The organism is Gaoshiqia sediminis (assembly GCF_025907915.1).
Taxonomy (GTDB): Bacteria; Bacteroidota; Bacteroidia; order Bacteroidales; family Prolixibacteraceae; genus Gaoshiqia; species Gaoshiqia sediminis.
The window spans coordinates 1-57671 of record NZ_JAPAAF010000022.1 but is presented as its reverse complement, the minus strand read 5'-3'; the positions used below and the strand labels follow the sequence as shown (position 1 = coordinate 57671).

The following is a 57671-nucleotide window of genomic DNA, read 5'->3' as shown; positions in this document are numbered from 1 at the left end:
TATTCACTTTGCACAGCGGAAACAGGTTGGATGGCATGCGCCTTACGGATGGTGTTGGCGCTTGCTTCCGACAATCCGAAATAGTTGACTTTTCCTTCCTGAATGAGTTCTTTTACGGTTCCGGCGACATCTTCAATTGGAACCTGCGGATCTACACGGTGTTGATAAAGTAAATCGATGGCCTCTACCTTTAACCGTTTTAATGAACCTTCCACTCTTCGGCGGATGTATTCCGGTTTGCTGTTTAAACCGGCAGGCTTTTCGTCAACGTAGTTAAATCCAAATTTTGTCGCAACAACAACTTCACTTCTAAAAGGAGCGATCGCCTCACCTACAACTTCTTCATTTAAAAACGGGCCGTAAATTTCGGCAGTATCAAAAAATGTTATTCCTAATTCGTATGCTTTTCTGATAAGTTTAACTGCCTCCCGTTTGTCTGTTGCCTGACCATAGCCAAAACTTAATCCCATACACCCCAACCCTAAGCCGGAAACTGCCAATCCCTGATTGCCTAATTTTCTTGACTTCATATCGTATCTTATTAAATTTACCTGTATTGGTCGAACGAATTACACTCCGACAATACAAAGGTCAGGCATCGCACGCTACAAATTGTTATACGAATTACTGTTTGTCCTACCACTTTTACTGATTTGACTTCCAGCATGGTATTTACGTTGGACGAATGTTTAAATTTGACTCAGAATAAAAACACAGTCATGAACAGGATACACAGATTTGACACGGTAAATGAATACAATGTTTTGAATAATCATGAAACACTACATCCGTTGGTGAGTGTCATTGACTTTTCAAAGGCTAATCCAAGAACCTGGGGTGAAGAAAAGAAAGTAAAAATTAACTATGGGCTGTATTGCATTTTTCTGAAAGATGTCAAGTGCGGCGATTTAAAATATGGTCGTAATTATTACGATTATCAGGAAGGCACCTTGGTATTTGTAGCCCCCGGACAAGTCATGGAGATAGAGACAACCGGCGAAGTGTATCAACCAAAGGGACATGCATTGGTTTTTCATCCCGACCTGATTCAGGGAACAAATCTTGCCGGAAGTATCCATGAATATCACTTCTTCGGATACAACGCCAATGAAGCATTGCACTTATCGGAACGCGAAAGGCAGATTGTTTTAGACTGTTTTTCAAAAATCAATTACGAGCTGCAGCAAGGTGTCGACAAGCATAGCAAAAAGCTCATTGCTTCAAATATTGAATTATTCCTGAATTATTGTGAACGCTTTTACGACCGGCAGTTTATTACAAGGGACAATGCCAACAAGGGTATTTTAGAAAAGTTTGAAGAATTGCTGAATGGCTATTTTTCATCGGACAAAGCACAAACGATCGGGTTACCATCCGTTGCTTATTTTGCCGAACAACTCCATTTATCAGCCAACTATTTCGGCGATTTAATCAAAAAGGAAACCGGAAAATCGGCTAAGGAATACATTCAGACCAAGATCATTCATATCGCCAAAAACAAAATATACAACTCAGATAAAACGGTAAGTGAGATATCAAATGAGTTGGGATTCAAATACCCGCAACATTTTACCCGCATGTTTAAACATGAAACGGGCTATACGCCGAATGAGTACCGATCTTTAAATTGACCGAGTGAATCCTGGCCATTCAAACAAAAGACCAACAAGCTAAAACAAGCGTCCAACTTGATAAATCCCAATTGCAATAAACACCACTGCAACCAGCCGCCGCAGCCAGATTTCGCTTTGCCTGATGCGCAGAAACCAGCGGTTCACCGCCTGAAAAGCAAAGGCAATGAGGGCCGCAAACCCGACCACGGAAACTCCGGTGCCCAGCGCAAAGGCAATGGGTAACAGCAATCCGCCAGATGATTGGATGGTCATGGGAATAAGTAAGCCAAAGTACATCACCCCACTGTAGGAGCAAAAAGCCAGGGCAAACACCACCCCAAGCAAAAAGTGAGAACTTAAACCTTTTTGTGGATCCGCTTCCAGTTGACTTCTCAACTTGGAAAAAGTCGGAAATGGAATCGGGATCCAGTCGAGCATCACAACACCAACCAGAATCAACAGCGGGCCAATGAGCATTTCGCCGTATCGGGTTAAAAAGGTGGTGAGATTGAGCAGTTCGGCTCCGAAATAAAAAGGCAACGCAACAACAAAGTAGGTAACAGCGCGGCCCAGCGTGTAAACCAATCCGCCTAAAAACACCCGGCGTCGGCATTGGGCTTCTTTGCCAATAAAAGCCACCGCCGAAATGTTGGTGCTCAGCGTGCAGGGTCCCAGCGACGTGATCAGTCCCAGCAGAAAGGCCGACCATAAGGGAAAAGCCGACTGATCGAGTAAGTTGGTGAAATATTCCTGCATCAGAGAGAATTGATGGTTTCGGCAAACAAGGTTCGCAGCTTTTCGGGATTGGGCAGCGCGTACAGAAAAGCTTCGTTCGTTAGATTAATCACCGTATCACCTCTCAAAATCAACAGCGATTTAAACCCCACATCGAACTGCAGAGCAAAGTCGGCGGTTTCTTTTTCATCCAAATTAAATTGTTTAAAAACCAACTTGCCTGATTTCAGCTCATCCGCAAATTTTGTATCCAATTCATCCTGAACGATACCTTCAATCGACTCGCAGGTTTCACATATAAAGTTGGTGCGGAAATAATATACGGCTGTCTGTCCGGCTTCGGGCATAACAGGGCGGCTGGCTTCGAAGGCCGGCTTTTGCTGGCAGGCGGTTGCGCCAACAAACAAAAAAATCAGGACCAAAAGCTTCTTCATCCTTTTTCGTTCAGGCAGTTTTGCAGGAACATTTTCAAGTCAGTATAAGTTGGTAAGACGCCGCTCATCACCACCTTTTCATCAATCACCAGAGCGGGCGTTTGCAGAATACCATAACGAATAATCTCCGTCAGATCTTCCACTTTCGTAACGGTGGCCGTCAGATCAAGCTCCGCAACCACCTTTCGTACCCGGGCATCCAGCCCCCGGCATCTTGCACACCCCGGCCCTAAAACTTTTATTTCCATGCTCTTTCTTTACCGATTGCGTGTAAAAGTAATCAATCTCCTGCGATCCCGCTTTTAAAAAAGTGTTAATGTCGCTGTCTGATTGGCTGTTAAAAACGTTTAATTTCCGCTTCGGTTTGGTCTCAGTTGAAAGAATATATTATCTTCGCAAACATAAAATTTAAAAGCCACACAGGCAGCCACTTTGAGGATGTCGCGGGCCAATCAACAAACAACATTTTCAGGCTTGTTCTCTGTCGGTCAGGGTCAAGCCGAACCGAAAAAACGATCCAGATGAAGAACTACAAATTGCTGAATCTTGTCACAGGCTGGGTGACTTTTGCAATTGCCGCCGTAACATATCTGTCAACCATTGAGCCAACAGCCAGTTTTTGGGACTGCGGCGAGTTTATCACCACCTCGTTTAAGCTGGAAGTAGGGCATCCCCCGGGCGCCCCGTTCTTCATGATCCTGGGCAGGTTCTTCACCCTGTTTGGCGACGCCCCGCAGGCGGGTATGCTTATCAATGCTTTGTCGGCCCTGGCCAGCGCCTTCACCATTTTATTCCTGTTCTGGTCCATCACCCACCTGGCTAAAAAGATGGTTTCGGGCGAAGCGGAGCTCAGCATGGGACAAACCATTGCCATTCTGGGAAGCGGCGTGGTAGGCGCATTGGCCTACACGTTCTCGGACACCTTTTGGTTTTCGGCTGTTGAAGGCGAAGTATATGCCTCATCGTCCCTGCTAACGGCCATTGTTTTCTGGGCTATCCTGAAATGGGAAAACGTGGCCGACGAACCCCATGCCAACCGTTGGATCATCTTTATCGCTTATATGGTAGGACTTTCCATCGGCGTCCACTTGCTAAACCTGCTGGCCATCCCGGCGATCGTTTTTGTATATTATTTCAAAAAATACAAGCCCACCCGCAACGGTATCATCACCAGCTTTGTGGTTTCACTCCTGCTACTGGGCCTCATCATGTACGGCATTGTGCCGGGTATTGTGAAGGTGGCCTCCTGGTTCGAGCTGCTGTTTACCAACGCGCTCGGATTGCCGTTCAACACCGGCGTCATTGTTTATGCCATTCTTCTCACCGGACTGGTTGTTTACGGCATTTACTACACGATGAAAAAGAACCTGGTGCTTTGGAACACCGTTTTGGTGGCCTTCACCGTGATCCTGATCGGATACTCGTCGTTTGCCATGATTGTTATCCGCTCGTCGGCCAACCCGCCAATGGACCAAAACAGCCCCGACAACGTATTTTCGCTGCTGGGCTACCTGAACCGCGAACAATACGGCGACCGTCCGCTGATTTTCGGACAGCATTACAGTACGCCGCTCGACAGTCGCACCCCGTATGTAAACGATAAGCCTTACTACATCCAGAAAGACGGCAAATACGTAGTGGCCGACATGCGCCAGAAACCCAATTACGACTCGCGCTACACCACCTTCTTCCCGCGCATGTGGAGCAAGCAGGACGACCACATTCAGGACTATAAAAGCTGGGCAGGCATAACCGGGAAAAAAGTAAGTATTACCGGGCCTGAGGGTGAGCCCCAGACCATTGAACTGCCCACTTTCGGCGACAACCTGACTTTCTTTGTACGCTACCAGATCGTACACATGTACTTCCGCTATTTCATGTGGAACTTCGCGGGCCGCCAGAACGACATTCAGGGGCACGGCGACATCCTCAGCGGAAACTGGATCAGCGGCATCGACTTTATTGATTCGGCCCGCCTGGGCGACCAGGAATCGCTGCCCGACCACCTGAAAAACAACAAAGGCCGCAATGCCTATTATTTTCTGCCGTTGTTGATCGGATTGATCGGCGCCTTCTTTCACTATAAACGAAACCAGAAAGATTTTTGGGTGGTGATGCTGCTGTTTATCATGACCGGTCTGGCCATTGTGGTTTACCTGAATCAGTACCCCCACCAGCCTCGCGAACGCGATTACGCCTATGCCGGTTCGTTCTATGCCTTTGCCATTTGGATCGGCATCGGGGTGATGGCCCTGGCCGAGGCCCTGAAGCGCAAGCTGCCCGAAACAGTCAGCGCTGTCGGCGTGTCGGTACTCAGCCTGGTGCTGGTGCCCGGCATCATGGCCAGCGAAAACTGGGACGACCACGACCGCTCGAATCGATACACCGCCCGCGACTTTGGCGCCAACTACCTGAACAGCTGCGACCCCAATGCCGTGATCTTTACCAACGGCGATAACGATACCTTCCCGCTGTGGTACAACCAGGAAGTGGAAGGCGTGCGCACCGATGTACGGGTGTGTAACCTGAGCTACCTGCAAACCGACTGGTATATCGACCAAATGCGGAGCAAGGCTTACGAATCGGAGCCGTTGCCCATCACCTTCACCCACGACCAATATGTGCAGGGCACACGCGATGTGGTTTACCTGCTGAACGACCCGCGACTGAAGGGAGCTGTGGAACTGAAAAAAGCCCTCGACTTTGTTCGCGACGACAACCCGCAAACCAAACTGGCGCAGGCAGACAATGCCTCTTATATCCCATCCAAAAGACTGTTTATTAAGGTGGACAAAGAAGCGGTAATCCGCAACAAAGTGGTACCCGAATCGATGTACGACCAAATTGTCGATACCATTTTTATTGACTTTGGCAACCGCAACTACCTCGTGAAAGACGAACTGATGGTGCTCGACATGCTGGCCAACTCCAACTGGGAGCGCCCCCTCTATTTCGCCATCACCGTTGGCCGCGACAAATACCTCGGCTTGCAGGACTACTTTATGCTTGAAGGGTTTGCCTATCGCTTTACACCGGTGAAAACCGAAAGTTCGGGCTTGTATTTTGGCGGCGTGAACACCGATAAAATGTACGACAAGCTGATGCACAGCTTCAGCTGGGGCAACATGAACGATCCCAACGTTTATATCGATGAGAACAACCAGCGAATGATGATGAACATTCGCAACAACTTCAACCGCCTGGCCGAAAACCTGGTCAACGAAGGCAAAGCGGATTCGGCCATCGAGGTGCTCGACCGCAACCTGGAGCTGATCCCGCACAGCGTGGTAGCGGTCAATTATTTCTCACAGCAAATTGCCGAGAACTATTTTGCAGCAGGCGCAAACGAAAAAGGCGTTGAACTGATGACCGAAATTTATGACACGTACAAAGCCGAGATGGATTATTACTTGTCGCTCGATGATAAATTTACGCCTTCGGTGGACGAAGAAATCCAGCGCATCCTTTACTTCCTGCGCGAAATGGCGTTGATCTCGGGCAAGCATGGACAAGAGGAACTGTCGAAAACCATCACGGAATCGTTTAACAACTATTTAAATCAATACAGCACGCTTAATTAATGTTGCGTTTCGATCCCAGGATACAGGTACCATCATTTCTGACCGGCTTACTGCCCGGGGCGCTTTGGCGGGGGCCATCTGCCGGGAGGCAGGTTTTCCTGACCTTCGACGACGGCCCGGTGCCCGAAGTCACCCCTTGGGTGCTCGACCTGCTGAAACGCGAAAACATACCGGCCTGCTTCTTTTGCGTGGGCGAAAATGTGCAACGCCATCCCGATCTGTATCAGCAAATTCTGGACGAAGGCCATCTGACGGGCAATCACAGCTTTAACCACATTCAGGGAATGAAAACAACCGATGCCGACTATTTTGCCAACATCGAAAAGGCGGCCCGGTACATCGAATCACCCTTTTTCAGGCCGCCCCATGGCTTTTTGCGCCGCTCTCAATTCCGGCAGCTGCGCCAAAAATACCAGGTGGTGATGTGGGACGTGGTCAGCAGGGATTACATGCCCAACCTATTGCCGGAGCAGGTGGTACGCAATGTGCTCAACTTCGTGCGACCGGGATCGGTCATCATTTTTCACGATTCGCTGAAAGCGCAGAAAAACCTGTACGCGGCCCTGCCGGTTGTCGTTCAGGCCCTGAAAAAGAAAGGTTACAGCTTTGGAAGTTTGGCTGATGCCCTGAAAGCAAAAGACCTCATTCAAAAAAATAAAAACTGAAAAGATTAAATAGCTATCATGATGAATATACTTGTTGTTGGTTCAGGAGGAAGAGAGCATGCTATGGCATGGAAGATTAAGCAATCCCCAAAAGTTGATCAGTTGTTTATTGCTCCCGGAAATGCAGGCACAGCCAGCCTGGGCGAGAATATCCCGGTAGGTGTCTCTGACTTCGCAGGACTAAAAAAAGTAATCCTGGAAAAGAATATCGACCTGGTGTTGATTGGCCCGGAGGTGCCGCTGGTAGAGGGCCTGCACGACTTCATCCTGGCCGATGCCGAGCTGAAACACCTGAAAGTAGTTGGCCCGCAACAAGAAGGCGCCCGGCTGGAAGGAAGCAAAGATTTCGCCAAAGCCTTTATGCAACGCCATAACATTCCCACGGCCAAATACCTGACTGTAACACCCCAAAATCTGGCCGAAGGGCTTGACTTTCTTAAAACCATGCAAGCCCCTTACGTGCTGAAAGCCGACGGACTGGCTGCCGGGAAAGGCGTACTCATCATCGACAACCTGCCCGAAGCGCAAGCCTCGCTGAAGGAAATGCTGGCCGGACAGTTTGGCGCTGCCAGCAGCAAAGTGGTGATCGAAGAGTTTTTGTCGGGCGTGGAGCTTTCCGTATTTGCCATCACCGATGGAAAGGACTATCAAATCTTGCCCGAAGCCAAAGATTACAAGCGCATTGGCGAAGGCGACACCGGCCTGAACACCGGAGGCATGGGCGCCATCAGCCCGGTACCGTTTGCCGATCAGGCTTTCATGAAAAAGGTAGAAGACCGTATCATCAGGCCAACGGTAAAGGGCTTACAGGAAGACAACATTCCTTACAACGGCTTTGTCTTTTTCGGATTGATCAACTGCGGTGGCGAACCGTATGTGATTGAGTACAACGTGCGCATGGGCGATCCCGAGACCGAGGCTGTCATGCTGCGTATCCAATCCGATTTTGTGGATTTGCTCGAAGCGGCAGCCAACGGCACCATGGCCTCGCAAGCCATTGCGATTGACAATCGTTCGGCAGTTACCGTGATGCTGGTATCGGGCGGCTATCCGGGCGACTATACCAAAGGCCTTCCCATGAGCGGCTTCGACCAAACTGAAGGAAGCATCCTTTTCCATGCCGGCACCAAACAGGCAGGCAGCGAAGTGGTGACCGACGGCGGGCGTGTACTGGCCATCAGCTCGTATGGCAGCAGTATGCATGAAGCGCTGGCCCAATCGTATGCCAATGCCGAAAAAATCAGTTTCGAAGGGAAGTATTACCGGAAAGACCTGGGCTTCGACCTGTAAAAAGAGAAAAGATGTTATTACGGTTTTTAAAAAGCAACCAGGCTTATCATTTTGTGTTAATTCCATTGATAATCGTGGCTTTGTGGATCCGCTCCTGGTTGCATCCTGCCGTCTTTCCATTTTTTGAGGGAGAAAACCAGATGCTGCTATACCGGCCCGTTCACCAGCTGCTGAGCGGTTCGGCGATGGCAAACGCCGTAGCGGCTATGCTTTTTGCGATGTTGCTGGCCTTTCTGATACTTCGCCTGAACACCGTTTTTGCATTCATCCGGGTACGCACCTTTTTGCCATCCAACATTTTCGTACTCATTATCAGTGGTCTGCTGCTGGCGCACACATTGCATCCCGTCTATTTCGGCGCGCTGTTTTTGTTGCTGGCCACCGAACGGATTTTCAGCGCTTACGAAAGCCAGCAAATCCATTCCAACGCGTTTGATGCCGGGTTCCTGATCAGTGTAGGATCGCTGTTTTATTTCAGTCTGATCTTCTATTTTCCGGTGATTTGGATCGGCCTGCTGCTCATCCGCAAAACTCCGGAATGGCGCCACTTTGCCTTGGCACTTACCGGCGCTCTTCTGCCCTGGCTGTTTGCCTTTTCGTATTACTTTTTGACCGATAGTTTGCCCGAACTGGCCACCACGGTCAACCAAAACCTGGTCACCCCAAATAACCTGCTACAGCAGGGAAGCTTTAACCACCTGATTTACCTCGGATTTCTGATCCTGCTGATCCTGCCGGGCAGCTTTTTCCTGATCGGGCAGATTGACGAAAAGAAAATCAGCACCCGCAAGTATTTCCAGATCTTCTTTGTCATTTTCCTGACTTCGGTAGCTCTTTTGCTGGTTGTTCCTGCCGTTTCGCTCGAAATACTGCTCATCATGGCCATTCCGCTCACGTTTCTGATCTCAAATTACCTGATTTATATGCGCAGGCAATTCTGGGGCAATGTGCTGATCTACCTTTTCCTTGGGTTGATTATTTACCTGCAATTTGCCTGAGTGCACCCGGCAAAAACAACTGAGCATGGAAAGCAACTACTAAAAGCACAAAAAAGACCTGTTTCCGTCACTTTTTACCTGCTGATTCTGAAATAAGCTCACTACCTGGAAAATACACTCTTTTTCGAGTTGAATTTCGGTGTCCCGGGAGCCTTCAACCTGCGATTTCGAAAAAACGATTCCTACCGCTCATATAAAATTGATCTGTCCTCAAGCCGGACTGGCTCTTCCTTTTCCATTCGATGAAAAGGAAGCAAAAATCTTGTCAAAACGAACCCTCTGCCGGGCGTTTTGACGGCCAATGCACCCGCTCCGATCAACATGGAGATAAGCTGAAAACGAATTACTCATCTGTTATATTTATGGCTCCCGGCGTAGTCTTTGTTTTCTTCTTGAAGCAGCATTTTTAAAATTGTCAGGAGCCGAAGAAAGAGAATGTCAGCTTTGGGACTGGCCTACGGGGGGTTTGCTTAGAAAACCAGGGAAGGGAATTCGAAGGGGGACTGGAAAGCGGCCCTGTTTGAGGAGGAACGACGAGTTGGGCCGCGTGACATGACCGTCCCCGTAGTTTTCTTGCAAAAGCCCCGTGAGCCTTGATTTTTTTGGTTACTTTTTGGATTAAGCCAAAAAGTAACTCCTGTCCGGAAGGACATTCTTGTTTGTTGGGTGTCCCAATGACGAAAACAGGAACGCAATTGCAAAAAGCACAAAAAAAATCCGGCCTGCTCAGCAAACCGGATTTCAAATATTCTGTAAAAAAGTAGTTCTTAATTGCCTGCAGCCTCAGCTTCAGCTTCCGAGATCATTTTTTCGTTTGCCGTAATCACGAATTCCACCCGGCGATTTTGGATCCGCCCTGTTTCGGTAGCATTGTCATATTTTGGGCTCAGCTCGCCATACCCTTTGGTGGTAACCCGGTTGGCACCCACACCTTTTTTCAGTAAGTAGGAAGAAACAGAACCGGCGCGTTGTTCCGACAAGGTTTGGTTGTATGCTTCCGAACCACTGCTGTCGGTGTGTCCCTGAATTTCGATGTTGGTGTCGGGATATTCACTCAGAATAATGTACAGCTTGTCGAGGTTTGCTGTAGCATCACCGGTCAGGCTAAAGCTGTTCAAGGCGAACAGCACGCTGCTGTCAAATTCAACCATGATGCCTTCGCCCACGCGTTCAACCTTGGCATCCGGAACCGATTGCTGAATGGCCTCTGCTTGCTTGTCCATTTTTCGGCCGATAACAGCACCTGTTGTCCCGCCAACTGCAGCGCCAATTACGGCTCCAAGGGCTGTATTTCCTGAAACCTTACCCACAACTGCCCCCAGGGCACCACCACCAGCCACACCTATGGCAGCACCTTTCTGAGCGTTGTTCATTGAGGCGCAACCGCTCATTAAAAGGGAAACGGCCAACAATCCTCCAATAAAAGCATTTCTTGTTTTCATGAATAACATTTTTAGTGTTTATCAAATGTAATGGCAAAATACCAATTGATAAAGCGAATTCACCTTAAATCCAAAATGGACTAACGAAAAACCGTACCGGCTGCACCGCCCGGGTAAAAAAAGAATTCTTCCGGGGAGCGTTCCCTTGGTTTATTTCTTAAAGGAAAAGCTGGTGGTCCCGATGTTGTTTCCATCGGCAAAGACATCCACGGTATAGTCGCCGGCCATAAACGGATTTTCGCCTTCATTGTCCCAGAAAATGTTCACCGGCAACTCATTTCCTTCATAGGTCACCTGCCTCATCACTGAAAAAGGGATCTTCAGATCTTCAAACTGAAAAAGGTCGTTCGACGATTTAACCAACAGTATCTGGTCGGGCCGCAGGATGCGGACATAAATGTCTTTATCGCCACGTTTGGCAGTAATATTTTTGCTCAGGGTGAAGCTAATCATCAGCTTGTCCGCTTTATCGCGGTTGGTTACCTCTTTGCCTTTATTGTTGATGCCGGCCACGGTCAGGTTTTGGGCTTCGAGCATGGCGGCGCGCTCCACCTTCTGGGCCAACTGCTTCCGCTGACGTTCCAGCTCAACATTTCTGGATTCCACTTCCATAAATTCTTGCTTCACCTGCTGATTTTCGGCCATTAACTGCTGATTGCGCCGGTTCAGCGAATCGACCTGAACAATGTAATTACGCATGATCCGCCGCAGCGAGCCCACCTCTTCCTGGTAGCGCGAAATTTGTTCGTAGCTGGCTTTTTTAATCTGGCCAACCTCCAGCAGCAAATCTTTCACTTTGGCCTGAGCCAAAAACAACTGAGAGTTCAGCGTGTCATTGTCCGTTTTCAGCGAATCGTAATGTTGCACCATGCTGTTCAGTTCCACCTGGATAGAATCTTTTTCGGCATTCAGCGACTGCATAATTTGCTTATGCTCGCCCCGCTGTACGAAAAACAACACCACTACAGCCACTAAAATGACGGCCAAGAAGATGACAATCAAATTATTCCTTCTCTCTTTCTCAGTACTTCCCAATGAAAATTTCTTTTTCACAGCTCCCGGATCGGACATATTATCAGATTTTTAGCAGTAAAACAACGCCCACAAAATTAGCATTATTTTGCGGGCGTTCAAATTTAAGGCTACGGACCTATTTGTAATTTTCGTTCTCTCTCTTTTCACAGGTTGCCGTGAGCAAAAAAAGCTTCAACAATCCTATCCTGGTATGTATAGGAGTGTCCTGAATTCATTAAAAGAGATTGCCGATCTTCAGTCCGAAGTAAAACATGCGCGGCACCAGCGGACCGTAGATATAACCGGGATCGCGATCGGCTCCGTAGTCGAAATCCTTTTGGAAGGAATCGAAGATATTTTTCACGCCGCCATATACTTGCAGCGACAGTTCTTCGGAAAGTTTAAAGTCGTGGCTGAGTTTCAGTCCCAGGTCGAAGAAACGATCCGACTCATTCAGCTGTCCCTCTTCGGGATTAGCCAGCGTATTGCCGAAGTAAGGCAACAACATTTTCCCCGTGTAATTGCCGGTAAGCGAAGCCCGGAAAAGCGGGCCAGGCGAATAGGTCATACTCAGGTAGCCATACGTTTCGGGAGTGCGGAAAAAGTTGCGCTCACCGAATTCCTGTGGCTCGTCGAACTTGCTTTGCTGCCAGGTAAAACCCGACTGCATCACAAAACGGGCGCCCGGAGAAGCATTCAACTCAAAGTTGATGCCTTGCACGGTGGCGCCATCTTCGGCATTGGTGCGGGTATAAACCACATTACCTTCCTCGTCGGGCGTTCCGTAAATATTGGTGAAGGGATTTTCCAGCTGCGTGTAAAACGATTCGGCCAGCAACTGGGTTTGCCACTTCCCGAAGGTTTCGGTAAAATCGAGCGAGAACGTGAAGCTGTTCGAGGTTTCCTGTTTCAGGTTGGGGTCATTTTCATGGGTCACCCGGCGCGCGCCCGACGTTTCGATATGCAGGTCTTCGTCGAAGATCTGCGGCGCACGGTAGCCTTTGGCAAAGCTGGAGCGAAGCTGCAACTTGTCCGTCAGATTGTACAACAGGCTTACACGCGGGCTGAACACATCCCCCGAAGTGGTTTCGCGGTTTTCCTGGTTATCTTTCACGGCGTAATGTTCGGCCCGAAACCCCAGCCCAAAGCGCAGTTTGTCCATGACCCATTCGTTTTGGGCAAAGAAGCCCACCGTTGACACCGACTGATCTGTGATCAGCGTATTATCCAGGTGCTCCATCGTTTCCACATCGAGGTAGCCCAGCTTTTGGTCTTCAAGGGTGTTGGAAGTCATTTCGAGGCCCAGCACCAGCTCGGAAGGTGCAAAGAACAATTTTTCCACGTCGCGGTGGTACTGCGAACCCGCCGAAAATGAAAAATCTTCGGTGTGCCCGTAAGCCGACAAGTCCTGATTGGCGCCATAGTATGAGCCCCGGTTGACCGACTGAAAAGCGGCATAAAAGCTCAGTTTGTCGTGCTCGCGCATCAGCTTGTCGAAGGTGAGGCTGGCCGAATTGATTTTATGATCGACGGCTTCCGTCACATCCGCTTCGTGCTTCAGCTTATCAAAGTCATTACCACCACGCCGCGATTCGTTGATGTAGAAATAATCGAGGTTGATTTTTGAGCGGCTGCCCAAACGTTGAAAATAGCTGGCGCCAAAGGTGCCGTTTTCAATTTCCGACATCTCGGAAAAGCCGTCGCCGTTAGCGTCATACGGGTCGCGCTGGCGCTTGAAGCCGTAGAAACTCAGCCCCGAACGGAAATCATCGCTCACCACCGAGCCGTTAACGTTCAGGTTATAGTCCAGCGTCCCGTCGTCACCAATCAACGACAGAGACGAATTGGCCGAGTGACTATTCTTCACAGGCTCCTTCGTAATCAGGTTAATGGTCCCCGCAATGGCATTGCTGCCGAACAAAGCGGAACCGCCGCCTCGCACCACTTCCACGCGGTCGATCATATTGGCCGGAATCAGCTCCAGCCCGTAAACGCCGGCCAACCCGCTAAATACGGGGCGGCTGTTAATCAGTATTTGCGAGTAAGGCCCCTCCAGCCCGTTCATGCGTACCTGGGTGAAACCGCAATTCTGACAGTTGTTCTCCATCCGAACGCCAGGCGTAAAGTTCAAGCCTTCGCTGAGGGTCACACTTTGGGTGCGCTCAAACAACTTCGGGCTGATCGTGCTCACGATAGTAGCCGCTTCGCGCCGCGACTTCTCGCTGCGATCGGCCGAAACCACCACTGTTTCCAAGCCAATCTGATCGGGTTCCAGCTCGGCCAGGATAGTAACTTCTTTGCCGGCTTCGAGATCTACGGCATACTGTTGCGCGCGGTAACCAACAGCCGACACCACAACGACTTGCTTGCCGGTGGGCGCCCCTACCAGCTTAAAATGACCGGTCAGGTCGGCTGCTGTACCAATGGTGGTGCCCTGAACCTGGATGGTGGCAAAAGGAATATGATCATTTTCGGAAACCACATGCCCAAAAAGCATGGTGTCCGCTTTCTTTATAACCGGATTATCTTCGGCATGTACATAAAAGCAAACAAATAGCGTAAACGCTAACAGAATTAGTTTTTTCATATCGGGTTAAAAAAGGATGAATTTGCCAGCCGCTTAATGGCTGCACAAAAATTTGACATTAACGGATTCAACTCTCTCAGTCGCCATGTTCATCCGAACAAATGGTCATTGAATACAGGGACAAAAGTAAGTTCGGACAAATGGCCCTGCAATCCCAAGAAGTTGGGATATTCTACCCAAAAGAAGAGTTGGACGAAAAAACTAACAGGCTGGAGGTCCCCGAAGCGGGAACAAAGCAGAAAGCTCAAAGCGATAATTGGGCGAAACCGGTTTCCCGGCAATTTCCTCTTTAATAATTAATTGCTGAAGCACAGGCAGAGGTTCCGCCGTATCGCAATAATCGAGGTAGAAACCTTCATAAAACGAATATTCCTTGCCGCTGTGGCTATGCGATTCCTGATCATGCTCCTGATCGTGCCCAAAAGGGTGTGCATGACGCACGACCATACCGTTCGACAACACGTGAACGTGCATATTCAGCATCGAATTTGCCAGCAACAACAGGTAAACCGGCAAAAACAGCAGAATAAATTGTTTTATATATTTGCGGACAGGCTTCATTATTTATGCTGACAAATATAGCATTTGACCGCATTATTTAAATTCATTCTTCGTAAAAAGAAGATAAAAATTAATGTAACGTTTTGACTAAAAAGAAAATTGAAGTTGAATTGTACAGTTATGGCGAATATTCACGCTGGGACAAAACCAGCAAGGAACTTCCCCGCATCCTGAATATCACCGACCATATTGAGGCAGAAATCGGCACCGAATTTGGCTACATCCTCAAAATTAAAAAAGCCCGTGGCACGAAGCTGGACTTTCGCATCATCCATCCGCCTTTTAACGATGAAAACGGCCAACCGGCCCCCGATTTTACCGGCGAAGTTTACATCCACAGCAACGAGTACGAATTCTTTCTGGGGGACTGTGTGTGGGAACCGCTCCACGACAAGCTCGGTCCCTGGCGGCTGATCACCATCCTGGACGGAAAAACCATTGCCGACAAAACGCTGACGCTGGTCAGCCAAAAGTAAAGCTTATGGAGTATCCGGGATGTTGCCTTATCGAAGGAAGAATGTGGGATTAAGTGGTCATTCATGGTCATTTAGTGATGAAAAACAATGAATGACAATGAATGACAATGAATGACAGTAAAAATCCCCGCGCAGGAAAGCAACCGGATATTCAAATATCGTTTAAAGGAAAATGTGCCCGGACTTAAGAAGCCTGACCAATCAGCTTATTGAGCTGGTCGTAAGCTTTGTCGCAACCTTCCACCAAATCCTGCCCCACTTTGTGGTAGAATTTCTTCACCATTCCCGGGTTGTCTTTTCCATCCGGATGGTTTACCCGGTTACGGAGGTTATTGCGCAAGCCCAGTACGTCGGCAATAATTTCGTAGGCGCCTTCGCGATCAGCCCCGTCAACAGCATGGATATACTCAAAACAATCCAGAACAACTTGTCCGACCAAAAAGTCGATGTCCTTTTTCAAATTCCTAAGATTTGCCATAATTCGTGTTTTATTTTTGTGCGTGATATTTCAATTTCCTGACCGGGACAAACTTTTCCAGTTTAATTTTTCAACCCGGTTTCGGCCTCCAGCGGGTATTTCAGTTGCAAGGCATCCAGAAAAACGGCCTTCACCGAGCCAATTTTAATTTTTGTTTCAACCATAATGGGCAGCCTGTTTTTATCAGCCGTGAACCATATTTGCATGTACTCGCCTGCCGGGAAAAAGTCGCCCTCCAACAACCAAACCGAAATGCGGTGGCATTGAAACTTGCGCCCGTTACGGGTTTTTACTTCTTCGGTGCCCCGGTACCGAAAGTACAAATCTTCAATCTTATTATCAACCAGCATGGAGAAATTAACTTTTCGCCCCTCCGTCATCCGATCGAAGTCGTAACTGCGGAAACGGTAGGCCGTGCTCAGCAAATCCAGCACCTCCGGTTTATAATGAAGCTGGTCGGTAAACGGTTTTTCGTCTTCGCGGTGGATTTTCGAAAATATTTTCGCCGATTTCACATCGAAATCATATTCATGCGATGAATGCCCCTGCCCGTGATTAACCGCACGGCGAAACCAAACCGGCTTAAATTCAGGGTACGAAACCACCGATTCGAAGGTATCGCGCACCGAGTAAAAAACATCGTATGCTTTGTAGGTTTTCCCGATCGCCCGAAAGTTCCAGGCTGGCCGTCCCCGGTGCGAAAGGGTGTCGCAGCTGAAAACGACCTCCCCGGCATTGATCCAGATGAAGTGCCAGTTGTAATAAGCACCGTACCGCGCGGATTCGCCAACACCAAAAGGCAGCGACTGGGCTTGACCTTGGGCCGGACGCAGACCAGCCAACAGCAACGATGCCAGCAACAGGATCTGCCAGATTGACTTAACGCGTTCCCGCAGCAGGTCTTTTGCCTTTGGTACGTTTTGCATCTTTGGCATCCTCGTCTTCATCAATCAGTTCCTTTCCATATTGAATATCGGCAGGGAGAGCCCAACTTTCGCGCACCTCAAAATTGGAGCGCAGTTTCAGAATTTTCGGATAATAGACAACCCGTTCGGGCTGTTTCCATTCCTCGATGCTACCGGTATCCCAGCGCCCATTATCGTTTCGGTCAACAATCAGCCGGATCTTGTACTTCTCCGGTTTCAGGAACGGAAACTCAATCTCTCCGTCAGCCCGGATGGGTGTTTGCAGGACCAATTCCTCTTTATCGGTATTTTTTAGCAACTGCACCATGCTATTTCCCGGCAGATTGGAAATGGCCAATATGATTTTGGCGTAGTACCCTTCCTTCTGGATCTTAAATTTCTGATTCAACCGGTTCGAGGGCTGCCCACTGTATGTATAAGCAGCTGCCGAATCAATTTCCACCCGGTATTGTCCCTCAAACTCCCAGGGATAGTCGATCCGGAATTTCCGTGTTGAAGTGGTGTCGGGTATCAATGCCACATCCAGGCGTTGTTCCACGGTATCCACCAGCTGGTACAGCGCCACTTTCGACTGGTCGAAGCCGGCCAGAGGCTCCGGGGCTTCAATCCGCAAGGGATTGTACACATCAAACGGATCCCGGGCATTTTGTTTAAACGTAAAATGCTGCACCTTCTGCGTTTCTTTTTCAGGCCTTCTTTTACGTTCCTTCTGCTCGGGCTGCTTATAGACCATTTCCAATGTATCTGCTGTCATCACCAGGTTTTTCAGGCTGTCGTGCACCTGGTACTTAAGCTCAAACTTCAGCGTATCCGATTTGCTCAGGATGGTGTCGTTTATCCAAAGCGAAACGGTATCGCGGCGGGTGCCGAATTCCAGCTGCGACCAGTTGGGGGTTGGTTTTGGCGACAACAAATTCAGTTGAAAGGAGTCGGTTAGCGATTCGGAAAAATAAAAATTGCACAGATTGGCCCGGTCGCGTTTCGAGTTATCCAGAAACTGGTCAAACACCTCCTCGGCATACAGCAAGAGGTAAAACGGCTTGGAGTTAAACTGCGCAGGAGCCAGCAGGCTATCGGCCGACAAGGGTGCGCTGACCGGGAACTGCGGTACAACCAGCGAATCGTAAAAGGCGATCATCTCGCCCGGCTGATTGAACGTGAGGCTGTTATCGGCATCTTCGATTGCATACAGTCGATAATTGCCTGATGCCACATTCGAAATCAGGAAAAAGCCTTCCTCATCGGTTTTGGCAATATAATTCGGAATGCTGTCACGAAAAGCGGAAAGACTGTCCAGCGCATGCAGCACAACCAGGATGTCGCCAACAGGCTCCATATTTTCGGCCAGGCGTACATAGCCGCCCACCTCCAGTGTGTCGAACGCTTCCCCGGTAGAAAACGAAAAGCGGAAATTCTCCAGCGGGTTCTTCTCGTTATTGTCGGCAATCGCATCTTTAAAGTCGAGCGAATAGGTGGTGTTCGGTTTCAAATCGGGCCCCAGGTCAACGATCAGGGTTTTCGACTTGGTTTTCACCAGTGGTTTCTTCTCCAGAGGCGGCGAAACCACCAGCTTGCTGCTTACCTCGTCGGCAATAACAAACTCATCAAAAGTGATGTTCACTGTTTGTTCCTGGTACATCCGCGCATTCATGCCCGGAAGGGTTTTCACCACCACCGGCGGAATGGAGTCTTTATCGCCCCCGGTTGGCATTCCCGGATTGGCGCACGAAGTGGTAAATACCAGGTAGGCCAGGTAACCAAGTATCAGTATTGAAAGTATCCTGTTCATGCAAATAAACTGATTGACAGCGTCAAGCTAAAAATTTTGACAGCCCGGTGCAAACATACAAATTCATTCCGCAACCGACGGAAGGTTTGTCGTAATTTATCCCGTATAGAAGTGAACCCTTACTCTACCGTAACCGATTTGGCCAGGTTCCGGGGTTGGTCCACGTTGCAACCACGCATCACCGCGATGTAATAAGCAAACAATTGCAAGGGCACCACCGCCAGCAGGGCAGCCACGGCCGGGTGCGATTCAGGAACCTCGAAGAGGTCGTTGGCCATGTTGCGCAAGCCGTTGTCGTCTTCGGTCACCACGGCAATAACATTTCCCTTGCGGGCTTTCACCTCCTGGATGTTGCTGACCACTTTCTCGTAGTAGCTGTCTTTGGCCGAAACCACCACCACCGGCAGGTTGTCGTCCACCAACGCGATGGGGCCGTGTTTCATTTCGCCGGCCGCGTAACCTTCGGCATGCATATACGAAATCTCTTTCAGCTTGAGGGCGCCTTCCAGGGCTACCGGGAACAGATAGCCACGCCCCAGGTACAGGGCATTGATGGCGTCTTTATATTTTTCAGCTACCTTCTTGATGTTGGGGTGCGACAACAGGATGGTCTGCACCTTATCGGGGATGGCCAGCATTTCGCCAATCAGCTGTTCGTACAATTCCTGGCTGATTTTTCCGCGTTCCTTGGCCAGCTTGAAGGCAAACAGCGTGAGCACGGTAACCTGCGCGGTAAAGGCTTTGGTAGAAGCCACACCGATTTCGGTGCCTGCATGGGTATAAACGCCGGCATCGGTTTCGCGGGCAATGCTCGACCCCACCACATTGCAGATGCCCAGGATGAGGGCGCCCTGCGCTTTGGCCATTTTCAGGGCTGCCAGCGTGTCGGCCGTTTCGCCGCTCTGGCTGATGGCCATCACCACGTCGCCGGGGTTAATGATCGGTTTGCGGTACCGGAATTCGGAGGCGTATTCCACCTCCACGGGGATGCGCGCGTATTCTTCAATCAGGTATTCGGCCACCAGGGCTGCATGCCACGAGGTGCCGCAACCAATGATGATAATCCGGTTGGCATTCACAATTTTGGGGAAAACATCGAGCAAACCGCCCAGCACAATCTCTTTCTGGTCGGCTTTGATGCGTCCGCGGTAAGTATCCTGGATCGTTTTGGGTTGCTCGAAAATCTCTTTCAGCATGTAATGCTCAAAGTCGCCTTTCTCCAGATCGCCGATGCTCAGGTCCACCTTGGTTACCTTAAAGTTGGCGGGATCGTTGTCCACGGTTTTCAGTGTCAGGCTGTTTTTCTCAATCACAGCCACATCGCCGTCGTTCATGTAGATCACGCTGTCGGTGTATTCTACAATCGGGCTGGCATCCGAAGCCAGGAAATATTCGCCCTGCCCGATGCCGATCACCAGCGGACTGCCCAGGCGTGCTGCAATGATGCGGTGCTTTTCGTTTTTGCAAAGAACGACAATCCCGTAGGCACCCACCACTTTGCTCAGCGCCAGGCGAACGGCCAGCTCGGCATTGTCCACCTCGTCGAGGCTGTAAAAATATTCTATCAGGTTGACCAGCACTTCGGTGTCGGTTTCCGTTTGAAAAACATAACCTTTGCCGGTCAGGTCCTTTTTCAGCTCAGCATAGTTTTCAATGATACCGTTGTGCACCAGCACAAAATTGCCGTGCATGGAGGTGTGCGGGTGTGCGTTTACATCGTTGGGTTCGCCGTGCGTTGCCCAGCGCGTATGCCCGATCCCCACGTGGCCGGTAATGTCTTTGTCGGCCACGAAAGTTTCCAGGTCGCTAACCTTGCCTTTCTTCTTATAGGTTTTCAGATCTGAATTATAAATAGCAATACCGGCAGAATCATATCCCCGGTATTCCAGTCGTTGCAATCCTTTGATCAGGATCGGATAAACATTTTTATCGCCGATATATCCAACTATTCCGCACATATCTGTTCTATTTTGGAAACATGCCCGGGGCGCTGCCAACACACCTCTCAACTGTTTCGGTTTAACTTCCTAAAAAATTCCGGGTACCGGTTCTCCCGGTTTAGCCCGTCAAAATCTTCAACTAATATCCAACAATATTCCGAATTCGTCAACGGCCATTCAGGCTCGGAGGCACTTTTTTGCATGACAGCAGAAAAGTCAACCATGGGTAACAGCCGGTATCCGTTAAGCACCACAAGCAACAAAGCAAGATAAAAAAACACACTACCCTGCTTAATTACAGGACATTAAAACCCCGGCAAAAGGCCGGATCTAAAATACTTTTTCGTAGAATTCATCGTAAGCGTCGAGGTATGTTTCCTCGGGATGGTAACTTAAAAATAACTTATCGCGCGACTGTGTGTACTCCGACAAGGCCGGATTAATCGTTTCGCTGCCCTGGATAACCCCGTCAGCATATTCGATTCCCAGGCGCGACATGTTTTCGTAGGTAGGTTCCTCCAGCAATTTCACGTCTTCGTTGGCAATCCCGTCAATCAGCACATTTTGCCGGGCGTTGGAATTTAACGGTTTCTTAAAGTTTTCGTTATAAACCGAGTAAACGACTTTCGAATTGGCAAACAGCGGATCGTCGTGATAAGCTTTTTTGATGTACAGGGGCACCAGCGAGGTGAGCCAGCCGTGACAATGAATCAGGTCGGGCGCCCAGCGCAGCTTGATGACCGTTTCGAGTACGCCGCGCGCAAAAAAAACAGCCCGCTCATCATTGTCGTCAAATTCTTTTCCCTTGCTATCTTTCAGGACATGCTTTCGGTGAAAATAGTCTTCATTATCAATAAAATAAACCTGCATCCGGGCAGCCTGGATCGAGGCCACCTTAATAATGAGAGGATGATCGGCATCATTGATCACCAGGTTCATCCCGGACAACCGAATGACTTCATGCAGTTGGTTCCTTCGTTCATTAACACTTCCATACCGCGGCATAAAAGTCCTAATTTCCCTACCCTTTTCCTGAATACCTTGCGGTAAAAAACGTGATTTTACGGACATTTCTGATTCGGGGAGATAAGGGGTAATTTCTTGAGAGATGAATAAGACTCTTTTCTTTTCCATGAAAATATGCTGAATTTGATTGGCCAAAATTAATAAAAATATAGCGAATATTCAATTTTAGGGGATTACAGCTGTTTGAAAAAATCGAAAGCCCGCCTTGGTTGGCTTCGTGTTGAATTATTTATTTACTTTGCAGCCTAATTTTTTTGCCAGATGCTGGTTGTAAAGGAAATAAGCGAATTAAAGTCGCACATCGCGAAGCTGAAAGAAGGAGGCAAAACGGTTGGTTTTGTGCCCACCATGGGCGCCCTTCACTGCGGTCACCTGTCGCTGGTGGCCGAAGCCGGAAGACAAACCGACTTTGTGGTAGTCAGCATATTTGTGAACCCCACCCAATTTAACGATCCGAAAGATCTGGAGAAGTACCCGCGCAACCTGGACCGCGACCTGGCCTTGCTGGAACCCACTGCCTGCCAGTTGGTTTTTGCGCCCGAAGCCGATACCATATACCCCGAGCCCGACACCCGTAATTTCGACTTTGGCCAGCTCGAAACAGTGATGGAAGGCCGGTTTCGTCCGGGCCATTTCAACGGTGTTGCCCAGGTGGTGAGCAAACTGTTTTACCTGGTGGAACCCGACAAGGCATTTTTCGGCCTGAAGGACTTCCAGCAGCTGGTGATTATAAAAGCCATGGTAAAACAATTAACTTTGCCGGTCGAAATCGTTCCCTGTCCCATCGTTCGCGAAGCCGACGGCCTGGCCATGAGCTCGCGCAACCAACGCCTGAGCCCGGAACAACGGAAAAATGCGGCCCGCATTTATAAAACCCTGACCGAAGCAGGAAACATGGCCGCCAACCTAAGCGTAGAAGAACTGAAAAGACAGGTGGTTGAACAGATTGATGCCAACCCGTACCTGAAGACGGAATATTTTGAAATCGTGGACGATGAAACCCTCTCGCCGGTGAAGCAGTGGAGCGACCCGGTAAACAAAGTGGCTTGCATTGCTGTTTTTTGTGGAGAGGTGCGATTAATTGATAACCTGGTTTTCAATATAAATTAAAGCAAAATGTATATTGAAGTTTGTAAATCGAAAATTCACAAAGTAACTGTTACCGAAGCAAATTTGCAGTACGTGGGAAGCATCACCATTGATGAAGATTTGATGGATGCTGCCAATTTGATCGAGAACGAAAAAGTACAGGTGGTAAACATCAACAACGGTGAACGCCTGGAAACCTATGTCATTAAAGGGAAACGCGGTTCGGGGGTAATTTGCCTCAACGGCCCGGCTGCCCGCAAAGTGGCCGTGGGCGATGTGGTCATCATCATTTCGTATGCCCTGATGGACTTCGAAGAAGCCAAATCGTTCAAGCCCAAGCTGGTGTTCCCCGACATCGAGACTAACAGAATTGTGTAAACAAACGCTGAAACATAGCGAAAACCCGGAGCTTCCCAGTTCCGGGTTTTTTATTGCCCGATGGGCTACGTTTCCAGAAAAGGCTCGCAGGCGAAAAGAAGTGAATAAGAGTTACAGCGACTCTGCCCGTCATCCGGAACTTCCTGCCCCGCGGTCGGCGCAGGGCTTAGTCTTTGCTTCCTGATCTTCGCCAGGCATGAACTACCGCCCCGTTTTAAAACGTCCGGCCACCCGAAAAAATCTTGTGCCCATGTAACCGAAATTACTTAAGGAAGTAATGAAAGTCACTTAAGGAAAAGACGATCGTTACTTAAGGAAGTAATTGAAGTCACTTCCTTAAGTAATTTTTTCGTTCTCCTGAAGCAATCCGGATAAACTTTATCGCCCCGGTATTCCCCAGGCGACATCCGCCCGGCCACGCCATACCGTGGCCCTACGTACCGGATGTAACCCGAAACGCCGCGAGCCGGAAAAGCCCTGTACGGTCACGACAGGTCGTGACCGATACCACAACCCCAAATAGCAACACAACAACACCCCGGAATTTTCTTAAAAGCCTTTCTCCCGGCCACGGCATACCGCGGCCCTACCTGCCATTTGAAAACCGAAAAGCCGCGAACCTGAAAAGCCCCGTACGGTCACGACAGGTCGTGACCGATGCCACAACCCAAAATAGCAACACAACACCACCCCGGAATTTTCCCAAACGACATCCGCTCGGCCACGGCATACCGTGGCCCTACCTGCCGGATGAAAACCGAAACGCTGCGAGCCGGGAAAGCACTGTACGGTCACGACAGGTCGTGACCGATACCACAACCCAAAATTTGGGGTTTGGATTTTATTCTTTACATTTAACAAACTGATTGTAAAAAGAATAAAGACCAAAACGCTAAACCGGCAACAACATGGATTTCCACAACCGAAGAAACATCCGACTGCCCAACCATGACTACAGCCAGCCGTGCAGCTATTTTGTGACCATTAACATTAAATTGGGGCAATGCCTGTTTGGAAGAGCAAGCTCCCCAACCGAAATTCAGCATAGTCCGTTGGGCAAAGTGGCCGGCCAATGTTGGCTCAGCATACCGGACCACTTCCCGCATGTACAATTAGACGAATTTGTGGTCATGCCCAACCACCTGCATGGAATCATTCATCTTGGCAATCCCCCGGTTACAGGTACCCTGCCCGGCTACGGCATACCGTGGCCCTACGCGCCCGATGAAAACCGAAACGTTGTAAGTCCGGAAAGCCCAGTACGGTCACGACAGATCGTGACCTATGGCATAACCCCACCAACCAAAAACCATTTCGGCCCTTTGCCAAAAGGATCATTAGGCGTGGTGATCGGACAATACAAATCTGCAGTTACCCGATGGGCCAATAACAATCGGCATGGCGGCTTGTTTAGCTGGCACTCTCGTTTTTATGACCGAATAATTACAGACAAAGAAGCACTTCATATTGCCCGAATCTACATCCGGCAAAACACCGCCAAATGGTGGGAAAAATACGGCGAAAACGAATGGTAATCTTCTGCTCGCAAATCCTGGCATCCGACACAAAGCTATCTGTCAGGCCACGGCATACCGTGGCCCTACTCGCCAATTGAAACCAGATACGCCGCGAGCCGGGAAAGCCCTGTACGGTCACGAAACGTCGTGACCGATGCCACAACCCAAAATAGCAACACAACAACACCCCTGATCTTCTCCAGGCGACATTCTCACGGCCACGGCATACCGTGGCCCTACGCGCCAATTGAAACCAGATACGCTGCGAACCGGAAAGCCCCGTACGGTCACGAAACGTCGTGACCCACGGCACAAACCCAAACAGCAACATAGCACTACCCCTGAATTTTCCCAAACGACTTTCGCCCGGCCACGGCATACCGTGGCCCTACTTGCCATTTGAAAACCGAAAAGCCGAGAACCGGGAAAGCCCTGTACCGCCACGACAGGTCGTGATCCACAGCATACCCCAAAATAACAACATAACACGACCCCCGGAATTTCCCCAAGTGACATCCGCCCGGCCACGGCATACCGTTGCTCTACTCGCCAATTGAAACCAGATACGCCGCGAACCGGGAAAGCCCTGTACGGTCACGACAGGTCGTGACCGATAGCATAAACCAAAATAGCAACACAACACCAACCCGGAATTTTCTTCCTGCCAAAATCCTTCCTACCTTTAAACCATGGCCGATGTACACAATAAGCAAACCCGAAGCTTGAGATGCTTGCCATTTAGATTTTGTTCGGTACCTTTATTCTACTCAAAACAATTAACGCCAATTAAAGATGGAAAGAAGAAATTGGACCCGTCAGGAACTCATTCTTGCCTTAAACCTATATCTGAAACTACCATTTGGGAAACTTCATCACAATACACCTGAGATTATTCATCTCGCAACGATTTTAAATCGTACTCCTAATTCAATTGCAATGCGGCTAAGCAACTTTGCCAGTGTTGATCCCTTCCACCAGCAACGTGGAATTAAAGGCTTAACCGGAGGCATCAAACAAGTACAACCCATTTGGGATGAATTTGTAAACGACAAAGAAGAACTGCTGTTTGAAAGCGAACGCATACTTGCCGATTTAGAGCATCAAACCCTTGAAAACAAATATGCTGAAATACTTTCAGGCACCGAAAATCTAAAAGGCGAAACCAAAACGCGCGAAGTAAAAACCCGTGTAAACCAAAACATCTTCAGACAAATTGTATTAGCAAACTATTCCAGTAGATGCGCGATTACCGGAATAGACCTACCTGATTTATTAGTAGCCAGTCATATTATCCCGTGGGCAAAAAATGAACAAGAACGATTGAACCCAGAAAATGGGATCTGCCTATCTTCACTTTACGACAAGGCATTCGACAAAGGACTTATCGCAATCAACGAAAAGTACCAAATCCTAATTTCAGGCGAATTGCGAAAAAGAGAACATGAAAAATTCTATCCTACATTTTTTGCTCCATTAGCTAAACTGACACTCCATCTCCCCAAAAAATACTTGCCAAAAAAAGAATTCTTGCAATTTCATCTTGAAACTGTATTTAAAGGATAAACCATTGTTACTCATCGTCCGTTGACACAAGTATCCTTAGAATATTTCTTTGCCGGAAAAACTCATGGCTAAGACCATCCGATTTTATTATCGCTATCGGGATTCGGGGAACTACAAAAAATTTGGGCATAAAGATTTTTCAAATCCCGACAATCTTCCTTTGGAATTCATCAAACAAGAATTTGCCCGACTGCTTATTGATGGCATGTATTTCTATCCGGAAAAAGTAAATATCCCGAAATTCAAATTTCATCGATACTGGGACGACTATTCGTGGTATGAAATGGAATACATTGAGGTCATTGATAAAAAGCCTCCACAAGAAACTATCAACGAGTTTTTGGAGAAAATGAAAAACAACCCCTGATAAGAAACCGCGCAAATTGATGGTCCCGGGTTGAACTGCATGGAAAAGACAAAGTTGAACTCCTTCCGAGTTCCGGCTTTTGGGCCCGTTACCCGCCAGTTGCACTGGCGGTGATGGACATACAACTCCTTCGGAGTAAAAGGAATGACCGTGAAAAGCCAACCCCATTGGAAATCGCACCTAATCACGAAGTGATCAAACCATCCATCACCCCCAATCCAATTGGGGGATATCACCGGGCAACCACTCACCCCAAGCCCGAAGCGGATTGAACAAAACCACCGAAACCCAATAAATTTCCTTAGAAACCATTACTTTTATTCACCGAAACAAACAAACCCTGCGGAATGGCAAAAGCAAAAACCGTTTATACCTGCCAGAACTGTGGCAGCCAGTCGCCCAAGTGGGTGGGCCGTTGCACCAACTGCGGCGAGTGGAACACCTACGTAGAAGAAGTGCTGGTGAAGGAAATCAAGAGTCCGCTGCCCTCGCGCTCGGCAAGCGGGGCACAACCGCAGCGGTTGTCGGAGGTGGGCGCCGGACAGGTAGAGCGGATCAACACGCACAACAACGAGCTGAACCGGGCGCTGGGCGGCGGGTTGGTGCCGGGCTCGCTGGTGCTGGTGGGCGGCGAGCCGGGCATCGGCAAATCGACCCTGGTGCTGCAAGTGGCCCTCGACCTCACCGACCGCAAAATCCTGTACGTGTCGGGCGAAGAAAGCATCCAGCAGATAAAGATACGCGCCAACCGCCTGAAACGCGAAAACGACAACTGCTACTTCCTGAGCGAAACGTCGCTCGAAAATATCCTCACCCACTGCGAACACCTGGAACCGGAACTGTTGGTGGTCGATTCCATTCAAACCGTGGCCACCTCATACATCGAGTCGTCGCCGGGCACCGTGGGCCAAATCCGCGAATGCACCAACGGCATCCTCAAGTTTGCCAAAGAACGGCGCATCCCGGTCATCCTCATTGGCCACATCACCAAGGAAGGCAGCCTGGCTGGCCCCAAAGTACTGGAACACATGGTGGACACGGTACTTCAGTTTGAGGGCGAAAACCAGTACATGTACCGGATTCTGCGCGCCATCAAAAACCGCTTTGGCTCCACCTCCGAGCTGGGCATCTTCGAGATGGACCACGCGGGCATGCGCGAGGTGAGCAACCCCTCGGAGCTGCTCATCAACCGCGACGACGAAGGCCTGAGCGGAACAGCCATTGCCTGCGCCATCGAGGGGAACCGTCCGCTGCTGATCGAAATCCAGTCGCTGGTGAGTACGGCCGCTTACGGGACGCCGCAGCGCTCATCAACCGGCTTCGACCTTCGCCGCCTGAACATGCTGCTGGCCGTGCTCGAAAAGCGCGCCGGTTTTAAGCTGGCTACCAAAGATGTGTTCCTGAACATTGCCGGGGGCATCAAGGTGGACGATCCGGCCATCGACCTGGCGGTCATTTCGGCGGTGCTGTCGTCCAACTTCGACCTGGCCGTTGAAAAGACCATCTGCTTTGCCGGGGAGGTTGGCCTGTCGGGCGAAATCCGGGCCGTGAACCGGCTGGAGCAACGCATCGCCGAAGCCGAAAAACTGGGGATGAAAAAGATTTTCATTCCGCAAGGGGGCAAGTCGATCAACCTGAAGAAGTTCAACATACAGGTTGAACCGGTTTCGCGGGTGGATGATTTTTTCCGGAAACTGTTCCGGAAATAATGTTTTAAAATGCTGGGAAACTCCGTGTTTTCCGCTGCTTGACAATCATGAACGATCAAAGGCGCTGACGAAAAGGGGCCTTGCCCCTTAAACCCCATTTCATTTCTTTTCCTTGATGAAAAGAAACGAAACAAAGAAAAATCAAGAAAATTTAATCCTTCCACCCGCAAGGCCAGCGCCGGCCCGGGCCAAATTTTCCGGCCGACCCGCCTTTCGCCTTCCGGCGAATTGGGGGAGTTTACCCGTTCAACCAACTGGCACGATCCGAATTTCCCTTCCCTGGTTTTCTAAGCAAAACCCCGTAGGCCAGCGCAACCGCCTGGGAAATGGCTTTATCATTAACCGATAGTTCACTGATGGGAAAAGCCGTTGCCGAAGATGGCCGAAAGTTCCATGCCCGGGGTAAAGTGGACCGTTTGCATCCCGGCCTGCTGTGCCCCCTCGATGTTTTTGCCCGAGTCGTCGATAAACAACGTTTCGGCAGGAAGCAAACCGGCATCGTTCAGCACAAATCCGAAGGACTCCAGCGAAGGCTTCCGCAGGCCAATCTCGCTGGAATAGTAATCTTTCACAAACAAATCGGACAGTGAGAAATTAAATTTCTCCCGGAAGAGCTGGTGAAAACACGTGATGTGAATGCTGTTGGTATTGGAAAACAAATACAGCCGGTAGTCTGCTTGCAGCTTTTGCAACAGCTGTACCTTTTGAAGCGGAAAGTCGATGATCATAGCGCACCAGGCTTCATCAATCAATTCGCTGGAAACCGGGCGGGGCAACAATGCGCGGATGCCATTCCGGAACTCATCGTCCGACAGCAGTCCTTGCTCCATGTTCAAAAAAACCTCGTGGTGGTAGCCCCAGCCGCCGGGCTTAATCAGGTCGGGCATGCCCAGCTTGCGAAAGGCCTCGATGGACAAATCGGGATCGATATCCAGCAGGACGCCCCCCAAATCGAAGATGATGTTTTTTACGGTTGCGTTGAGTTCATTCATACCCGCAAAACTAAGCAAAGTCTCAGAAAAATGAGCAGTTGGACCAAGTCTAAATTAACCACCCCGTCTCCGGCAGTAGCCGGATCCACTCCTCCTGCACAGAGCTTGTCCGGCATATTAACGGAAGGAGTACCCGCGTTAACGCGGGGGTGGTGGTTTTATCCAATGACCAGGGACCAATTCCTAATAAACCACCAGCTTTTCTGCCGCATGCCGATCCACTTTCAGGTAGTAGAGGCCGGGAAGAAAGCCTTCAACCGAAAGCTGAAATTCGGGTGCCTCATTTGTAAGCGATGAAAAAACCAGCTGTCCGGTTGCAGAAAAAAGCTGCACCAAGCGAAAGGCTTCACCGGAACGAATGGTCACGTGCCGATTGGCCGGGTTGGGAAAAACAGCGAAGGAAGCCTTTTCCAGCAGAGCGGGTGCAGCCGTGGGAATGGATTCCTGCAATCGCATATCCTTCAACTGAAATGTACCGCTGCCGCTTTGCCCAAACACACCATAGTTGAGGTAAATCCGGATTTGACGCACCCGGTCGAGCAAGAAGGAAGGCGACGAACTGGCGGTAAACTGATGGGCATACCGATGGAATTCGGCATCACCGTGAAAGCTGTCAATCTTGAACAAGTTCGTGGTGTTTACATTTCCGTTGCTATCCACCAGGTCGATGCGCAGGTTGGAGGGCGGTGAGGCCGGATCGATTTTTAGTTCGAAAACAAACCCGCCGTGGTCGGAAAGGTCGGCCAAGCCGTTAAAGTCGTAAATCAGGTTCGGGTTCTGCGTCGGACTGGTTACCGAAAAATCCACTTGCAGGATGCCGCTCTCGTCGGTCAGCACCAGGCTGTTCCCTTCGCCCGGGAAGGCTTGCCACAGCAAGGCCCCCTGCGTATCGGAAGGCACAATTTCAAACGGGCTGGTGGCGGGCTTAAATTGGTAATCGACATGAAATACATTGGAGAAAACCGTCTCGCAGGGAGTGCGCAGTTCCAGCTGAAGGTCGCCGGGAGCATCGTTCCATTGAACGGTTATTTTGTTTGTTCCGGCGCCGCTAATCAGGGAAACACCTTCGGGCAGATGCCAGATATATTCGGCCCCCGCAACCGGATCGACGCTGTATTCGGCTTGTTGTCCGGCCTCGTTGAGCACCGGCCCGGAGATGACCGGCTTGGTCAGGCTGGAGCTGTACACGCGGACATAATCAATTTCCATGGTCGCTTCGGTGAGCGAGGGATCGATGCCCTGCGCACCGCCCCAATCGCCTCCAATGGCAATATTCAGCAACAGGTGGAAGCGCTTGTCAAATGGCCATTCCTTATAGGTTTTATGCTCGTTGATAAAGGTAAAGTACAACTGGTCGTCCACAAACCAACGAATACGTTCCTCATCCCATTCGATGGCATACACATGAAAATTCGTCAAGGCATCCGAAACTGTTATGCTGGCTCCTTTTTGGGTGCCGATAGAATGGTAGTAGGCTTCGGTATGCGCCGTCCCGTGAATCACGCCGGGGTCGTAGCCTACATGTTCCATGATATCGATCTCGCCGCTGGAGGGCCAGTTGCCGTAAGCCCAGTCGGTAGGCAGCATCCAGATGGCCGGCCACGTTCCTTTTCCGGAAGGCAGTTTGGCCCTCACTTCGATGCGTCCGTACAGCCAGTCGCCCTTTTGCCGGGTAACCAATCGGGCCGAGGTCCAGGTGCCGTTTGTTTTGACGGCTTTTATAAAAAGCTTTCCGTTTTCAATCCACGAATTGGCGCGCGTGTTGGTGTAGGTTTGCAGTTCGTTGTTGCCCCAGCCGCCGCCACCCAGGTCGTAGTCCCATTTTTGGGTGGCCGGTGCTCCGCTGGCATCAAATTCATCAAACCAAACCAGCCGGGAACAATCCGGTTCCTGAGCCCGGGCTTCCTCCTTCAACAGGAAAGGAAGAAAGAGAAAAAAAACGGATAAAAAGACGATCGAACGAACTTGCATAGCTACTTAAGTTACTTGTTTTTCTTTTGATAAACCCTAACATAATCCACCTCCATAGCCTGCGGAAAGATGGTGTCATCAATACCATTCATGCCGCCCCAGCTGCCGCCTACAGCCACATTCAGCAACAAATGGAACGGTTTATCAAACGGCCATTCGCCGGGCGAGGTATTTTCGTTTTGAAAGGTGAAGAAATGCTCACCATCAACAAATGCCCGAATTTGGTGCGGCTCCCACTCCAGCTGATAGACATGGAAGCGGTCGTGACAACCGGGCAGAACGATGCTGTCTCCCCGCTGCGTGTGAATGCTGTGATTATAACTTTTGGTGTGGACCGTGGCCAGAATGGTATCGCCCATGTAGCCTACATTCTCCATGATGTCGATTTCTCCGCTTGCCGGCCAGCTCCCGTATTCCCAGTCGGAAGGCAACATCCAGATGGCAGGCCACAAACCGCGTCCCCGGGGTAACCTGGCACTGATCTCGAACTTTCCGTACAGCCAGTCGCCTTTCCCCTTGGTAATGAGGCGGGCGGAGGTGTATTGTTTCCCTTCCTGCTCTTCCAGTAAGGCACGAATATGAAGCGTACCATCTTTTACCTCGGCATTCTCCAACCGCCTGCTGGTGTAATGCTGTTCTTCGTAATTCCCCCAGTTCCAGGCGTTTCCTTCGGTGTCGAAACTCCATTTTTCGGGATCGGGCAAACCCGTGTAATCAAATTCGTCAGACCACACCAGGGTATATTCGTCCATACTCCCGGTCCCGGACCCGTTTTGTTTGCCGGTACATGACAAGACCCCTGCAAAAAGGCAGACGACGATGAATTTCGAAAATTGAGAAACTTTCATACTGACTGATTTATCGTGTTTATAGTCATTAATCGTTATTTCGCAACAACAAAGCGGGCATGGCTTATTAGCTGGTTTGAGATCAGTTGAAGGACATAAACGCCTGCCCTCAGGGCTGACACGTTTAGCATAGCCCTCGATTGTCCTTCCCACACTTCTGCTTTCACTACCTGTCCCTGCAAGTCGATCACTCTCAGGTGGCCCTCTTGGGGCTCTATGTCGTTCAACTCAATAAACAACTGGCTGGCGGCCGGGTTCGGATACAATTTCAGGGACTGCTCCGGCTGCCCTACATCCGTTGCCCCCGTGGTGCCTGTCAAATCCAGCCGAAACCAATTCAGGTTAAACTCCCGCTCGTTCACTAAAACCCTCAGTCGGTAGTCTCCTTCTGTCAGGTTCAGCTCACGGGTGATGGTCACCCAGTTCTGCCAGCCTCCGGTGTTGGGCACGGTTACGGTGTGCAACCGGATGGCCTCGTCGGGGAATGAGAACAGCACCAGGTCGAGTTTTCCCCCGGCATCATTGCCCGAGGCCAGGCGGTACGAAATCCGGTATCGCCCGGTTTCAGTCACCGAAACCTGATAATCCAGGTAATCGCCGTCGTCGGTGTAGCCCATATCGAAACCGCCCCCGGTATCGCTGCATGACTCACGCTCCCAGCCAACATTTACCGCAAAATGTTCCGCCTCAATAGTTCCCGGCACCTCCATAAAAGTAATCCCTTTCATATCTATATTCAGGTTCTGAAATGTTTCCAGCATCGTTCCATCCGTCATCCGCAACTGTCCGGGCAAATAACTTAGCCAGACCTCATCGCCCTGCTTCAGTTTTTTTTTAACCCAAGCACCAGCTTGCCGGGATCATCTGTATCGTAGGTTAATTCGTCGATGCCTTCCAGAAAGCCGTTTACCTTCAGCCTGAAATCCTGAGCTTCCGGAGTGACTGACTGATCGAAGCTTTTGTTGGCTGCCAGATATATGGCCGAACCCGTTGGCGAAGCATACCCGTTGGTTGCTTTTCCGGGAACACTTCCGGTAGGTTCAGGGTCGGAAAACTGCATGTAATTCAGGTTGAAGCCGCCCTGCTCCACCACCAGGCGGATCGTTTGCCGGCCTTTTTCCAGAATGACCTGAGCGACGGTGACATCCGTCCAGTTTTGGTTACCGGTTGTCGCTTTTGCAGCAACAGTGCCGGTGACGTTTTTACCGTTCACGGCAAGGTGAAATTTGCCGGTTCCAGCTGTGCCGGCCACCCGAACGGTGACACGATAGGCCGCTGTTTCCTTCACCTCCACTGTGTATTCCATCCATTCGCCGGATTCCATCCATCCCACATTGTAGCCATTGCCCAGGGGCGATTCGTCACTGCAGGGCTCAATGTCCACGCCATCGTTCCGGTACGAGTGCCCTTGGTTCCAGGCAGCACCTCCTGCATTGCCCGTACTGTTGATAAAATCCTTGTCGAAATACGTTGCCCCGTGGCGTCCCAGATCAAAATCGGGGGCTGCAATCACCCCGGGAATTTCGTGTTTTTTGTAGGGTTTTCCCGTATCATCGGTTTGCTGGCGGAACATGGCGTCGATCACATCGGGCTGATAGGTGCAATTTTCAATCATCAGGTTTTCGGTGATCTGCATCAGGGTTTGGTAGCAAAAATCGGGGTCAGGAGTGCCGCCGTTTCGCCAGGTATCGAGCAACTGCGCATATTCCGGCGTTCGAACAGCTGTAAGCGGCCCCACCACGGAGCCAATCTTTTTCATGGGCCACCACGACCAGCCCACCTGTTGCGATTCGAGCATGCTGATGGTCTCGTAAAACCATTGATTGGCATTTTCGCCCGATTCGCCCATCCAGATGGGTACGTTATACTGCTCGCGCCAGCCCAGGAACTCGCTGATCGTGTTTTTGTCCGTTCCATTCCAATATTTATGGAAGCTGTAGGCCAGGTTATCGTCCCAGGGCGGGAACATGCCCGTCATGTTGTTTGCCCAGCAGTTGCCTTCGATAAAAACCAGGTGGTTTTGATCCACCTCGCGGATGGCCTCGGTGATGCGCACCATCAGCTCGCGAAGCGGTTCGTTGCTGCTGTCGCATCCATTCGGGTGTGTCCCGGTAAAGCTCCAGTTGGTTTCGTTGATCAGGTCGTAGCCGCCAATGTACTTTTCGTTGGCATACCGTTCGGCCAGCTTTCGCCACAGGGCAACTGTTTTTCGTTTGTTTTCCTCGCTTTCCCACAATGATGGTTTCGATGCGTCGTAGTCGGAGATGTCGGCATTTTTACCTTGTCCGCCGGGGGCAGCATGCAAATCGAGGATCACGTACATTTCATGGGCCCTGCACCACTCCAGCAGCTCATCTACCATTTGAAATCCTTCATCCAGCCAGGTATCCTGACCGGGAACCGGTTCTTCCTCTATGGGCAGGGTGAACAGGTTATAATGAAGCGCAGGGCGCACGGCATTGAAGCCCCAGGCTGCCAGCGAATCAATATCGGTTTTGGTGCAGTGGTTAGCCAGCCAGGCATCGTAAAACTCATCGGTGCGCTCCTGTCCCATCGCGGCTTCCATCAACGCACGGATTTCGTGCTGCGTTCCGGCAAAACCGCCTGTTCCCAGCATGTATCCTTCCTGCAGCATCCAGCCGCCCAGACCCATGCTGCGGATTTGGAAAAGTTGTCCCTCGCCGTCAACGATGTACTTGCCCTCGCGGTGCAGGTATTGGGACTGGGCCAGCTGGCACAGGAAAATGAACAGGATAGTAATCGGTAAAATTCGTTTCATCGTCTTTTCTTTTTAGTGAAAGGCAGGGGCTCGTTGGGAATAACGAACCGACTGCCTGTCCACTGATCAGGTTAGTTGGTATGTTTTAGTCGATCGTAAACCCGGCGTGCAGGCCTTCGGCGGAGTTGGTGCCCACCCAGACATCAAATTCACCCGGTTCGATCACGTGCTCTGTTCCATTATAGAATGACAGGTCTTCAGCCTTCAGCTGAATCGTTACCTGTTGCTTTTCGCCCGGTTCCAGGCTAACCTTTCTAAAACCTTTCAGTTCCTTTACCGGGCGGGTGATACTACCGGCGCGGTCGCGGATGTACAGTTGCACCACTTCGCTGCCCGGATACTTGCCCGTATTTTCCAGATTGACAGAAACCTCAATGGCGCCATCAGCAGGCATCGAACCGGCAGATAGTTTGAGATCGGAATAGGCAAACGACGTATAACTCAGCCCAAAACCGAAAGGGAACAGCGGCTCAAAACCGGCATCCAGGTAGTGCGAAGTATTCCCCAGCGACACCTGACCGGCTTCCGCCGGAATGTTGTCCAGGTGGGTCCAGTTGTTGTAATCAGCCGGGCGCCCCGTGTTTTTATGATTGTAATACAGAGGTACCTGCCCAACTGTTTTCAGGAAGGTAACCGGTGTTTTCCCGGAGGGCACCGTTTCACCGAAAAGCATGTCGGCAATTGCCGGACCGCCCATCGTTCCGGGGGCCCAGGCATATAACACGGCATCGGCTTTTTCGAGCACATGGCCAATGGTGAGCGGACGCCCCGCCATGATGACCACCACCACGGGTTTTCCGGTTGCTGCAATGCCATCAATCAGTTCATTTTGGGCGCCTTGCAAATCAAGGTCGGCCAAACAATGTGCTTCGCCCGACAAGATGGATTCTTCGCCCATAAACAGCAGGGCTACATCCGATTTTTTGGCAGCCTGGATGGCAGCAGCAAAACCTTCTGTGGTTTTGGTGCGACTGATCGCCAGTCCTTGTGCATAGTTAACGCGTGCCTCGCCCAGTTTTTCGCGCAGGGCAGTCAGCGGGGTCACGGTGTTTTCTTTCTTACCGTCGAACACCCAGGTGCCCATCTGGTCGTGCGGGGCATCGGCCAGCGGACCGATTACAGCTACTGACTTCACTTCTTTTGAAAGCGGAAGGAGCTGGTTGTTGTTCTGAAGAAGCACAAAACTTTCGCTGGCAGCTTGTTTGGCCACTTCCAGATGTTCGGGTGCCAGAATAGTTTTTTCAGCCAGCGTTTCGTCGGTGTAAGGCTGATCGAACAGGCCTAACTGAAACTTCACCCGGAGAATATTGCCTACATACGTATCGATGGTTTCCATGCTCAGTTTTCCTTCATCGAGCAAGGTCTGAACGCTGGAAACATAACAAGGACTGGTCATTTCCATGTCCACGCCAGCCCGGAGCGCTTTTTCGGCGGCTTCTTTGGGATCGGCAGCATAACCGTGGGCAATCATTTCGTAAATCGAAGCCCAGTCGCTCACCACCATGCCGTTGAAGCCCCACTCGTCGCGCAGGACGGTTTTCAGGGTGAACACGTTGCCACTTACCGGAACGCCGTTCAGGTCGTTAAAACCCGACATAAAGGTTAGTACTCCGGCATCAGCGGCAGCTTTGAAAGGAGGCAGATAATCGTTACGCAGTTGCGTTTCGGGAATGTAGGTAGTATTGTAATCGCGGCCGCCCTCGGCAGCGCCGTAACCCACAAAATGTTTGGCGCAGGCAGCAATGCGGTCAGGCGCCGATGGATCGTCTCCCTGAAAGCCTTTCACCATGGCCACGGCCAGTTGGGTAGCCAGGTAGGTATCTTCGCCGCAGCTCTCGGCAATGCGTCCCCAGCGCGGATCGCGGGAAATGTCAATCATCGGGGCAAAGGTCCAGTGAACGCCTTCGGTGGCCGCCTCTTTGGCCGAAACGGCCATGGCTTTTTCAGCCAACTGCGGGTTCCAGGCGGCAGCCATTCCCAACGGAATAGGCATAATGGTGCGGTAGCCGTGAATCACATCGCGCCCAATGATGATGGGAATGCCCAAACGGCTTTCCTCAACGGCCACTTTCTGCAGTTCATTTATTCGCTTCGCTCCCACCAGGTTGAGGATCGAGCCTACTTTTCCATCTTTAATGGCTTGCTTCAGCTCCTCATCTCCCCGAAACTGCCCCGGATCAAATTGCGACATCTGGCCAAGTTTTTCCTCCAGGGTCATTTGAGAAATCAACGCACTGATTTTTCGTTCGGTTTCCGGGTCGCCCTTCGATGGTACTTTTTCCTGACTGCAACTAAACAGAAACAGTGCAATTAAAAACAGATAAGCTTTTCTCATTTCTTTTAAGCTGAAACCTGACCTGTCCGGCAAGCGGACAAGTCAGGTAGTGATTCAATAATTAGTTGATTTTTGCAGATTTAATGCCTTCCACATGGGGGCCGGAGAGTTCATCAAAGTAAAATTCGTGAGTTACGCCGACATCTTTATTGCCCGGGTTTAACATGATACGGACAATATTGTAATAGTCGTGGTTGTAACGATCATCAGTGGTTACATCGCTGGCCATCAACGGAACCAAGCCCGGATCCCAGGAAAGGTCAGCTGTTGGAGCACCCGCGAAATTGTATTCCGCTACTTCCCAGGTGTTGTCCGCCTGAATGGTATATCGCAACTCTACGCCTGTTTGCCAGGCATTGCCACCCTTGTCGGTATTCTCCAGTTTTAATAAAACCACATCGCCGGCTTTGCCATAAACCATGATTTTGAAGGTCGAAACCAAGCGTAAATCGAACCGGTAACCGGGAGGAAGTGTCAAATTCGCATTGGCCCATTCTTGCTCTGTTTTTGAATAGAATGCCACATTTGAACTCCGGTTGGGGTAAATTTTCGCTGGGTTTGTCACGGTAGTAACCGAGCAATCTTCACCCAAAACAGGCGCCATGGCAATTTCACTGAAATCGTTGTACATTACCATTTCATCGAGCAGGAAGGGAACGTAATCCGGGTGATTGGCATCAACCACCAGCGAGTACGACAGGTTCAGGTCGCCAACTGAAGTGGTTACCACGGCCGAAACGCTATAAGTTCCCTGACGCATGTAAGTGTGTGAAGCCACGGCTGTATAATCGGTACTGCTTACCGGATCGCCTTCGCCAAAATTAAAGGTAACACCGGTAATAGCCTGCCCGTCGGGTATGTTGAAATTGGTAAGCGACACGTCGTAGGTATTAGTCTCGGCAGCTGCCACCACCGATAGTTCGGTTGTTACCGTGGGTTTCACATAGCCCTTGGGGATCAACTGATAATGCCAGGCATTCCCGTCACCTCCAATGGCAACCAGCTCAAGCAGGTTTTCTTCCAGCTTCAGGATTTCGTAGGAACCATTAGCTGCACCCACATCAAAAATGGGGAACATGGGGGTAGGTCCACCCAGGGTCAGATAATTCTTCCCGCCATTTTCTTCGATGAACCAAGTACCGGGCGAAGGAACATAGTCAACGGAGAAATCGGTATCAATTTCTACCGGGTTGCTGTAACCGGGACTGTTGTTCACAAAACCTTTCACATAGCTTTTGCCATGGTTGGTCAGCGTAGCCACAAAACCGGTAACTTTAAAATTGATTTCATCATCGTAAAGTACTTTTACAGCTTGTTTAGCTAACGGAGCTGCAGCCCACCATTCGAGGCCGGGAGTGCCGGCAGGGCCAACGCCCAAATGGCCGGAGGCGAGGCTGTCGAGCACCCATGTTTTGCCATCCAAATCATCGGCGCCGCCGCTGAGAAGAATGAATTTCTCATCCGTGAAAATGGAATAATCCGTTTTGGTTTGAGTCAGTGTTCTCGACTTTGTAGCCATCCCGCCTTTCGTAATCAAGGTCATTGTGATAGTGTAATCACCGGGTAGCGGATACGTGGCCACAGGGGAGGCGGCACTTGATTTGCTGCCATTGCCGAGGTCCCACGAAACGATGCCGGTAACCGAGGAAGTGTTGGTCAATACAAACTTAAAGTCGTTTGCTCCGGGAGCAATCGTGAAATCAAGCTGGTCTTCGGTCGGAGCTGCGCCAATGTCAACCGAGTCGTCCATTTCGGGTGAACAGGCAAACAAGGCCAGAAAGAGCGCTGCCATGCCGGTAAGTTGTTGCAAATATTTAAAGCTTCTCATCTTTATACGTTTTAAATTTTTCATCTTCATGATTACAAAACCTTCTTATTTATAAGCCGGTACCATTTGCGACAAGACGCCTTCGTTGGTATTCCGTATTTCGCTGGCCGGGATGGGGAACATCCCCCAGGTTTCGGCCTTAAACGTACGGGGCGCAAAGTCGGACTGGTTTGGAAGTCCCGAAGGAACATTGAAGCTGGCATTGATTTTTGCAGCGGCATAATCATTTCCGCGGCGCAGCAGGTCCCACTTGCGCAGGCCTTCGCCGCCAAACTCTACACGGCGTTCGTGGTAAATGGCATCGAGGGTGAGGGCCGTGAGGGCGGCATCGTCGCCCAGGGCGCGGGTCCGCACCTCGTTGAAATAATCAAGCGCCTTAGAAGGATTATCGGTCAGAAACAGCTCGGCAGCCATCAGCAACACATCGGCATAGCGAATATCCACGAAGTTGCGCGGGAAGTTATGGCTGGGATCACCACCGGAACCGATATAGTCATTCAGTGCCAGGTATTTATTGTTGAAAAAGCCGGTATTCATAAATGCTTTGGTATAAGAACTCAATCGTTCATCGGCATTGTAGATGGTGACATCACGGCGCGGGTCGCCGGCTTCGAATTCGTTATACAAGCTCCAGGTTGGCTGGGCAAATGACCAACCAGGGTAAATGCGCCCGTTGTCGCCCACCGGGTTCCTGACTCCGATCCATACGCAGGAGAAGTTTCCGTTGATGTTCCAGCCGCCCCAGTCGCCCGACTTAGCTTTGTCGGAATACTGGATTTCGAGCAGCGACTCGGCATTGTTCTGGTTTTCCCAATCCCACAAATCTGCATAATCAGGCAACAGTGAATACTGGTTGCTGGTGATGATTTGTTCCAGGGCGGCCTGCACGTATGTTTTGTCGATGGTGGTGGCGCCATCCGACCAATTTCCAACACCAATCACCGGTTTGACAAAACCTTCGTGGTACAAATAGATCCGTGCAATAAGCGCTTGGGCTGCGCCTTTCGAGATGCGCCCTTTTTCGGATGCCGGTATTTCGACCGGGAGCGCAGCAACAGCTTTCAACAGGTCGCTGGCTATTTGGGTGAAGATTTCGTCGGGCGTATTTTGCGGAATGGTTTTGTAGTCTTCGACTGAAGGCAATACGTCGGTAATCAACGGCACATAGCCAAAGTGGCGAACCAGGTCCCAGTACAGATAAGCGCGCAGGAACAAGGTTTCGGCTTCTAGCCGCTCCTTCATTCCTTCGGTTTCCCAGCTTACCCCTTCTTGTTTCTGCAAATAGAGGTTGGCCCGATAAATGCCGGAATAGCAACGGTTCCACAAGTCGCTGGAGGAGTTATTCTCCGGGGTCATGACAAACATTTCCATTTCATGCCATTGGCTCATGTCGTTCACGTTTGATCCTCCACAAAAAGCATCGTCGGAAAAAATGTCGGCCATGGTGGGCGCAAATTGCCAGTTCTGCACCGAGTAGGCATCGTAAACAGCTGCTACGGCCAGTAATGCCTGATCTTCGGTTTTGTAATAGTTGGCTTCTACCTGACCGGTTTTGGGTTCCAGCTCCAGAAACGAATCAGCGCAGGAGATTCCCCCAAGCGTGAAGGCCAGGAATGAGGTTACATATAGGATATTTTTTTTCATCTTCTGTAAATTTTTAATTGACTTCCTTAAAATGTAATGTTAACTCCACCTAAAATGGTGCGTGCCTGCGGGTAGATGTTGTGGTCAATTCCGTTGCCAAACACGCCACCGCCGATTTCAGGGTCATAGCCTTTGTACTCGGTGAATGTCAACAAGTTCTCTGCGGACACAAAGAAACGCAGCTTGTTAATATTCAGCGAATTGAGCACCGTCTTCGGCAGACTGTAGCCCAGGGTGATATTCCGTAACCGGACGAAGCTGGCATCGTGTACAAAGAAGTCGCTCACGGTTTTCATGTTTTGATTATCGTCCACAAAAGTCACGCGCGGATAGTAGTTTGAAGTGCCGGGGCCTGTCCAACGGTTGAGCCAGTCGGCGCGGTAGTTGGTGCCGTTCATGTCGTAACGGCGGGTGGCATCATACACTTCCTGCCCCAGAGCGGCGTACACAAACATATTGAAGTCGAAGCCTTCATATTCCAGATTCAGGCTTAAACCACCGGTAAAGTCGGGATAGGGAGAACCCATTTCAACGCGGTCGGCATCGGTAATGGTGCCGTCCCCGTTTGCATCGATAAACTTGATATCGCCCGGTTTGGCATTGGGCTGAATTTTTCCGCCAGCAGTACTCACGTAAGCGTTAATCTCATCTACCGTTTGGAAGATGCCGTCGGTTTTTACGCCGTAGAACACGCCCATGGGAGTGCCCACTTCGGCAAAAAGAACCCCGGCTTGCCCAAAACCGCCGTCACCACCTTGCAGGCGTTTTTCGGCGTTCTGAATGTCGAGCACTTCATTTTTGTTGAAAGCGCCGTTGATGGAGCCACTGAAGTACAATTTACCGAATTGTTTTTTATAGCTGAAATCAGCTTCAAAACCGGAGTTACGCACCTCTCCGCCATTGATGGTTGGAGCTGAGTTGCCCACCAACATTGGTACAGGAGCAGTTACCAACCAGTCTTTGGTAGTCTTGACGTAATAATCGAGGGTTACCCGCAAGCTGCTTCCAAAGGTGGTCAAATCGATCCCAACGTTGGTTTGTTCCGACGTTTCCCATTTTAAGGAAGGGTTGGCAATCCGGGTGGGTTGCGTACCGTTGTACTGGGTCTTATCCACGCCAAAATAGTAGATGTTTTGGTTTCCAATAATGGAGGTGTAGCCAAAATCTCCGATTTCTTCATTTCCGTTTTGTCCCCAGCTGGCACGGATCTTCAGCAAATCAAAGGTGTTGGACAGACTGCTCATAAAATTTTCGCGCGAAATAACCCAGCCGGCAGCTACCGAAGGGAAATAACCATATTTGTTTTCGGAACCAAAGCGGGAAGAACCATCGCGACGGAGCGTTGCCGTTAACATGTAGCGGTCTTTCAGGTCGTAGTTGATACGGCCAAAGATAGAGGCCACAGTATGTTCCGAGAATCCGCCGCCTGCGTTGGCGCTTTCCGGATCCGTAGCGTTGTCGATATACGCGTGTTCGAAATCATCGAAAATCACATCCGATTTCTCCCCGGAAAGGTTTTCCCAGAGGTTTTTCAGAGCAGTTGTACCAGCCATGACGGTGAAATGGTGCTCATCGATGGTTTTATCGTAGGTCAGCACATTTTCGAAGTTCCAGTTGGTATATTGATTGACGGATTTGGAAGCCCGGTCGGTAATGGTAAAGTGCATGGCATCCAGATAATAGAAGGGGGTATAGTTGCGGTTAGTCACGTAAGCCATCTCGCCGCTGAAGGTCGATTTAAAGGTCAACCCTTTTAGAGAAGGATCGATTTTGCCGAAATCGACTTCAGCAAAAAGCCCGCCCACCAGCTTACTGGTCCGCGTTTGCGAATTGAGGTTGCTTAACAAGGCCACCGGGTTGGTGATTTCCTGTAACCCTATTCCAAATTGCTCGGGAGTAGCCCATGAGCCGTCTTCGTTGGTCACCGGCACAATGGGGGGCATGTTTACCGCTTGCGAGAGGCCCGTCCCAAAATGGGTATTGGTTTCAATGCCTTTATTGGTGATGTATGCCATGTTCAGATTCGACCCAACTTTCAGGAAGCCAAATTCGCCTACTGTATTCAGACGGTAGCCGAATTTTTCGAACTGCGATTTCCCTTTGGCCACAATCCCATCCTGTTGAAAATAGTTGATGGATGATGAATAGCTGATTTTATCACTCCCGCCATTCAACGAGATGGCATGATTCTGCTTGGGAGCGTCGTAGTTGAACATTTCATCCTGCCAATCGGTAGTCGTTTTGTAATTGGCCATGTCGGCTGCGGAGAATTTGGGACCTTGTCCGCCGTTGATAGCGGCTTCATTGGTCAGCATCATATACTCCTGGCTATTCAGCAAGCGAAGTTTTCGCCAGGGATTTTGCACGCCGTAATAACCATCATACGAAATCTCCATTTTCGTGTCTTTCCGGCCACTTTTTGTGGTAATCAGAATAACACCGTTGGCGCCTCGGGCCCCGTAAATAGCGCTCGAAGCGGCGTCTTTCAATACTTCAATGGATTCAACATCGTTGGAGTTCAGGAAGTCGATACCGGCCCCGCTCATCGGTAAGCCGTCCACAATGTATAACGGCTCGGCATTTCCGTTGGTCCCGATACCGCGGATACGGATGGAAACCTGATCGCCGGGTTGCCCGGAATTGTTGGAGATGACCACACCGGCTGTTTTTCCCTGCAAGGCTTGAGTCACCCGCATGTCCGAAGTTTTTGTCAGCTCCTCACCACCCACTTTACTGATGGCGCCGGTCACCAAACTTTTCTTTTGGGTACCATAGCCCACCACTACGACTTCGTCCACATCAAATGCTTCACTCTCCAGGATCACATTTAAGGTAGTTTGTCCGTTCACTTTCACCAACTGCTTCTTCATTCCAATGTAGGAAATCTCCAGCGTAGCATCGGCGGGCACTTTTAAGGTGTAAAGACCATCAAAATTGGTAATTGTACCGGTAGTAGTTCCTTGAATAACTACCGAAACCCCCGGTAGAGGCTGTCCGTCTTCTTTGGAACTTACAATCCCGGAAACAGATATTTCCTGGGCGTAAAGGCTGATGCCAAAGAATGAACAAAACAAGAATAATAGCAATCTTTTCATAATTTTTAACGTTTTTTAGATCTTGTTAAAGTTTAATCCGAGACCAAAAATCAGGCATACATATTAAACCAACAAGAAAAGCAATACGTCATTAATACTACAATAGAACTAAAAAGACTACTACAATACTACTACATCTCACAATACTAAAAACTGATATACAGATCTATATGTGATTTCTAATTTTAACTTTGGATACATCAAAAACTGTTATGCTGTACAACAGACCACTTAAATATTGGAAATAAAGGTGCTCAAATTGGCATCGCGGTCCATGGCAAGCTTTTTCCGTAAACGATAACGGGAAATTTCGACCCCCCGTTGGGAGATGTTTAACAGGGCGGCAATTTCTTTGGATGAGATATTCATTTTAATGTAGGCACACAGTTTTTGTTCGCGTGGTGTCAGGCTTGGATACTTTTCGGCCAACCTTTTAAAAAATTCCTCGTGTACCTCATCAAAGTAAGTTTCAAAAAGCTCTTTCTGGCGTTTGTCGTCAAATTCCCTATCAATCCGGTTAATAATCAACGTGATCTTGGATTTGACGGAGCTATCATTGGTTTGCTCCTGAAGCCCTTTTAATTCAGACTTCAATTTTCCAAAAAATTTATTCTTCTGGACGATATTCATCGTTTGGTTGGCCAGCTCTTTATCCAGGTGGATCATCTTACCGTGAAGTTGTTCATTCCTCAGTTTAATGATCTCCTTCTCGGAGATCAGCGCCTCACGCTGGTATTGCTGCACTTTCCGGCGATACTCCTGCAAGTGTTTTAACCGCTCTCTCCGGCGCGAAATATGCATACGAAGCAAGATGAACCAAACCAGAAAGCCAATAAAACACACCGTCAACAACGAATAAGCGATATACGCCAGGGTTGACCGGAACCAGGGAGGACGAATATAAAATGAAAAGGAGGCTACATTGCTTTCGGACGAGAAAGGACCGATGGCCCTCACCCGAAACGTATAAAAACCTTCGCGCAGGTTCATAAACTCACAGCCCGACTCATCGGACCAGGCTGACCAGCCCGAGCTGTAATTTTCAAGCAAATAACTGTACCTGATCTTCCTGATGTTCTTATAATCCGGACTGGAATAGGTAAACTTCAGGTTGTTGCCCTTATATTCATAGGTAGGAAGGGCTTCCTCCATTCCTGTTGGCAGCGAGGTTGGATACAGCACCCCGCCATCATTCAGATTGACGACTTCTCGAATATAAGTTCTGAACGAAGTGTCCGACAACGACTGATAAGCCGGAGAATAATGCGCCAGGCCATCTTCCAGTGCAATAAAAGTGTTTTGGCGGTCCACCACATGAATATGCTGAAAGCCGGCAATTATCCGTCCGGCCAACTTTTCAAACGGCGCCATCATTTTTGTGTAGGTGCCATCTTCCTGAAACCGAAGCACTCCGGGCACTCCGCCGGCCGTAAACCAAATATCGAAATACTGGTCTTCGCGGATGTAATCAATTTCGGGCTGTTGGCCGAAAATATTGTTGTAATACGCCGATCGTTCAAACCGGGCTGTATTTTCATTGAACTCATAAATGCCATCCGGACTGGTAAAAAGAATGTTTTCCCCAATTGTCATCAAATTGATAAAAATATCAGATGGCAAGCCGTTTTTTGAATTGAAATAATCATAGCTGGTCACGCTGTCCAGGCTTTGGTTCAGGTTGATCCTGAAAACCCCTTTAAAACCATGGCTCATCCATATTTGGCCGTTCCGATCCTGTGCCATCAGTTTAGACGACTCGCTGAAACCCTTTACCGGGGCAACCAGTTCCCAGGAGTTGCCGGCCCTGTTTTTCCGGAACAGGGTTAACCCGCTGTAGTTCCCGCCAATCAAGCAGTTCGGATTCTGATTGGGCTCGATGAAGGTCCACGCACCTTTTTCTTCCGAAATCTGGTAGGCTGTTTCTCCTTCAATCACAAACGCTCCGTTATCGTGCCCGCACAGCATCACCCCCTGATGAACACCCAGGTACCAAATCTGCCCGACGGTTTTGGGGATCAGACGGAATCCTTCGTCCTGAATGCTCACCTGCTCGGGCCAGTCCTTCACAAACAATCCGTTATTGGTTCCAACGTACAATTTGCCGTTGTACACCAGCGACGAATACGCCGCCCCAAGCCCTTCCGGATGATACATATACGTAAAGGGCGAACTCACATCCATGAAATCGATTCCGTTGTCGAGGCCCAGCCACAGGTTATCATCGGCATCGGCGCCAATGCTTAGGATGGTATTGTTTTGTAATCCTTTCTTTTTATTGACATGCTGGATGATTTTCCCGTTTTCATCGGTAATAATCAATCCGTTCTGAACAGTCCCGAATGCATAGGCGCCTTTGAATTTCCGCGCGGAAAAGATTTCGTTCTCCTTCAGAAACTCGTTCGCCTCACCTTGCCAGGGTATAAGCTCCTGTCCATTATAGGTATAAACGCCATCGTTGTCGGTAGCAATCAGCACGTGGAGTCCGCTTACGGGCAATACCGCCCAAACCTCCCTTCCTTTAAGACCTTCCAAACCTCTGGGTTGATAAAACCGCCCCTGGCTGTATTCTTTCATGCCCTCCACTTCATCCTGAACCCATAAGCGGTCGTTCACATAAAATGAAAAACGCAGTTTGTTTTTCAGCGGCACTTGGTAAATGCGGTTATTCTGGTAAATAAAGAGATGCGTATAAGATTGAAAGACCACACCAAATCCGGTTAAGTGTATGCGCCAAATTTCCTCGAAATTGCGTTCCTCGGGAGCTACCAGCTCCAACAGTGAATGATACTGCAATCTGCCGGTGCTGTCGGGTTCCATATACCCGAAGTCGTTTTGCTGACCTACATAAATCCGGTCATTTTCATCAACTTTTACCGAACGGATGATGGAACGGTTAGGTAAGCTGTAGAGCTGCCAGTGAGCGCCGTCAAACTCCAGCAGCCCGTCATTGTTGGCAAAATACATGAAATTTTTGCTGTTTCGCTCTATTTGCCAGCTTTGGGCGCTGGCGTGGTATTCGCCCTTCGGAAAGTTGTGAATGGCAGGAATGCCAATATCTTTCAGCTGACCAAACGAACCCAGCTGAAAGAGCAGAAAAAAAGCCAGCAGAATATTTTTACTCAACTTGACGCGCATCTTCCAAAGATAGGCAAATTCATACTTTTTGCATCAGGCGTCGTTCAAAATCCAGGCAGTGCACTATTTTTGCCCTGAAATTAATTTCTCATTTTATGAAAACCGGATTGATTGGGGCCATGCGCGAAGAAATCCTGCTGCTAAAGCACGATATTGAAAACATGAAAATTGACCAGCTTGGTTCGCGCGAATTTTACAGCGGGACCATTGGCGGGAAAGAAGTGGTCATGTGCCTGTCGGGCTGGGGAAAGGTCGCCGCAGCCTCAACGGCAACCAGCCTGATCAATCTATACGGTGTTGACCAGCTCGTATTTATCGGCCTGGCCGGCTCCATGCAGCCCCATCTGCACATTGGCGACATTGTGGTGGCCGATCGCCTCATTCAGCACGATGTGGACCTTTCGCTGCTGGATGGCTTTCAGGATGTGGATCCCCCGTTTTGGAAATCGTTCCATTTCGAGGTTTTGCCCGATGCCGGCAAACGGGCGCTGGACGCCGTGAAGCAATTCACCGTCAACCTGAAAGAAAAAAAGTACCCCGGCATCAGCAACACGTACCAGCCCCAAATTTACACCGGCGCCATTGGCACCGGCGATCAGTTTGTGGCCTCGCCCGAAGGTAAAACCCGCATCAGCGAACGCTTCCCCGAAGTATTGTGCACCGAAATGGAAGGCGCCGCCATTGCCCAGGTAGCTGCCGATTATCAGTTGCCCTGCTCGGTCATCCGCATCATTTCCGATAAAGCCGATGAAAATGCCCACCAGGCTTTTGCCAAATTCCTGTTTGAAAATATCAGCCGCATCTCGGTGGAGATTGCCCGCCTGATGTTCGTTTAAAATGAAAAGGTGAGTCCCAGCCGCCAGGTTTGTCCTTTTCCGAAGTAAACCTGGTTGTTCAGAAATTGCTCTTCGTTACTGTAGTTGGTAAAAATTTGGTCGATAAATTCGTTGTTCAACAGGTTTTGAACATCAACTGAAAAATGCACGGTACGCTGCTTTTTTAACTCTCTGAAGAAGCTTGCTCCGGCTCCAATCCGGTCGTACCACTCCAGCTTTAGCTGTTCGGGCAAATTGACGCCGGGCTCATCAAAATCGTGCAGTAACAGCGGAGCATACCGGTTCAAAGCCCTGTAATAATTCACATTTACAAGGAAACCCTTCGCCAGGCGCATTTCATTTTTCACATAAAAACTGAGCTGGGGCGCATTGGGCACAAAATAACCCGAAACGGGCATGTCCCGTTCGCCGGTCATCTCCTGGCTGGAGCTGTAGATTCTTGCTTTGGCATCCGACTGGTACGTCCACTTTCCCCACGAGGCGTTGGCCGTCAGGCTAAACCGGCGGAGATAGGCTGCCTGGCTGCTCAGTTCGGCGCCGTAATGCAGTTGGTCTGCATCGTAGATCCAGGCGAACTGTTCATCATCATTCAGAAAAGATTGTTGCAACCAGCCTTGGTCTTGCAGGTACATAACATACGTTCCTGCCGACAAGTACACTTTGCCTCCGGAAATGACCCATGCCAACCCGGAATGATACAGGTTTCCCGGATCCGCATCGCGGTTTTTCCAGTTGTTGCCGGCCGGAAATACCGATACAAAGGAAGGAGGACTGGCCATACCGCCAAGGTTTAGCCGCAGGGAATGGTGCTCATTCAACCGGTAAGTCAGGCCGGAAACCAAACGGTAGCCCAGGTAATTGGACTTACCGGAAGACTGCCGGCTGTCGCCATCAGGATAAGAAAAGTAATCATGCCGCTGAAACGTATGCAGGGAAACGGCCCCTTCGAGATACCAAAAGGCCCGGTTGCCAACTGTTTGGATTTTTCCCGACATCCCCGATTGACGGATCGCAGCCTCATAGTCGAATGAAACTTTGTCTGCATCCCTCAACTTGGGGAAGAAGCCTGCCTGAAGCCAATTTTGGGTAGCCACACCTTCCGGAAAATTGACATTGCCGAGCGTGCGAAAACCATCCGCGCCCCACGAATCCATGACCACGCCAAAATGTTTCCCCCGGTGATACATAGCGTCGAAACCGGCAAAAAATCGTGTCCGCTTGTCGAAATCATGAATTAGTTGCGTTTGCCAGCCCACCCGGTTCGACTGCGTTGCCCTCCCTAACAGCGACAGTCCGTCCTGCTCCGAATTAATAAACTGCCCGCCTTCATCACTTACACGCTGGTCGCCAAGCTCAGGAACAGCTTCACCCGAGTTCCAGGAGTAAATGAAATCGAACGGCACCAGGGCACGCTCATCCCGTGGCAAACCCAAAGCCGACAACCCATTTACTGATCCGGCGGGAAAACTTTCTACCGAGTTCTCCAATTCGCCGTAGAGTTGTGTAACCAGCCGCGTGTTTACCCGCATGTGCCAGTGATGCGTGAGCATGGCCAGCGGGTTTACCCCAAACGATTGGTCCCAGCTCACCGGTTCATCATTCCGGAATCCCCAGGCATTATTGTATTCAAAACCTTGTTGTCCGTACACCGAAACCAGGTCGGGCTGGTTGCGTTGATCAGCTTGCCAACTTTTCGCGGCGACCGTAAAAAACAAGCTGTGCATATGGTTTATTTCGCTGATCAGGTTGAAATACAATCCGTAGGACTCATAGCCGCTTTGGTCGGCAAAGCCATCCCCCGCGGTCCGGTCGATTTTCAGCACAGCCGCCAGCTTATTTTTTCCTTTACCGGTGTGAAGGGTGCCCGATGTTTTCAGGTAGTTGCCCTGTCCGTAGTTACCAGAAACCGACACCCCAAACCGATTGTTGGGCATCAGCGGGAGCAGGTTGATCAGTCCGCCATAGCCCAACTGGCTTTGCTTGCCCGATGCCGGCCCAACCGTAAATTGAAGTTCACCGGCCCAGTCAGACAAACCCGTATAAAGCGGGCTGTTCATGGCTCCGGTTTCGGGATTGTTCAACCGGATACCGTTAAAAACGACACTGGTCTGTCCGGGGCCGAACCCCCGAAAGCCCAGTTCGGATTGGCCATAACCACCTCCATTTTCCTGCAGGCAGGCAGATGGCTCAACCATCAGCAGTTCGTTGAAATCAGAAGAGCCGGATTGATCCATTAGCGCCGAGAGCCGGATATTTTTCGTTTCCAGCGGGTGCTGATCCACATTTACAAAAGCCGCTATATTGCGCTGTTCCGGGCGGCCAAAAGCCTTGGGCGCCAACCGTACCGCACCCATCGGGGTAAGGATGCCATCGAAAAGTGACACATTGTAGTACTCGCTGTAAATTCCCGGATGAATGGCTTCAACCTGGTAAAACCCGGCAGGCAGTCGTAGTGTGAAGTTCCCGTTCCGGTCGGTCACCGTGTTCACCCCGGTCCCGCGCACCTGTACGATGGCCTTCTCCAGGGGCTCAGCAAACTCTTCGTCCGTAACTTGTCCGGTCACTAAGGCCTGAGCCGAAGCATCAACCCACACACCGGTTATCAGCAGGAGGGCACCCCAAATCATTTTGACAAACAGTCCAGGATGTAGTTTTGCCTTTGGCCGGACAGGCATTTTCAGATCAATTCTTCCCTTCATTTCCCGATAATTAACAAGTTACCTAATGAACGCAAAATGTATCATAAGAAGTATAAGAACAACAAAGATAAGCTGATTTTGCTTTTTCGAATTGCAGTGTTTTTTGGCACGATAGTTGCTTAAATCAAAATAACAATCTGCCCCAAAGCCAAGAACAGAAAACAGAATTTTACGCAGATGTTTTTTCATACAAGAGAGAAAAGGTAAAAAGCAGCCGGGACGCCGGTTGCTTTTTTTGCACCCAGACGTTTGTACTCTTCCTTCAACCATTCCCCATTTACCGCCAGAAAACCATTACCCTTCCCATTTTTAAATTTGGACCAATTATTCCCCCTAAAAAGAACACTTGAACAGGTTTTTCCCGTATAATTTTTAGTAGATCAATCTCCCTTTTAGGAATTTGTTAGCGTTTCAACCTTAAAAAAGTGAACATTATGGAAAAAGAAATGGGCGTTTGGCTGGATAGCGAAAAGGCTTTTTTGATTTCATTCAATGATGGAGGGGAATCAATTCAAAAAATTGAATCAGAAGTGGAACACCGGGTGCGTTTCCCGGGTGAAAAGAAAGAATTCCACCGCTTGGGAGGCATCGTAGCCAACACAGACAAAGTTCAAACAGAACGAAAAAAACATCAATTGTCCGAATATTTCAACCGCGTCATTCATGACATTAAGGATGCGGATAAAATATTTCTGTTTGGCCCGTCGGTAACCAAAGAATGGCTGGAAAAAGAGATCAAAAAAGACCATCAGTTGAGCAGCAAATTAATCGGGATTGAAAATGCGGATGTGATTACGGAAAGGCAAATGATTGCCCGGACTAAAGAATTTTTCCACGAATACGAACTGGCGCGGAGAAAGAAGAAATAGAAATACGTTGAATAAGGGGCATGTGAAAGCGGGGCGAAGGCACAAAAAACATCCGGCCCGCTTTTTCGCGTTTTTCGGATTAACCGGAAATCGGTAACTTCGCAGCAAATTAAAAATCAAGCAACATGTTTTCAGGAATTGTTGAAGAATACGGCGTGGTGAAAGCCATCGAACGCGAACAGGAGAATTACCATTTCACCCTGACCTGTTCGTTTGTGGATGAACTAAAAATCGACCAAAGCTTGTCACACAACGGGGTATGCCTCACGGTGGTAAAGATTGACAAAGAGGCCAAAACCTACACGGTAACGGCCATTAAGGAAACCATCCTAAAAACCAACCTGGGCTTTTGGGAAGTTGGCTCGAAGGTAAACCTGGAACGCAGCATGATGATGAACGGACGGTTGGACGGGCACATTGTACAGGGGCATGTGGACCAAACAGCTGTGTGTGCCAAAGTGGAAGAAGCCGAGGGCAGCTGGTACTTCACCTTCGAATATGAGTTTGATATTGCTAAAGCCCGACAAGGCTACATGACGGTCGAAAAAGGTTCGGTTACCGTAAACGGTGTAAGTCTGACGGTGGTCAACTCCAAAGACAACTCGTTCCAGGTGGCCATTATTCCTTACACCTATCAGGAAACAAATTTTCACACGTTTCAGGTAGGGACGGTTGTCAACCTCGAATTTGACATTATCGGAAAATATCTCAGCAAATTAGCCACCTATAACGCATAAAAAACCGGGCCGTCGCCCGGTTTTTTCCATACCTATTGTTCTGATTGCTACGAGTGAAAAACCAGAAACGGTGTTTTCACATGAAATACCATTTTACGGGCTATGCTCGGGTTAAATATCCGCGTAATCATGTTCCGTTTGTGCGTGGTCAACGAAAGAATATCAATACTGTTTTGCTCGATGTACTTTTCCAGTTCAGCCAGAATGTCATTTCCATGTACAATAACACATTCAATCTGGGCATCGGTATAGTTCTTCTTCAGCAGGTTCCCCATACTTTCCAGTTTGGCCTCGTCCCACTCTTTATCGTCGGTAGCGCCAATGTGCAGGCAATATAATTTGGCATCGAACGGCTTCAGCAAGCCCAGCAATTTATCGATCGACTGAAAGTCTTTGTCATCGAAGTTAGTGGCATACACTACTTTTTTCATCGAAGCCAGATTCAGCAACGGTGCTTTCTCCGGAATGACCAGTACCGGTACATTCGATTTGTAAATCACTCCTGCAGTTGTGCTGCCCATGATATCAGGGGTATCTTCATCCGGGCCTTTAATGCCCATCACAATCAGCCGGGGCGGGTGCTGATCCGCATAAAACAGGATATCATCTTCGGGGTAGCCCATCTTAATAATGTGCTCCGACTTGATGGCTTTCCAGTTGTTCGGCCCGATATAATCGGTCAGTTTTCCGAGGAAAGTGGAAAAACGTGGATTGGCCAGCTCTTCCTGCTCTTTTAAGTGTTCGTACAGGCCCGAGTTGAAGGCAACCACATCGGAATAAGGCATGGAAAAAAAGTCGGGTTGCGGAATGACGTGGTAAAACAGCAATTTCGATTTTAACTTTTGAGCGATTTCAAAAGCCATCAAAGCCGCTTTAAAGGAATAGTTGGAAAAATCAACCGGCACCAAAACCGTATTCTCGGATTTTTGCTTTTCCTTGGTCACCTTTCCCAGCATCTGATCCAAAATAGGATAGGCTTTTTTCACATCTTTTTCATAAATGCGCACCTTTACGCCGGTAGCCACAGCTCCCTGAATGAGGTTGACATTTTCGAGGGTGCATTCGATGCCTTCAGCCTCCAAAAGGGAACGCAGGATCTCTGCTTTTGAATAAGGCAACAAGGCAATGGTAATCAATTTTTCTTCCATGACTTTTTGCTTTTGATGAACGTTTCTCTATTCATTATTTCGAAAATGATAAGAATTTAGTTTCAGGGAAGAGCGATTTTCTTATGTGAAATGTTTTTTAAGTTACTTTGCCCGCGTATTTTGAACCGATTGGGAAATTAGCCGTTTATGAGAAAGAAGAAATCATTCAAAAATGGTTATCTTCTGGGAGTAGAAAAAAGACCGGCAAATCGGGATATTTGCGAACATCAGGAAATAAAAACAATCCTATTTTTGAACCATGAAAAAAACGGCATTGATAACAGGTTCGGCCAAACGGGTAGGCCGCGAGATGGCAGAACACCTGGCAGCCCAGGGATGGTGCCTGGCCCTGCACTACAACAATTCGGGCAAAGCAGCCGGAAAACTGCAACACGATTTGCGAAGTCATTTTCCCGATCAGGAGTTTGTGTTGTTCCAGTCGAACCTGCAAAACCCCTTCGCAGTGGAAAGCCTTATTCCTGAGGTGGTGCGCGTGTTCGGGCAACTCGACCTGCTAATCAACAATGCCTCGGTATTCGAAGCTTCGCACATCCGCGAAACACATTTCGACCTACTCGACCGGGAGATGATGATCAACTACCGGGCGCCGTTTCTACTGATGCGCGATTTTGCCCGCCTGGTTGGCGAAGGAGTCATCATCAACATGGTGGACACCCGAATCACCAGCAGCAAATCGGACCATGCCGCCTACAGCCTGTCGAAAAAAGCACTTTGGGAACTCACCAAAATGGGCGCCCTCGAATTTGCCCCGGAGATCCGGGTCAACGCCATTGCCCCCGGAGTTACCCTGCCACCCGAAGACCGTGATGAAAGCTATTTGTGGAACCTGGCCAAAAAAATCCCTATGAAAAAGCCCGGCGGCGTTGGCCCCATCCTGAAAAGCCTGGATTATATCCTGGAGAACGACCATCTTACCGGACAGCTTTTATTTTGCGATGGCGGCGAAAACCTGGGCATAACCCTCTAATCAACAAGAAATGGCTAAAATTCGTGTAAAAAACCTGTTATTGCGCACCTACATCGGTTTTAATCCCGAAGAACTGATCAACAAGCAGGACGTGATCATTAACCTTGAAATTGAGGCGATTATTCCCGAAGAAGCACTACTGGCAGACGAGCCGGACGGAATATACAACTATAAAACCATCACCAAAAAAATCATTGCCTATGTGCAGGAAGGTCATTTCAAACTGCTCGAAGTACTCACCCAAAACCTGCTGAATATGATTATGGAGGATGAACGGGTGGTTTGGGCCAAGGTAGAAGTGGACAAGCCCCACGCCCTGCGCTTTGCCGAGTCGGTTTCGTTTGAGATGGAGGCTCACCGATAAGACGGCGCCATGAACGCTAAACCGATGAACACCTGCATAATCGGCATTGGGTCGAACATAGATCCCGAAATCAACATTGCCCGTTTGCTGGATATCCTGAAGACAGAATCCAGCCTGCTGAAAGTTTCCTCGCTGGTAACAACCAAGCCCATCGGAATCACCAACCAACCCGACTTTGTCAATGGCGCAGCTAAGCTGGAGACCGAATTCTCGATGGACGAATTCCGCCAATACCTGAAAAAGCTGGAAGATCGTCTGGGGCGCGACCGCAGCCAGCCCAAATTCGGCCCCCGAACCATTGATCTGGATATTGTCGTTTGGAATGGCCAAATCATTGACGAAGATTACCACACGCGCGACTTTCTGCGTGCCGCTGTTGCCGAACTGGGCTTCGCCTCCACCGATTAAAGACCTTTCCTTTAACACGTCCACCCGCGTTGAAACCTGACATTCCTAAGTATTTTCGCCTGTTTCATGCTGTATATTTGGGCATGAATTTACCTTTTGCAGAAAACTACCGGATAAAAATGGTAGAACCCATCTACCGAAGTACGCGCGAAGAACGTGAACGATGGATTGCCGAAGCCGGCTACAATGTATTCAACTTGCGCAGCGATCAGGTTTACATCGATCTGCTGACCGACAGCGGCACCGGCGCCATGAGCGACCAACAATGGGCCGCGCTGATGACCGGCGACGAAAGTTACGCCGGGTCATCCTCCTATTATTATCTGAAAGAAAAGGTGACGGAACTTTTCGGCTTCGATTATTTTTTGCCGGTCCACCAGGGGCGTGCAGCCGAGAATGTGCTGTTTTCGGTCTTGCTGAAAGAGGGCGATGTGGTTCCCGGCAATGCGCATTTCGACACCACCAAAGGGCACATCGAGTTCCGCAAGGCACAAGCTATCGACTGCACTATTGACGAAGCTTCCGACACCGAAAGCCAACATCCGTTCAAAGGGAATATCGACCTCAACAAGTTGCGGAACGTGCTGGAAACGTATCCAAACGAGCAAGTGCCGCTGATCATCGTAACCGTGACCTGCAACAGTGTTGGTGGGCAACCGGTTTCGATGGAAAACCTGCGCCAGGTAAAACAATTGGCCAGCCATTACGATGTCCCGGTTGTATTTGATTCGGCACGCTTTGCCGAAAATGCCTGGTTCATCCAGCAACGCGAACATGGCTACGAACACAAAACTATCCGCGAAATTGTGCGAGAAATGTACACCCATGCCGACGGCATGACCATGAGCAGCAAAAAGGACGGACTAGTAAACATTGGCGGCTTCCTGGCTATGCGAAGCAGCAGTTGGTTCGAAAAGGCTACCATGTTCAACATCCTGTACGAAGGGTTCATCACCTATGGCGGCATGGCTGGCCGCGACATGAATGCCCTGGCCGTGGGGCTGGAAGAAGTAACCGACCGCGACTACCTGGAATCGCGTATCCGGCAGGTACATTACCTGGGCAACAAACTGACCGAAGCCGGAATCCCGGTACAGCAGCCATTGGGCGGACATGCTGTTTTTGTGGATGCAGGCCGGTTTCTGCCCCATGTGCCCAAAGAAGAGTTTGTAGCCCAGATGCTAACCGTTGAATTGTACCTGGAAGCTGGCGTGCGCGGTGTGGAAGTTGGAGCCCTGCTGGCCGACCGCGATCCAATAACCCGGGAGAACCGGTACCCTGCTGTGGAGTTTTTGCGGCTGGCCCTGCCACGCCGTACCTACACCAACAATCACCTGGATGTGGTGGTTGCCGCGCTGAAAAACATCTACGAACGGCGCACTGAAATTAAACATGGTTTTGAGATTGTACACGAAGCCCCGGTGATGCGGCACTTTACCATGCGGCTGAAACCAATCGGGGAGTAAACCAACACATAAGGCAAAAGGCAAGGTAGCGCATATTGGTCACGACCTGTCGTGACCTTACAAGGCTTTCCCGGCTCGCGACGGTTCGGTTTTTCAGATGTTGTATAGGAGGGTGTCCAAAAAGTTTTTGGGCACTCTTTTTTTTGTTCCAAATTTTATGTTTTCTGTAATTATTGCTATATTTAAAGCATTGAACGACAGAGCAATATGGCAAATATAACATTCAAATCATACGATCAGGGACAAGGGGTTTTATTCCCTCAAAGTATTGATAGTATGATAGCAGAAGATAGTCCGGTAAGGTTGATTAACCAGATCGTTAATGAACTGGATTTATCAGGTATCGATTTCGGATATAAAGGAGGGGGATGTAGCGGATACCATCCCCGAATGCTTTTAAAAGTGCTGTTTTACGCTTATTTGAACAATGTTTATTCCTGTCGTAAAATAGCAACGCAGTTGGAACGAGACATTCATTTTATCTGGCTATCAGCCAATCAACGCCCCAATTTTCGTACGGTTAACAATTTTCGTTCACACCGGTTAAAAGACAATATCCACAAGTTATTTGTACAAGTAGTTTATATGCTTGCAGATATGGGTTATATTACCCTTAAAGAGATCTATATTGATGGTACAAAAATAGAAAGCAAAGCCAACCGTTACACGTTTGTGTGGCGTAAACCGGTAGAGAAAAACAGGGAAAAACTGGAATCAAAAATCAGGGGGATACTTTCACAAATAGACGAAGGGATCTCCCAGGACAATCAGCCGGATAATGAGCCGCCAACTCCCATTAACAGCAAAGAACTGAGAGAACGTATTAATGCCATAAACAGGGAGAATAAGAGCAGAGAGGAATTGAAACAAATCAAATCCCTTGAAGAAAAACACCTTCCAAAGTTAGAAGAATACGAAGATAAACTTGAAAAGCTTGGCACCCGAAACAGTTACAGCAAAACCGATGAAGATGCTACTTTTATGCGGATGAAAGAAGACCACATGAGAAATGGCCAGCTCAAACCTGCCTACAACCAACAAATAGGGACTGAAAACCAATTTATTACCCATTACGATTTCTTCCCTAATCCAACAGATACGCTTACACTCATGCCTTTCTTAGAAGGTTTTGAAGAAAATTATGAAGAACTTCCGGATAAAGTCTGCGCCGATTCAGGTTATGGAAGTGAAGAAAATTATAAATACATGGAAGATAATGGCATAGAAGCCTACGTAAAATACAGTTACTTCCATACAGAACAGAAACGCTCGTTTAAAAACAACCCATTCATACAAGAAAACCTGTATTACAATGCAGAACAAGATTATTTTGTATGCCCGATGGGACAGC

At 49.4% G+C, this 57671-nt stretch carries 46 protein-coding genes (1 of these 46 running past the window's edge); 21 read left to right on the top strand and 25 right to left on the bottom strand.

Annotated elements, in window-relative coordinates; all coding sequences use genetic code 11:
• Positions 1-530 carry the 5' portion of an aldo/keto reductase gene (locus N2K84_RS13820; RefSeq protein WP_282592409.1) on the bottom strand. 457 nt of this gene lie to the left of the window's left edge, so only the first 530 of its 987 coding nucleotides appear in the window; the start codon lies at positions 528-530; the stop codon falls past the left edge of the window.
• 189 nt (positions 531-719) lie between these two features.
• Here N2K84_RS13820 and N2K84_RS13815 point away from each other — a divergent pair, with 189 nt between their 5' ends.
• Positions 720-1631: a helix-turn-helix domain-containing protein gene (locus N2K84_RS13815; RefSeq protein WP_282592408.1), complete on the top strand. Its 912-nt coding sequence runs from the start codon at positions 720-722 to the stop codon at positions 1629-1631.
• A 39-nt stretch (positions 1632-1670) separates the two neighbouring features.
• Here N2K84_RS13815 and N2K84_RS13810 read toward each other — a convergent pair whose 3' ends face one another.
• Genes N2K84_RS13810 through N2K84_RS13800 form a run of 3 tightly spaced genes read right to left on the bottom strand, consistent with a single transcriptional unit; the run spans position 1671 to position 3030 of the window.
• Positions 1671-2369, bottom strand: a complete 699-nt coding sequence (locus N2K84_RS13810; protein ID WP_282592407.1) for an aromatic aminobenezylarsenical efflux permease ArsG family transporter — start codon at positions 2367-2369, stop codon at positions 1671-1673.
• On the bottom strand, positions 2369-2782 hold the full coding sequence (locus N2K84_RS13805; protein WP_282592406.1) for a nitrophenyl compound nitroreductase subunit ArsF family protein: 414 nt from the start codon (positions 2780-2782) through the stop codon (positions 2369-2371). The genes N2K84_RS13810 and N2K84_RS13805 overlap by 1 nt, the downstream gene beginning before the upstream one ends.
• A complete protein-coding gene (locus N2K84_RS13800) occupies positions 2779-3030 on the bottom strand; it encodes a thioredoxin family protein (RefSeq protein WP_282592405.1) in 252 nt (83 codons plus the stop codon). Before N2K84_RS13800 ends, N2K84_RS13805 begins: the two co-directional genes overlap by 4 nt.
• 273 nt (positions 3031-3303) lie before the next feature.
• Between N2K84_RS13800 and N2K84_RS13795 the strand changes: the two genes are divergently transcribed.
• Genes N2K84_RS13795 through N2K84_RS13780 form a run of 4 tightly spaced genes read left to right on the top strand, consistent with a single transcriptional unit; the run spans position 3304 to position 9316 of the window.
• Complete coding sequence (locus N2K84_RS13795; RefSeq protein ID WP_282592404.1) at positions 3304-6363, top strand: glycosyltransferase family 117 protein; 3060 nt, start codon at positions 3304-3306, stop codon at positions 6361-6363.
• Entirely contained in the window at positions 6363-7028 is a 666-nt protein-coding gene (locus N2K84_RS13790; protein ID WP_282592403.1) for a polysaccharide deacetylase family protein, read from the top strand. The genes N2K84_RS13795 and N2K84_RS13790 overlap by 1 nt, the downstream gene beginning before the upstream one ends.
• An 18-nt stretch (positions 7029-7046) precedes the next feature.
• Positions 7047-8318: a phosphoribosylamine--glycine ligase gene (gene purD, locus N2K84_RS13785; protein ID WP_282592402.1), complete on the top strand. Its 1272-nt coding sequence runs from the start codon at positions 7047-7049 to the stop codon at positions 8316-8318.
• Positions 8319-8329: 11 nt separating this feature from the next.
• Positions 8330-9316 carry a DUF6427 family protein gene (locus tag N2K84_RS13780; protein ID WP_282592401.1) on the top strand — a complete coding sequence of 329 codons (987 nt, stop codon included), beginning with the start codon at positions 8330-8332 and terminating at the stop codon, positions 9314-9316.
• Positions 9317-10083: 767 nt separating this feature from the next.
• On the opposite strand, the gene N2K84_RS20440 is transcribed toward N2K84_RS13780, so the two are convergent.
• From N2K84_RS20440 to N2K84_RS13755, 4 genes are all read right to left on the bottom strand, one after another.
• Positions 10084-10758 (bottom strand): YiaD family glycine zipper/OmpA-like lipoprotein, encoded by a 675-nt coding sequence (locus N2K84_RS20440; protein WP_345894139.1) that lies wholly within the window; start codon positions 10756-10758, stop codon positions 10084-10086.
• A 150-nt stretch (positions 10759-10908) separates the two neighbouring features.
• Positions 10909-11829 carry a hypothetical protein gene (locus tag N2K84_RS13765; protein ID WP_282592400.1) on the bottom strand — a complete coding sequence of 307 codons (921 nt, stop codon included), beginning with the start codon at positions 11827-11829 and terminating at the stop codon, positions 10909-10911.
• A gap of 178 nt (positions 11830-12007) precedes the next feature.
• A complete protein-coding gene (locus N2K84_RS13760) occupies positions 12008-14359 on the bottom strand; it encodes a TonB-dependent receptor (protein WP_282592399.1) in 2352 nt (783 codons plus the stop codon).
• A 201-nt stretch (positions 14360-14560) separates the two neighbouring features.
• Positions 14561-14920 carry a hypothetical protein gene (locus tag N2K84_RS13755; protein ID WP_282592398.1) on the bottom strand — a complete coding sequence of 120 codons (360 nt, stop codon included), beginning with the start codon at positions 14918-14920 and terminating at the stop codon, positions 14561-14563.
• A gap of 83 nt (positions 14921-15003) precedes the next feature.
• Here N2K84_RS13755 and N2K84_RS13750 point away from each other — a divergent pair, with 83 nt between their 5' ends.
• A complete protein-coding gene (locus tag N2K84_RS13750) occupies positions 15004-15396 on the top strand; it encodes a DUF3859 domain-containing protein (protein WP_282592397.1) in 393 nt (130 codons plus the stop codon).
• A gap of 184 nt (positions 15397-15580) precedes the next feature.
• Here the strand turns inward: N2K84_RS13750 and N2K84_RS13745 are convergent, their stop codons facing one another.
• From N2K84_RS13745 to N2K84_RS13725, 5 genes are all read right to left on the bottom strand, one after another.
• Positions 15581-15874 (bottom strand): hypothetical protein, encoded by a 294-nt coding sequence (locus N2K84_RS13745; RefSeq protein ID WP_282592396.1) that lies wholly within the window; start codon positions 15872-15874, stop codon positions 15581-15583.
• 62 nt (positions 15875-15936) lie between these two features.
• On the bottom strand, positions 15937-16800 hold the full coding sequence (locus N2K84_RS13740) for a DUF3108 domain-containing protein (protein WP_282592395.1): 864 nt from the start codon (positions 16798-16800) through the stop codon (positions 15937-15939).
• Positions 16754-18589 carry an Ig-like domain-containing domain gene (locus N2K84_RS13735; protein WP_282592394.1) on the bottom strand — a complete coding sequence of 612 codons (1836 nt, stop codon included), beginning with the start codon at positions 18587-18589 and terminating at the stop codon, positions 16754-16756. The genes N2K84_RS13740 and N2K84_RS13735 overlap by 47 nt, the downstream gene beginning before the upstream one ends.
• Before the next feature lie 119 nt (positions 18590-18708).
• Positions 18709-20547, bottom strand: a complete 1839-nt coding sequence (gene glmS / locus N2K84_RS13730; protein WP_282592393.1) for a glutamine--fructose-6-phosphate transaminase (isomerizing) — start codon at positions 20545-20547, stop codon at positions 18709-18711.
• A 312-nt stretch (positions 20548-20859) separates the two neighbouring features.
• Positions 20860-21663 (bottom strand): glycogen/starch synthase, encoded by an 804-nt coding sequence (locus N2K84_RS13725; protein ID WP_282592392.1) that lies wholly within the window; start codon positions 21661-21663, stop codon positions 20860-20862.
• A 153-nt stretch (positions 21664-21816) separates the two neighbouring features.
• Here N2K84_RS13725 and panC point away from each other — a divergent pair, with 153 nt between their 5' ends.
• The 7 genes from panC (at position 21817) to radA (ending at position 28178) form a co-directional block, all read left to right on the top strand.
• On the top strand, positions 21817-22665 hold the full coding sequence (gene panC / locus N2K84_RS13720; RefSeq protein ID WP_282592391.1) for a pantoate--beta-alanine ligase: 849 nt from the start codon (positions 21817-21819) through the stop codon (positions 22663-22665).
• Between the two features lie 6 nt (positions 22666-22671).
• The gene (panD, locus tag N2K84_RS13715; RefSeq protein WP_282592390.1) at positions 22672-23022 is read left to right on the top strand and encodes an aspartate 1-decarboxylase; all 351 of its coding nucleotides are present in this window, start codon (positions 22672-22674) and stop codon (positions 23020-23022) included.
• A 908-nt stretch (positions 23023-23930) separates the two neighbouring features.
• Positions 23931-24557: a transposase gene (locus N2K84_RS13710; protein WP_282592389.1), complete on the top strand. Its 627-nt coding sequence runs from the start codon at positions 23931-23933 to the stop codon at positions 24555-24557.
• Between the two features lie 774 nt (positions 24558-25331).
• On the top strand, positions 25332-26102 hold the full coding sequence (locus N2K84_RS13705) for an HNH endonuclease (RefSeq protein WP_282592388.1): 771 nt from the start codon (positions 25332-25334) through the stop codon (positions 26100-26102).
• Positions 26103-26166: 64 nt separating this feature from the next.
• Complete coding sequence (locus N2K84_RS13700) at positions 26167-26469, top strand: hypothetical protein (RefSeq protein WP_282592387.1); 303 nt, start codon at positions 26167-26169, stop codon at positions 26467-26469.
• 113 nt (positions 26470-26582) lie between these two features.
• Positions 26583-26741: a hypothetical protein gene (locus N2K84_RS13695; protein ID WP_282592386.1), complete on the top strand. Its 159-nt coding sequence runs from the start codon at positions 26583-26585 to the stop codon at positions 26739-26741.
• 75 nt (positions 26742-26816) lie between these two features.
• On the top strand, positions 26817-28178 hold the full coding sequence (gene radA, locus N2K84_RS13690) for a DNA repair protein RadA (protein ID WP_282592385.1): 1362 nt from the start codon (positions 26817-26819) through the stop codon (positions 28176-28178).
• Between the two features lie 350 nt (positions 28179-28528).
• Here the strand turns inward: radA and N2K84_RS13685 are convergent, their stop codons facing one another.
• The 10 genes from N2K84_RS13685 to N2K84_RS13640 all read right to left on the bottom strand — a co-directional run bounded on the left by N2K84_RS13685 (position 28529) and on the right by N2K84_RS13640 (position 46805).
• A complete protein-coding gene (locus N2K84_RS13685; RefSeq protein WP_282592384.1) occupies positions 28529-29170 on the bottom strand; it encodes an HAD family hydrolase in 642 nt (213 codons plus the stop codon).
• A gap of 183 nt (positions 29171-29353) precedes the next feature.
• Positions 29354-31141: a family 16 glycosylhydrolase gene (locus N2K84_RS13680; protein WP_282592383.1), complete on the bottom strand. Its 1788-nt coding sequence runs from the start codon at positions 31139-31141 to the stop codon at positions 29354-29356.
• Between the two features lie 11 nt (positions 31142-31152).
• Positions 31153-31989: a glycoside hydrolase family 16 protein gene (locus N2K84_RS13675; protein ID WP_282592382.1), complete on the bottom strand. Its 837-nt coding sequence runs from the start codon at positions 31987-31989 to the stop codon at positions 31153-31155.
• A 35-nt stretch (positions 31990-32024) separates the two neighbouring features.
• Positions 32025-32717, bottom strand: a complete 693-nt coding sequence (locus tag N2K84_RS13670; protein ID WP_282592381.1) for a carbohydrate-binding protein — start codon at positions 32715-32717, stop codon at positions 32025-32027.
• Positions 32718-32812: 95 nt separating this feature from the next.
• Entirely contained in the window at positions 32813-34768 is a 1956-nt protein-coding gene (locus tag N2K84_RS13665) for a cellulase family glycosylhydrolase (RefSeq protein WP_282592380.1), read from the bottom strand.
• An 85-nt stretch (positions 34769-34853) separates the two neighbouring features.
• Complete coding sequence (gene bglX / locus N2K84_RS13660) at positions 34854-37103, bottom strand: beta-glucosidase BglX (protein WP_282592379.1); 2250 nt, start codon at positions 37101-37103, stop codon at positions 34854-34856.
• 61 nt (positions 37104-37164) lie between these two features.
• Positions 37165-38931, bottom strand: coding sequence for a PKD domain-containing protein (locus tag N2K84_RS13655; RefSeq protein WP_282592378.1), 1767 nt, complete (start codon positions 38929-38931; stop codon positions 37165-37167).
• Between the two features lie 45 nt (positions 38932-38976).
• A complete protein-coding gene (locus N2K84_RS13650; RefSeq protein ID WP_282592377.1) occupies positions 38977-40575 on the bottom strand; it encodes a RagB/SusD family nutrient uptake outer membrane protein in 1599 nt (532 codons plus the stop codon).
• A gap of 26 nt (positions 40576-40601) precedes the next feature.
• The gene (locus N2K84_RS13645; protein ID WP_282592376.1) at positions 40602-43670 is read right to left on the bottom strand and encodes a SusC/RagA family TonB-linked outer membrane protein; all 3069 of its coding nucleotides are present in this window, start codon (positions 43668-43670) and stop codon (positions 40602-40604) included.
• A gap of 231 nt (positions 43671-43901) precedes the next feature.
• A complete protein-coding gene (locus N2K84_RS13640) occupies positions 43902-46805 on the bottom strand; it encodes a triple tyrosine motif-containing protein (protein ID WP_282592375.1) in 2904 nt (967 codons plus the stop codon).
• 95 nt (positions 46806-46900) lie between these two features.
• Between N2K84_RS13640 and N2K84_RS13635 the strand changes: the two genes are divergently transcribed.
• Positions 46901-47641: a 5'-methylthioadenosine/adenosylhomocysteine nucleosidase gene (locus tag N2K84_RS13635; protein ID WP_282592374.1), complete on the top strand. Its 741-nt coding sequence runs from the start codon at positions 46901-46903 to the stop codon at positions 47639-47641.
• Here N2K84_RS13635 and N2K84_RS13630 read toward each other — a convergent pair.
• Positions 47638-50340, bottom strand: a complete 2703-nt coding sequence (locus tag N2K84_RS13630) for a carboxypeptidase regulatory-like domain-containing protein (protein ID WP_282592373.1) — start codon at positions 50338-50340, stop codon at positions 47638-47640. The genes N2K84_RS13635 and N2K84_RS13630 overlap by 4 nt on opposite strands.
• 434 nt (positions 50341-50774) lie before the next feature.
• Here N2K84_RS13630 and N2K84_RS13625 point away from each other — a divergent pair, with 434 nt between their 5' ends.
• Both N2K84_RS13625 and N2K84_RS13620 read left to right on the top strand, forming a co-directional pair.
• Complete coding sequence (locus tag N2K84_RS13625; protein WP_282592372.1) at positions 50775-51209, top strand: hypothetical protein; 435 nt, start codon at positions 50775-50777, stop codon at positions 51207-51209.
• 125 nt (positions 51210-51334) lie between these two features.
• A complete protein-coding gene (locus tag N2K84_RS13620) occupies positions 51335-51946 on the top strand; it encodes a riboflavin synthase (RefSeq protein WP_282592371.1) in 612 nt (203 codons plus the stop codon).
• A gap of 47 nt (positions 51947-51993) precedes the next feature.
• Here N2K84_RS13620 and N2K84_RS13615 read toward each other — a convergent pair whose 3' ends face one another.
• Complete coding sequence (locus N2K84_RS13615; RefSeq protein WP_282592370.1) at positions 51994-53094, bottom strand: universal stress protein; 1101 nt, start codon at positions 53092-53094, stop codon at positions 51994-51996.
• Between the two features lie 259 nt (positions 53095-53353).
• Here N2K84_RS13615 and N2K84_RS13610 point away from each other — a divergent pair, with 259 nt between their 5' ends.
• From N2K84_RS13610 to N2K84_RS13590, 5 genes are all read left to right on the top strand, one after another.
• Positions 53354-54082, top strand: coding sequence for an SDR family NAD(P)-dependent oxidoreductase (locus N2K84_RS13610; protein ID WP_282592369.1), 729 nt, complete (start codon positions 53354-53356; stop codon positions 54080-54082).
• A gap of 10 nt (positions 54083-54092) precedes the next feature.
• Positions 54093-54446 carry a dihydroneopterin aldolase gene (locus N2K84_RS13605; protein WP_282592368.1) on the top strand — a complete coding sequence of 118 codons (354 nt, stop codon included), beginning with the start codon at positions 54093-54095 and terminating at the stop codon, positions 54444-54446.
• A gap of 24 nt (positions 54447-54470) precedes the next feature.
• Positions 54471-54854 (top strand): 2-amino-4-hydroxy-6-hydroxymethyldihydropteridine diphosphokinase, encoded by a 384-nt coding sequence (gene folK, locus N2K84_RS13600; RefSeq protein WP_282592367.1) that lies wholly within the window; start codon positions 54471-54473, stop codon positions 54852-54854.
• A gap of 83 nt (positions 54855-54937) precedes the next feature.
• On the top strand, positions 54938-56320 hold the full coding sequence (gene tnaA, locus N2K84_RS13595; protein ID WP_282592366.1) for a tryptophanase TnaA: 1383 nt from the start codon (positions 54938-54940) through the stop codon (positions 56318-56320).
• Positions 56321-56527: 207 nt separating this feature from the next.
• Positions 56528-57671: IS1182 family transposase (locus tag N2K84_RS13590; RefSeq protein WP_282592365.1), on the top strand; the 1144-nt coding region annotated here is incomplete at its 3' end.

Bases quoted from the DNA above. Each gene is read 5' to 3' on its own strand.
- N2K84_RS13815 (WP_282592408.1), top strand. From the start codon at position 720: ATGAACAGGATACACAGATTTGACACGGTAAATGAATACAATGTTTTG.
- N2K84_RS13810 (WP_282592407.1), bottom strand. From the start codon at position 2,369: ATGCAGGAATATTTCACCAACTTACTCGATCAGTCGGCTTTTCCCTTA.
- N2K84_RS13805 (WP_282592406.1), bottom strand. From the start codon at position 2,782: ATGAAGAAGCTTTTGGTCCTGATTTTTTTGTTTGTTGGCGCAACCGCC.
- N2K84_RS13800 (WP_282592405.1), bottom strand. From the start codon at position 3,030: ATGGAAATAAAAGTTTTAGGGCCGGGGTGTGCAAGATGCCGGGGGCTG.
- N2K84_RS13795 (WP_282592404.1), top strand. From the start codon at position 3,304: ATGAAGAACTACAAATTGCTGAATCTTGTCACAGGCTGGGTGACTTTT.
- N2K84_RS13790 (WP_282592403.1), top strand. From the start codon at position 6,363: ATGTTGCGTTTCGATCCCAGGATACAGGTACCATCATTTCTGACCGGC.
- purD (WP_282592402.1), top strand. From the start codon at position 7,047: ATGATGAATATACTTGTTGTTGGTTCAGGAGGAAGAGAGCATGCTATG.
- N2K84_RS13780 (WP_282592401.1), top strand. From the start codon at position 8,330: ATGTTATTACGGTTTTTAAAAAGCAACCAGGCTTATCATTTTGTGTTA.
- N2K84_RS20440 (WP_345894139.1), bottom strand. From the start codon at position 10,758: ATGAAAACAAGAAATGCTTTTATTGGAGGATTGTTGGCCGTTTCCCTT.
- N2K84_RS13765 (WP_282592400.1), bottom strand. From the start codon at position 11,829: ATGTCCGATCCGGGAGCTGTGAAAAAGAAATTTTCATTGGGAAGTACT.
- N2K84_RS13760 (WP_282592399.1), bottom strand. From the start codon at position 14,359: ATGAAAAAACTAATTCTGTTAGCGTTTACGCTATTTGTTTGCTTTTAT.
- N2K84_RS13755 (WP_282592398.1), bottom strand. From the start codon at position 14,920: ATGAAGCCTGTCCGCAAATATATAAAACAATTTATTCTGCTGTTTTTG.
- N2K84_RS13745 (WP_282592396.1), bottom strand. From the start codon at position 15,874: ATGGCAAATCTTAGGAATTTGAAAAAGGACATCGACTTTTTGGTCGGA.
- N2K84_RS13740 (WP_282592395.1), bottom strand. From the start codon at position 16,800: ATGCAAAACGTACCAAAGGCAAAAGACCTGCTGCGGGAACGCGTTAAG.
- N2K84_RS13735 (WP_282592394.1), bottom strand. From the start codon at position 18,589: ATGAACAGGATACTTTCAATACTGATACTTGGTTACCTGGCCTACCTG.
- glmS (WP_282592393.1), bottom strand. From the start codon at position 20,547: ATGTGCGGAATAGTTGGATATATCGGCGATAAAAATGTTTATCCGATC.
- N2K84_RS13725 (WP_282592392.1), bottom strand. From the start codon at position 21,663: ATGGAAAAGAAAAGAGTCTTATTCATCTCTCAAGAAATTACCCCTTAT.
- panC (WP_282592391.1), top strand. From the start codon at position 21,817: ATGCTGGTTGTAAAGGAAATAAGCGAATTAAAGTCGCACATCGCGAAG.
- panD (WP_282592390.1), top strand. From the start codon at position 22,672: ATGTATATTGAAGTTTGTAAATCGAAAATTCACAAAGTAACTGTTACC.
- N2K84_RS13710 (WP_282592389.1), top strand. From the start codon at position 23,931: ATGGATTTCCACAACCGAAGAAACATCCGACTGCCCAACCATGACTAC.
- N2K84_RS13705 (WP_282592388.1), top strand. From the start codon at position 25,332: ATGGAAAGAAGAAATTGGACCCGTCAGGAACTCATTCTTGCCTTAAAC.
- N2K84_RS13700 (WP_282592387.1), top strand. From the start codon at position 26,167: ATGGCTAAGACCATCCGATTTTATTATCGCTATCGGGATTCGGGGAAC.
- N2K84_RS13695 (WP_282592386.1), top strand. From the start codon at position 26,583: ATGGACATACAACTCCTTCGGAGTAAAAGGAATGACCGTGAAAAGCCA.
- radA (WP_282592385.1), top strand. From the start codon at position 26,817: ATGGCAAAAGCAAAAACCGTTTATACCTGCCAGAACTGTGGCAGCCAG.
- N2K84_RS13685 (WP_282592384.1), bottom strand. From the start codon at position 29,170: ATGAATGAACTCAACGCAACCGTAAAAAACATCATCTTCGATTTGGGG.
- N2K84_RS13680 (WP_282592383.1), bottom strand. From the start codon at position 31,141: ATGCAAGTTCGTTCGATCGTCTTTTTATCCGTTTTTTTTCTCTTTCTT.
- N2K84_RS13675 (WP_282592382.1), bottom strand. From the start codon at position 31,989: ATGAAAGTTTCTCAATTTTCGAAATTCATCGTCGTCTGCCTTTTTGCA.
- N2K84_RS13670 (WP_282592381.1), bottom strand. From the start codon at position 32,717: ATGAAAGGGATTACTTTTATGGAGGTGCCGGGAACTATTGAGGCGGAA.
- N2K84_RS13665 (WP_282592380.1), bottom strand. From the start codon at position 34,768: ATGAAACGAATTTTACCGATTACTATCCTGTTCATTTTCCTGTGCCAG.
- bglX (WP_282592379.1), bottom strand. From the start codon at position 37,103: ATGAGAAAAGCTTATCTGTTTTTAATTGCACTGTTTCTGTTTAGTTGC.
- N2K84_RS13655 (WP_282592378.1), bottom strand. From the start codon at position 38,931: ATGAGAAGCTTTAAATATTTGCAACAACTTACCGGCATGGCAGCGCTC.
- N2K84_RS13650 (WP_282592377.1), bottom strand. From the start codon at position 40,575: ATGAAAAAAAATATCCTATATGTAACCTCATTCCTGGCCTTCACGCTT.
- N2K84_RS13645 (WP_282592376.1), bottom strand. From the start codon at position 43,670: ATGAAAAGATTGCTATTATTCTTGTTTTGTTCATTCTTTGGCATCAGC.
- N2K84_RS13640 (WP_282592375.1), bottom strand. From the start codon at position 46,805: ATGCGCGTCAAGTTGAGTAAAAATATTCTGCTGGCTTTTTTTCTGCTC.
- N2K84_RS13635 (WP_282592374.1), top strand. From the start codon at position 46,901: ATGAAAACCGGATTGATTGGGGCCATGCGCGAAGAAATCCTGCTGCTA.
- N2K84_RS13630 (WP_282592373.1), bottom strand. From the start codon at position 50,340: ATGAAGGGAAGAATTGATCTGAAAATGCCTGTCCGGCCAAAGGCAAAA.
- N2K84_RS13625 (WP_282592372.1), top strand. From the start codon at position 50,775: ATGGAAAAAGAAATGGGCGTTTGGCTGGATAGCGAAAAGGCTTTTTTG.
- N2K84_RS13620 (WP_282592371.1), top strand. From the start codon at position 51,335: ATGTTTTCAGGAATTGTTGAAGAATACGGCGTGGTGAAAGCCATCGAA.
- N2K84_RS13615 (WP_282592370.1), bottom strand. From the start codon at position 53,094: ATGGAAGAAAAATTGATTACCATTGCCTTGTTGCCTTATTCAAAAGCA.
- N2K84_RS13610 (WP_282592369.1), top strand. From the start codon at position 53,354: ATGAAAAAAACGGCATTGATAACAGGTTCGGCCAAACGGGTAGGCCGC.
- N2K84_RS13605 (WP_282592368.1), top strand. From the start codon at position 54,093: ATGGCTAAAATTCGTGTAAAAAACCTGTTATTGCGCACCTACATCGGT.
- folK (WP_282592367.1), top strand. From the start codon at position 54,471: ATGAACACCTGCATAATCGGCATTGGGTCGAACATAGATCCCGAAATC.
- tnaA (WP_282592366.1), top strand. From the start codon at position 54,938: ATGAATTTACCTTTTGCAGAAAACTACCGGATAAAAATGGTAGAACCC.